Consider the following 57,671-nt stretch of genomic DNA (forward strand, 5'->3'; position numbering starts at 1 on the left):
TCTGTTTTCCGCTTCTGTTAATTCAACGCCATCCCAATGTTTTGCTGCAACTTCATACGAATAACCTTTTCTAACGCGTCGTCGATATTTAAACTCATCAACACCATTATTAATCGCAACGTTTAGATAATAATAAAATTCTCTTGGGTGTTCTATCGGTCGTCCTCTAGCCATCTCGTCACTCCTTTACGTTAAAAAGGTAAATCATCATCGCTAATATCAATCGGCCCTGATTGATTAGCAAATGGATTATTTGGTGGTGTCGACGATTGAGCTTTATTATGCTTTTCTTGATAATCATCTGGTGATTTAGCTTGTGGATATTCTTCGTACTGACTTCCGTCATTACGAGTCCCTTTTGGTTCTAAAAATTGAACTGACTCACAAACGACCTCAGTAACATATACTCTGCGACCTTCCTGATTGTCGTAACTACGTGATTGCAATCTGCCATCTACTCCAGCTAAGCTACCTTTTTTTAAATACGCATTCACGTTTTCAGCTTGTTTACGGAATACGACACAGTTTAAAAAGTCTGCTTGTCTTTCACCTTGCGCATTTGTGAATGTGCGATTGACTGCTAATGTAAAGGTGGCTACTGGTACGCCTGATGGTGTCACTCTGTATTCTGGATCCTTTGTTAAACGTCCTACCAATACAACTCGATTAAGCATGTAATTTACTCCTTATTGATTTTATTTTTATGATTTCAACCGTGTTATTTTTGTATTTTTGTTGCAGTTTTGAAATTGCTGAATCTACACCAGTTGCAAATATTGAAAATAGTCCATCTTCGACAATCATCAAGTTATCTTTGTATAAATTAAACGTTATGTCATAATACTGACTTTTTGCTTTGACTTGCTTACTTACGAGAAATACAGTTCCATTATGAGATTTCAACTTAATTTCATTACCAGCATTCAATAAATCAATATCTTGTTCTGTAAGTATTAATCCGTCATAAATTACTTTAGGCATGCTTTTCGTCATCCTTCCACAAGTTGCTTAATTCAGACTGAACTTTTTTTCTGTATGCATCCAACTCTTCTGGTGTCATGTCATCTTTTTTTAGTGTTGTCCCTGGATGGTACTCATCTGCTACCCATGCTGGTGTCACTTCTTTTGATTGAGTGTTGTAACTGTTTCTCTTTTGTCTCGCTTTATGTTCTGCTTGTTCTCGTGTAGTTACGTTCTCCGATTCACATCGTCTTAGAACGCCTTGTATATATCCGTAATGCGTCTTGTTGTTTAGTAATGCTTGCTCCATCGCATACATCACTAAATCAAATCCAAACTTAGCAAGATCATCCGTTATGAAGTTCACAACTTTAATTGCCTGGTGCATGTTTATATTTTGTTCAAAGAAACTATATAATTTTTTAAATTCATCAGTTTCCACCGCCGCTACCTCTAAGGTGTTATTTGTAGTGGTGTTATTCTTTATATTGTTATTCTTAAGACTGTTATTCTTAAGACTGTTATTCTTAGTCCCTACGTTTTGTTCCGATACAAATTGTTTCGATACGTTTTGTCCCGTTACGATTTGTTCCGTAACAATTTGACCCGATACGGAAGTGTTATCGGTATTATTTGTTACCGTAACAATTTGACCCGATACTGATTCGTGATGTATCGTATAAACGTTGTTGCTAAAACCATTTGTTGTTCTATGTCTTTCGATGGTTAAGTAACCTGCATCCTCTAGTTGCTTTCTATACTTCTTAAATCTTTTTTCACTTATGTTTAACTGACCGCATATTAATTCGACGCTTGGATATGCTGATTCAGATGATCCAGCATAAGCAGATAAAAATGCGTACAACGCCTTTGCTTCTATGTCGATACTTTTATCAATCATTACATTCTTAAATACAAGGCCATAGCCCGTTATATTTGATTTAATTACGTTATTATCATTTGTCATTTATATCACCACTTAACTCCGCTTCAATTTGATATCCTATCTCACTAGGCAAATGCCATGTCTCAATAAATTTAATTGCTTCTTTGTACTTTCCTCTAGGAATACTTTGATAATTTGGTACTTTAAAAGCTGTATATAAACTTCTGTACAATGCAGAATATACTTTTCTGCTAATCTTACTTATTGGTATACCGTTAAATTGATTCTTCATCACTTCCATCGCTTTACGTCTAACTGTTTGCTGAATATGTTTAGACTCGCCCGGGAATACTGGTATAGCACTCTCAATTGCTTCTACACGTTCGACTAGTTCGTTGTTACCTTGTGCAATTAACTTAATCTGTTCTTGAGTTGTCAAAGGCTTAACTTGATACGTACCTGTCATTCTTAACGTCGGTAAAACATCGTCAAATACCCACTCTTCAAACTGCTGTGCTGATTCTAATTTCGAATTGCTAATCAATCTATATAAATTTCCTTCACTGATATACTTCTTTTCTTGCTTTCTTCCTAAGGTGTCGATGACGTCGTGAAACACGACCCCATGTTCTTTTACGTGACGTTTAATGGCATCTCGTGGATTTGAGTATCCTAATTTAAGCGCGACATCTGTCGCAGGAAAAAATACTCTTCCTTCTCTTTCTAAAACTTGTAATGATCCAAATTGTTCATTATCAAATATTTTTAATTTGCTCATGCAATCGCTCCTTTTTTCTAATTAATTTGCTATAATTTTCTTAATCTTATTTAAGAAAGGGGTGAGAAAATGTTATTAATGGACAAGCTTAAATTTAAATATGTTTTAGAAGCAACTGAACCAAACTCTACTAAGGAAAGAAAAATAGAAACACCATGGCTTGAAGAAAACGAATATTTGAAAAAACAAATTAATCATTCAATTATTATTGATGAACCACATTTAAAAATCACAGAACAAATTCATCCAAATGGTTTCCATTTACTTACGATAGTAGAGCCTGGTAAAATCACTGATTTTACTAATTGGGAGCTAGATTATATTGAAAAAACAAACACATATCTCCCTAGAGTGCAGTAATCATTTTTTTAGAACTGAATGACTCATCATTAAATCACCATTTTTATCGTGCATTTGTTGATGAGCACCATATTTATTTACAGTTGATGTAATACCTGCTGATCTATAGCTGTTGTATTCAAGATCGGTTACTTTAGATTGAAGTTTAAGTAAATCATTAGTTAGGCTTTTTACTTTCTTAATTTCTTTCAACAAGATCCAAGTAATAAGAATTAACTTTATTGTTTTTAAGTTTGACACTATATTTTCTCCTTTATTAATTTGCTATAATTTTCTTAATCTTATTTAAGAAAGGTGGTGAATTCGAAAATGAAATTACAATATAAAGTGATTAATCATGATGGTATTAGTAAATCTTCAAAATTCGCTAATGATCCAGGTGAATGTGTTCATCATTCGATGAACATCGAAGGATTGAGTCAAAACATATATACTTTCAAAGATGGAACAATGATAGTAGAATTAGTTTTCAATGGCGAACAAGCGATTTACTGTGACAAACCAATTTCAATCGAAGGTGACAAACTAGTTATTCAAAATTAATCTTTTTACCGATTATTATTGGATCACTTTGCCAAACTCTATTTCTTTTTTTAGCTCTCTTAATCTCTACCGCCAAGTTGAAGATTGAGAGGGCTAAATTTATATACTTAATCATTCCTACATTCACCTCCTTGTGATACAATAGATGTATCAAATATTTTTAATTCGCTTATGCCGCTTCTATTCGTTTAGAAGTGGTTTTTTTATTTGATAAAATATTCAATGTAATACTTTTCTGTCTCATCGTTGTAATATGAGTCAACATATATAAACCTTTTATCATTTTTGATTTTTTGAACTTCAGACATCCAAACTAACTCTTCATACCATTCAAATGAATCGATTTGAATTTTCTTTTCTGGCTTGATTAATTTAATTATTTCTTTTAACATACATTTCTCTCCTGATAATTTTTATAGCAGTACAACATTCCCCAGCCAATCCAGCATGAAAGGATACCGAATAAAGTTGAACAACCTTCATTCATATTCAAAATAATTGCAGTAACTATTGAAAACGCTAAAGATATAATTGGCATTAGAAACCAAAGGATCATCAATATAAATTTCATAGCTCCGTCTCCTTTTTTAATATGTTTTTCTCAATATAATCAATCGCTGGTTGTACTTTGATATATCGTTTTCTACCAGGGCCAAATCGATAAATGTATTGTTGAAACCCTTCGTCTTTGTAAACCTCATCCCTGAGGTCAGCAAATGAAATACCGCTCACCTCAGGAAATTTGTGTTTAGCATCTGCAAAACCGTTATACATGCAATCACCTCCAAAAGTTATAAAAAGTTATAACTACTTCAAAAAAATTTATATTTTTATGTTGTCGATTTCAATATCATACAACTTTGCCATTGCATAAACCACAACATTACTAAGTTCTGTAGTTGGTTTTTCCCATTGAATTACTGTCTTTTTTGTTATACCTAGCTTATCAGCAACATCTTTTTGGGTCATACCTTTAATTTGCCTCCAGTTTTTTATAGGTAATTGCTGTAATTCCTTAGCCACTTACAACACCTCTCCTTCTCATATAACTTTAAATAACTTTAAGAGATATGTCAACACTTTTAGTTATAAAAAGTGAAATAAAGTTATATAAAGTGTTGAACATCCTTGTAACTTATGGTAACTTTAAATTACTAAATGTAATGAAGGAGAATTGTAATGGAATCTGTAAGCGTTAGAAAAACTTTGTCCGCTAACTTACAAAAACTAATGCAGCAAAAGAATATTGATCAAAAAGAATTAGCGGAAGCATTAAATGTATCTCAACCAACTGTTTCTAATTGGATTAATCAAACCAAATATCCACGTATAAAACGAATTCAAGAAATTGCAGATTATTTTAATGTGCCTAAAAGCAAGGTTATCGAACCTTGGGATTCTATAACAAAAAACAATAATTCATTAGACATTGTTAAAAATTTAGAAGAAAAAGGTATAATTATAAACTTTTCTGATTATGATGGATTTGAAAAGTTATCAGATGAAGAAAAAATAGAGTTTCAAAAAAGAATAGAGGAAGCGGTTCAATTTGAACTTTTCAAAAGAAACAATAAGCACCAGTAAGGGGTAATTACATTGTGGATTGAGGATTTATACTATGATCACGGCATTAAAAACATTGATGATTTAACTATCGATAATGTTGCTGAAGCTTTTAATATATCTTTGTTTAAAAACTGGTCAGCAGACGTTCGAATACAATCTAATGATGTAGATATAATTATGTTAAGACAAACAAATATATTTCAAATGACAGAATCATTTTTTCATGAATTTGCTCACGTTTTATGTCATGGTCACACACATTTAAACGAAAGCTATAGAAAATATTGTGAAGGTCAAGCTAACAAACTTATGTACGAATTAGCTATACCGAAATTCATGATTAGAGAAGAACATTCAGACTATAAAGTTATGAGCAGAACATTTAAGGTGTCAGAGAAATTTGCTTTAAAACGTATAGAACAATTAAAAAATAATATAAATATTAAGGAGAAATCAAAATGAAAACAAAAACACTTTTATCAGGATTAGCAATATCTACATTACTTTTAACTGCTTGTAATAACGAAGCTCCAAAAAAAGAGGAGACAAAAAAAGTAGAATCTAAAAAAGAAGATAAGTCAAAAGAAGCTAAAGATAAAATTAAGAAACAAAAAGAAAAAGTTACAACAGAGGCACCTACTACAGAAGCGCCAACAACTGAAGTACCTACAACCGAAAAACCAACTACAGAAGCAGCAACTACACAACAAGCTCAAAATATTAATATTAATAACATTACTGATCGCGCTACGCTTGAAGCGGTCGTTTATGGTAATTACTCTGAAATGGATAAAATTACTGCGTATAAAAGCGCTGTAGCAAATGGTGTCATTCCTCAAGGTAACGTAATGGAAGGTCCCGCTTCTAAAGCATATGAAAGTTCGTTACGCGTTGAGTCTGGTCAAGAAAAATCTATGTATACAACAAATCCTAATCCAGGCAATAAGAATTATGACCATTTATATAATTCAAGCAATGCTACAGATAACATTGACCCTAATTATTCGCCGGATAACGCAAATAAAAGCGCACAAGGTGGTTTAACATCTGGAGAGATACAAACTAAGTATGCTATTGAACAAGGCTATTACGATGGCCCTAATGCTCAAGAAGTATATAATGCGATAGTCGCAAAAGAGCAAGCACTTCAAAATAAATAAAAGAGTAAAACAAAAAGGCTTAACCGCCTTTTTGTTTTAACCATCAAAAGAACATACGTTCTATTTGAAAGGAGGTGAAAATAATGGCTACTTACACAGTATACAAAAGAGAAAATAAAAATGGATTTTCGTGGCAGTATGATATAAAAGACAAGTCATTCAAAAATGGTAAAAAGCGAAAAGCTGGATTTAAAACTAAAGGTGAGGCTGTTCATGCAGCACAAAAGATTATTGAAGAATTAAATGCTGGTAATTATGTTGAGGACAAATATTTCAAAGATTATTACAATACGTGGCTTGATATTAATAACAAAAGCAAACTATCTAAGAAACAATTTTATTGGTTTGAACGTGCATTAACTTTATTTTTAGAGCATTTCGGTGATGACATGCTTGTAAAAAATATCACACGTTCAGAATATCAAAGGTTTATTAATAACTATGCTGATGGTAGAACTACTGAAACAGTCAGAAAAGTACACGATTGCTTGAAGGCATGCATTAAGGACGCTCTATATGATGGACACTTGAAAAAAGACCCGACATATAAAATAAATATAAAGGGTACAGTAGCAGCAAAGAAAGAAGAAGCTAAATTTATGACAATAGAGCAATATATTAGTCTCATGGAGTACTTTAAATCAAAAAGCGAATTAAGTTATATAGCTCTTTACATTTTAGCGATAACCGGCGCTCGTTTTTCAGAGGTAAACAGAATGACCACAAAAGATATTGATTATATAAATAATATCATACACATTCCAGGAACTAAAACAGTGAATGCAGATAGATATGTAGAAGTATCTAAGAAAGACATTATTACGATAAATAAGAGACTCTCACAGCACCCTTTAAGAATTGATGGTAAATTGTTCGGAATATCTCATAACGCCTTAAAAAACGCTTTTGAGCGTTCTAAACAAGCATGTGATATTAAAGATGAATTTACACCATATGCACTTCGCCATACTCATGCATCTTACTTAATAAGCAAACAAATTCCGATCGAATATATAAGTAAGCGCTTGGGTCACGCAAATATTAATATTACATTAACAGTATACACACATTTATTAGATGAACATAAAAAAGAACAAGGTCAAAGAGTGCGAGAAATTTTTTCTTGACACGTATTTGACACTTGCTCTTTAAAAACGTTGATTTATCAACGATTACTAGCGGAGATGGAGAGATTCGAACTCTCGCGCCGGTTACCCGACCTACACCCTTAGCAGGGGCGCCTCTTCAGCCAACTTGAGTACATCTCCATGGCTCCACAGGTAGGACTCGAACCTACGACCGATCGGTTAACAGCCGATAGCTCTACCACTGAGCTACTGTGGAATAATTTCAATCAACAAATACTATTATATCAATTGAAACAGATTGGTCAATAGTTTTAGTAAATATTTTTATAGAACATTTACACCTTTTTCTCTAATAATGCATACATTGCTAACATTTCGAATAAATTTGCTCTGCATTTATCAAATTGCACCGTTTCTGTTGTATACATATCTTTCTTTAACGCTTTCGCACGGACACAATATTCTAATTTAATCCCATGCAAATATTGTGTATTAAATGTATACGATGTCACTGGAAACGAAACATTGGACTGATCATCGAATTCCACAATCGTGTCATAATGATTTCCTGCATGAAATCGATTCACATAATGGACATTTACCCATGCTTGATCGTTACTGCGATCACTATGTGTCGGGAAGAAATATGTTTGTGTGCCCGGCTGTATAATAATTGGCGGTTTCGTATGTATATCTGCAATAATCTTTGTTGATGCACGTCTCGATTTATATGAAGCATGGTAAAAGAATAATGAGTCTTCAATCACATGCAATGGTTTCTTCTTATAAAGGATTGGCGTCGCGCCATATTCTCCAATTTCGGAATAAACGATTCTACTTTCACGATATGATTTAATATACATTGTTTTCTCATTAATGATATACTTTTCCATAACTTCTCCTTCCTTTATCGCCGTGTTAACACTATTATATACGATTTAAATTAACATTTGTTAACTTCAATTAAATTTTAACATAGTTTATAATTCTAAATTTTATGTTTACAAAGTTAAACATTTGGTTAAATATAATTAACCAAACATAAAAAAGTTAATTAATATAATTTTCTGAATACTATTGCAATTTAGAATTGTATATAATATACTCATTTTAATAAATTTAATCATTATCCAAGGAGGTACACCCCATGAACTATAACCAACAAACTAAATTAAACGGCCTGGAAACATTCGTATCGAATTTAAACAACTTATATATCGAACTGATTATTGATGAAGCAGTAAAATCTCACAAAAAACTGACACTCCAGAATCAAATCGACACTGCTTTACTTAACCGTGATGAACAAGCTTTCATTCAGCATACGAATGCGTTAAAAGCGCTGGAGGAAATTTAAAGTGAAATACACAATATAAAAGCGCCAATCCGGAATATATATCCCAAATTGGCGCTTAATTTATAAGTTATTTCGCAACTAAACTTAAAAATTCTTCCTCTGTCACTCTGCCAAAATAATGTGCAAAATCAATTGTTTCAAGCGCTCTTTTTACAGCGTCTTGAGAATGCGGCAACCCTATTAACATTTGTTCAACTTCTGTTACTTCACCAACACCAAAGAAGTCACCATAGATTTTCACATCTTCCATTAATCCTTTTGTTACATTGATTTTAAGCTCTAACATTCCACCAGGGAACTTCTGTTTCACTTCATAATTATATTTCGGATTCTTTCCGTAATTCCATTCAAAATTACGATATTTTTCACGACTAATCTGTTCGATCTTAGCCCAATCATCGGCCTGTAATTCATACGTTTCAATCTCACCTTTAAAGATGGATTGTAATAACGTTTGTTTAAATACTTCCATCGTCATCGGTTTATCAAGAAATTCCTGAATGTTAGCTACTCTTGAACGAATAGATTTAATACCTTTTGTAATCAATTTCTTTTCATTAACCGTTAAACTTTTTACGACTTCATCAATATCGCTATTTAGCATCAACGTACCGTGTGAGAACATGCGGTCTCCGGACTGAAACATCGCATTACCAGATATTTTACGTTCTCCGACCTGCAAGTCATTTCGACCTGTCATTTCTGCTTTCACACCGAGTTGATTTAATGCTTCAACGATTGGTGTCGTGAACTTTTTAAAGTTATGAAAACTATCATCATCCGCTTTAGTCACAAAGCTAAAATTTAAATTGCCTAAATCATGATATACAGCGCCTCCACCTGAAATGCGGCGCACAACATGAATATTCTGCTCATCCACGTAAGATTGATTAATTTCAGCAAATGTATTTTGGTTTTTCCCTATAATAATGGATGGCTCGTTCACATAGAATAGAAAGTACGAATCATCTTTCGGTAAATGCTTCAATACGTATTCTTCCATCGCTAAGTTAATTGTAGGATCAGTAATATTATTATTATGAATAAATTTCATAACATCCTCCTAATATGTCTTCTCTTCTGTTCATCGAAACGCTATTCATGCGCTAACTGCAATGCTGCACGTTGTCCTTGTGAAACACAATCCGGAAGCCCTACCGCTTCAAATGACGCCCCTGTCATGACAAGACCTGGGTATTGCTGTTTAATGTAATGTTGAATCGCGCGAATGCGATCGATATGCCCTACTTCGTATTGTGGCATGCTATGCATTAATTTCGTTACAATTGTGAATTCAGGCTCACCTTTAATCTCCATCATCTTATCTAAATCACGTCTGGCAAGCTTAACGATAGCTTCATCATCGTTGTCTTTAACGACGTCACTACCCGGTCTCCCTACATATGCACGTAATAATGTCTTGCCTGGCGGTGTTGTGTGTGACCATTTCTTATCCGTCCATGTACATGCCGTAATAACCGTATCCGAATTCTTCGCAATGACAAATCCTGTACCGTCCTCTTTATTATTAACCTGACTATCATCAAATGCCATAACAACCGTTGCCACACTTGTAGCTGCCATCTCATCGAAATATTGTAATGGTGCATCATTAAACCATGCTCTGAATACAGTATGCGGCACAGTAATAATAACTTTATCGTAAAACACTTGTTCACCATTCACCGTAATCATATAACCATTGTCACGCTTTTCAATTGCCTGCACTGGATGATGATATTTAATGTTCACTGCTTTAGATTCTAAGTTTTGAACTAAAGCATTAATAAAACTCATTAAACCGTTCTTAAATTGTCTAAATTGCCCTTGTACCGGTCCGACACGTTTCGGCATTTTCTTCTTATTTGCACGCATTCCTTTAATAAGACTACCGTGTTGTTCTTCAGTGGCTTTGAAATCTGGAAACGTTGATTTCAAGCTTAATTTATCGATATCCGCACCATATATTCCTGATAATAGCGGTTCAATTAAATTCTCTAACGTCTCATTACCTAAACGACGTCTAAAAAATGCGCCAACAGAAACATCCGGGTTCATTGGTTTCGGTTTAATAAAATAATCCATCCCTGCACGTAATTTACCGAATGGTGAAATTAAACGCGTTGCTATAAATGGCTTCATTTCAGTAGGAATGCCTAAAATTGAACCGCCAGGTATAGGATATAATTTATTTTTAGCATAAATATAAGATTGACCGGTATTGTTGATGACAATTTCATCTTTTAAACCGATCGCTTCTGCAAGCTCAGTCATGATCTTCTTTCTACCTAAATATGATTCTGGTCCAAGTTCAATCGTATAGCCGTCTTGTTGATAAGTCTGAATCTTACCACCTGGCACACCACTTGCTTCTAATACATCAATTGCAATCGATGCATCTTCTTCTTTTAAATAATATGCTGCCGATAAACCCGTGATGCCTGCGCCTATAATTGCACATTTCTTCGTCATAACAAAACATCTCTTTTCTATTGATTTAATACATTTTGAATTTCTTCTACCATTGCGCCAATAAAGCGTTCATCTGTATTAGGCATAGCCGGACGATAATATTTCACGCCTAATGCATCACACACCGCTTTACATTCGTAATCATTATCATATAGTACTTCTAAATGTTCACAGACAAATCCAACAGGTGTATAAATAAAGTGTTCATACTGTTCTTCTTCATATAAACGACGTGTTAAATCCTGCACATCTGGTCCTAACCATGGATCGGGTGTATTACCTTCTGACTGCCAGCCTGTTTCAACATTTAATATTTTCGAACGATCCATAATCATCGTCGCAGTATCTTCAAGCTGTTCAGGGTATGGATCGCCTGATGCTTTAATCTTCTCCGGTAAACTATGAGCGCTTACGATGAGTACCGTCTTGTCCCATTCTGCTTCTGGAATTGTCGCAAGTGTGTGATCTACTTGATCTGTCCAGAAATCAATGAATTTATCTTGATTATAGAATGATTCTACGTGTTTTAATTGAATATCGTATTTGCTCGCTTCTTCAGCTGCACGTTTATTGTAACTACCCACTGAGAAGTTAGAGTAATGCGGTGCTAATACAATCGTTACCGCTTCTGTAATACCGTCATTGTGCATCGCTTCAACAGCATCTTCAATAAATGGTGCGATATGTTTCAAACCGATATATAGCTTATAGTCTTCACCTGTCGCTTTGTTTAATGCAGCAACTAAAGCCTCAGCTTGACGTTCAGTTGTACCTGCTAATGGAGAAATACCACCAATCGCTTTGTAACGGTCTTTTAAATCTTGTAAACTTTCTTCTGTTGGCTTTCTACCGTGGCGAATATGTGTATAATATGGTTCAATATCTTCTTCTTTGTAAGGCGTACCATACGCCATAACTAGTAATCCCTTTTTACTCATCATTGTTCCCCCAATGGTTATGCTTTATATTTTGCTGAATAATCGTGAACGAATGCACTTACGCGACGTAATGTATCTGGATTCACTTCCGGGAATACCCCGTGCCCTAAGTTAAAGATATAGCTATCTGACTGTAATCCTTGATCAAGAATGCGAATTAAATGTGATTCAATGACTTCCCAAGGTGCAAGTAGAATCGCCGGGTCTAAGTTCCCCATCAACGTCTTCGTAATTCCTTTTGCACGTGCTTCTTCAATTTGTAAACGCCAGTCTAAACCTAAGACGTCTACTGGTAAAGCGTTCCACTCCTCGATTAAGTGACTTGCGCCAACACCGAAAGTAATAACCGGAACATTTTTCTCTTTAATACCGGCGAAAATACGATGCATATGTGGTGCTATAAACGTTCTGTAGTCTTCTTTATTTAACGCACCTACCCATGAATCAAAGACTTGAATCATCTTACAACCCGCATCTATTTGAGCGTGTGTATACGTAATACACATATCAGCTAATTTCTCCATTAACATATGCCATGCTTCAGGTTGCTCATACATCATCGCTTTCGTCTTGTTATAATTTTTAGAAGGACCGCCTTCAATCATATAACTCGCTAAAGTGAATGGTGCACCCGTAAACCCGATTAATGGGACATTTAATTGTTCTTGTGTTAATAATTTAATCGTATCTAAAATGTATGGTACGTCTTGTTCTGGATTAATTTCACCGAGACGTGAAACGTCCTGCATAGAACGAATTGGATTCGCAATAACTGGACCAATGCCTGATTTAATTTCAACATCAACACCGATAGCACCAAGTGGTGACATAATGTCTTTATATAGTATTGCTGCATCTGTATTATATTGATCAACCGGTAACTTTGTTACATAAGCACAAAGTTCTGGATCGTGTGTAATTTCAAATAAACTATGCGTTTCTTTAATCTTTCTATATTCAGGTTGGCTACGACCTGCCTGGCGCATAAACCATACCGGCGTGTGAGCGGCTTTTTCCCCACGCGCTGCTTTTAAAATTGTATCATTAAATGAATTCAAACAAACTTCCCCCTATTTTACGTATATAGTCTGATTTTATCATAACGGGAAATAGAAAGTATCATAAAAAAGTAATGTCATTAAACTGACATAAATCATGTAAAATGGGTATAGTATAGAGAGAGGCTGTCTGAAATGCGTTTAGGACTGAACAAATTGGAAGCATCATCAAGAAATCGCTCTTTGATTTCGATGATGATGCTGAAATTTGACGAGGTCCTGCATTGAAGACGCCGTTTAGACGGAGAGGCTGTCTGAAATGCGTTTAAACAGAGAGGATGATAAACATGTACACATATATTACTTACGGCTCGAGCTTTTTCTTAGATAAAATTCAAAAGAAAAACACAAAACGAAACTTGTTATCATTTTACAATGCAGATAGTGCATATTTATATGAAGAAACTGAGGGTAAAACTGTATTTAGTGCTCCTCAAACTTTCATTAATGTCATAAACGATGGCACGTTAATGGAGAAACCGACGATGTTACTTTATTTCATCGTTAAAGAAGCACGTCAGGAAGTCTTTAATACTCTGCCATTACCATTAGAAAAGTTACAGACATACGACGGATATCAAGCGTTTCGTCTATTACGTCCGAAGCAAGGCGAAACTTATGTTGCAGTATTTCAATTTGATTCGATTAACTTATTAGATGACTTTAAGAAAGGTAGTTTCTTTAGAACTTACTTTTCTAAGGAAGCTTTATCACAATATCAATCAGAAGATATTATGGCGAATATTTATTATTCTAAAATGCTATATGTCGAAAAACCTGAAACACTTGATTAAGACGTATATTTCAGTTTTATATTGTTATGTTAAAAAAGAGAGATTCGAAAATATGTTCGAATTTCTCTTTTTATGAGTATATTTGATCTTGATTTCTTTGCCGGTATTTTCGATTTACCGGCAATCATTTTTATGGTTCTAGCCGTTTCCCGGATTTCTTTGCCGGTATTTTCGATTTACCGGCAATCATTTTATGTTTCCAGCTGTTTTCAGGATTTCTTTGCCGGTATTTTCGATTTACCGGCAATCATTTTATATTTCCAGCCGTTTTTCGGATTTCTTTGCCGGTATTTTCGATTTACCGGCAATCATTTTATGGTCCAAGCCGTTTTTCAGATTTCTTTGCCGGTATTTTCGATTTACCGGCAATCATCCACTTCCTGCACTAATCTTTAAGTAACCTCATTCTCTTCTCAATCTTCTCCGTAACGTTGCGCATCGTCCAGAGCATAAGTAAGAAGAACACAATCACATAATAGAAATGCATCGGATAAAACACAATATAAATACATGCAATAAGTGTTGTCGTAATCAACACAAGTTTGCGCATAAATTGTTTAAAGCCTTTTAAAACATAGCTTTCTGGTACTGGCCACACTTGCGGCCATAATTGAAAGGCTTGCTGCTTATAAAATTGCGATGTTTGCAATACAATCGCATACACGATAAATGCACCGATAATCAGTGCGATTATTTCCTGATTCACAATCCATATAACTACCGCTGCAATTAAGATTAACCGAATAATGATCCACAGTGCATCACTACTACGTAAAAAATTACGAATAAACAAAAACTCAAACATATGTTGCTGATTGTATTTTGATTTATTTTTAGGCAACAACATATCTAAAATTCTACGACGTTTAACGGTATCCTTCATCCCTTTAACATCCGTAAACATGTTAATTGTTTTATTCTGATTATGTGTCAGTCTTTCTTCATACTCAATTAATGCATGCCAGTCGATTAAACGGTGCTCACTATTGCGATGTAATAAATATATCAAACCTAATGATAATAAAATAACGGGTACGACTGATATATAAATCCCTTCCAGTGCCGTATAAATACCAGATAAACTCAGTATAAAGATCAGCACACTGATCCAATGCTGTTCAATATTTAATTTCATCATTAAGAATCGCATCCAGATGCCTAACATAACCATCACAACTGCAAATAATCCCGCTGCAACATATCCATATAAAGAAGCGTGCAACGCATTGAAATATAACGGGATAAATAACAGCGTCATCACAATCACAATGACACTTCTTATGATTGCACATCTTACCATTGCCTTCTTAAAGTACGGAGTCATATGCTGCTCAAAATTAAGTAAAAAGATATGATCTGCCGGTCTCACAAACGTACGAATATTCGTGATTACTAAAATCGCAAGTATAACTCCGATAATGAGATGATAGTTAATGGACGGTGATAAATGTTTCACCATCTGCGAATACTGCAACATCAATGCCCCAAACGCAATTGATAAAAACACCAGAAAGTGCCCATTAAAGATAAACTTACTATAATACGCAACTTCTTTCTGATTCTTCGTTAACCTTTGTTTAAAAAGTTGGCTTGCTTTATTCATGCGCATCACCCGTTGCATGAATATATATTTCATCAAGTGTTGCATTCGGCATATTAAACTGATGTCTTAAATCTGCTAAAGTCCCTTTACCAATTAACTTACCATGATGCATCAATAAGAACGCATCACAATACATTTCAGCAGTCGATAATATATGTGTACTCATTAATACGGTACGACCGGCATCTCGCGCTTTCACCATTAAATCAAGCATCGATTGAATACCAAGTGGATCGAGACCTAAGAATGGTTCATCTATGATATGTAACGCTGGTTCTGCAATAAAGGCACAAATAATCATCACCTTTTGTTTCATCCCTTTAGAGAAATGCGCCGGAAATTGCTTAAGTTTGTGTTCTAAACGAAAGACTTTCAAAATAGGCATTGCGCGCTCCATTGCAGTTTGTGCATCAATGTTATATGCCATAGCCGTCATATCAATATGTTCTTCTAACGTTAATTCATCATACAATACAGGTGATTCAGGTATATAAGAGAACTGCGCACGATATTGAAATGGATCTTTCGATAATTGATAGCCATTAATTTCAATATCACCTTCAATTGGACGTAACAATCCCAGCATGTTCTTAATCGTCGTACTCTTCCCTGCACCATTCAATCCAATTAACCCAATAATCTGGCCTGAAGCTAATTCAAAATCAATATTATGAATTACAGGTTGATTGCCATAACCCCCTGTTAAATTACTTACTTTTACAGTCACTGTCATTCTCCGTTCTTCGTCATTTTTTATTTATTGTATCAAATATGATTTACTTCGCATAATGAATTGTAATCATCACATAACTTAATTATTTCTATTCTAAAAACATATCTATTATAATAAAGAAAATATGATAATGAAAAGCACAGGAGGCGTAAAGTTATGAGTGAAACAGTATTCGGTAAAATATTAAAAGGTGAAATTCCTTCATATAAAGTTTATGAAGATGATTACACATATGCATTTCTAGATATTTCACAAGTATCTAAAGGGCATACGCTCGTTATCCCTAAAAATCCAGCAGAAGATATTCTATCAGTAAATCCAGATGATTTAGCAAAAGTCATCCAGTCTGTACAGAAAGTTGCAAAAGCTGTCGATGCAGCATTTAAACCTGCAGGCATTAACATTGTACAAAACAACCGTGCATTTGCAGATCAATCTGTCTTCCATATTCACTTCCATGTCATTCCGAGATATGAAAATGATATCGATGGTTTCGGCTACAAGTGGGAAACGCACGCTGATCAATTTGATGAAGCAGCAATGCATGCATTGAAAGATGCCATTCAATCTGAAATTAAATAAATACATGTTATGCTGATTATTGGGTATAGTAAATGTAAAGAACTTTAGGAGGATGACTTATGAAATTATCTCGCATCATGTTAGGATTTGGTGTTGGTATTGCAGCCGGCGCTGCTACAGCAATTTTAAATGCACCGAAGTCAGGAAAAGAATTACAACAAAACTTTAAATCAACAGCATATGACACGAAAGCTCAAGTGAATCAATTAAAGATTGAAGCGAATGAAGTGAAAGATGCAGTATTCAAAACGAAAGATGCTTCTCAGGAAGTGATGAAGACGATGGCAGATGAAATTAAAGATATTATCGCCCATTATAAATCTGATATTCAACCAAATATCGACAATTTAAAAGGTAATATTGAAAATATTAATAACCGTAAAACAGAAATTATGGACACATTATCTAAAAAATAACACCACGATTTATTTATATGGAGAAGATTAAATTGTATTTATCAGAATTTTTAAAAATATTTTTAAAAATTCTGATAAATACCTTGTCTACCTTCTGTATTATGGTAAAATATTATTATCCTATAGTAAAGTATGATGAAATCATCATACTTTTTTATTTTTCACTATAGTAGCAACATATTTAACGTAATATGAAAGGAAGTCATTTGTATGAAACGTGAACAAGATGTTATTGAAAAAATGCTCTTTACCCATAAAGTGAGTCAACTGAGCAAAGCACTTTGGAAAACAGTAGAAAAAGATTGGCAAAACTGGATTAAACCTTACGATTTAAATATAAATGAGCATCATATATTAATCATTATTCGCAACTTAGAGAAAGCGACAATTTCTCAAGTGAGTCAATACGGTGTAATGCACGTGTCTACTGTATTTAACTTTGCAAAGAACTTAGAGAAACGCGGTTACTTAACGATGCCAAAAAGTGAATACGATAAACGTAATACATATCTGGAACTCACTGAAAAAGGTAAAGAACTTTTATATGAAACGTATCACGGTTATATTGAAGCAGACGACCGCATTTACGAAGCAGCGAGCAAATATAATGATATTATGTTTAATTTACCTTCATTCACTGAATTAAAATATATTGTCTCAAAAATTTACGGAGATGACTTCATTAAACACCTGGATAAAAGTCATAACGACTTATTGAAGGTTTTACTTGACGAAAATGAAATGGATAATGCATAATTGCATGGTAAATTGACCGATAGGAGAATTGCCATGTATTTATGTAATAAAAATTTTAATATTCGTGCAACGTACGGATTACAACGAATTTTGCTTATTTCAGGACTCATTTCGACACTTATTTTCATCGTTAGTTTTGAAATATTTTCTAGTATTTTCGGTAAGCATTTCTCTGATCAGTATTTTTTATTATTTGTAATTGGATGCTTTGCATTATATCCGGTACATAAATGTTTGCACATGCTACCTTTCTTAAATGATTTGCATTCAATAATCATTCAGAAGACGAATAAATCTAAACTATTCCCTTTATATAATATAAGAATCAATCATCCGGTACATAAGATCATATTTAGCTTGTCGCTTATGCTACCCTTTATCATTATTACTTTCATTACTATTGCTTGTGCGATTGTAATGCCACATTACGCACATTACTTTTTATTTATTTTTTCAATGAATGCTGGCATGTCATTTATGGATTTTATTTATTTAAAATACATTGTAAATACACCTAAAGGATCATACATCGAAGAACGTAAGTATGGTTTTGAAATTTTAACAAAACATGAATTTTCAGCAAATTTTCATGAGTGTAACATACGATAAATTGTAATTGAAATAAAGATTATGATATATTAGAACAGAATTTGTAAGAGAAAAGGAGAATTATCATGACGAAATTTAAAAAAATCATGTTACCGGCAGCATTATCGGTATCAGTATTAGGTTTAACAGCTTGCGGTAATAATGGTGAAGCTTTAATCTCTTCAAAAGCAGGAGATGTTACAACTAAAAATGTAATTGATGAAATGGGTAAAAATGAAGTTGCGAATACAGCATTTCAAATTTTAATGGGTGATATTTTAAAAGATAAGTATGGTAAAGCAGTTGATGCTGATAAAGTAAAAAAATCAGTAGATGATGAAATTAAAAAATATGGTGGAGAGAAACAATTCCTTCAAATATTACAACAGCAACAACCGGGTATGACTGTTGAAAAATATAAAGAAACACGTTTAAACGAAGAATATCGTAAGAAACTGTTAGAAGAAACAGTGAAAGTTTCAGATGATGAAATTAAAAATAGCGTGAAGAAAGCATCTCATATTCTTATCGCCGTGAAATCAGATTCAAATAAAGATGGATTAAGCGATGCAGATGCTAAAGAAAAAGCGCAAAAGATTTTAGATGAAGTGAAAAAGAATAAAAAAGATTTCGCTAAAATTGCTAAAAAAGAATCAGATGATACAGGTTCAAAAGCTAATGGTGGTGCTTTAAATTATGTTGTTAAAGGACAAACCGTTGAACCATTTGAAAAAGCTTTGTTTAAATTAAAAGAAGGTGAAGTTTCTGATTTAGTTAAAACAGATTTCGGTTACCATATCATTTTAGCTGAGAAACAAGATGACTTTGATAAAGAAAAAAGCAGCTTAAAAGATAAAGTACGTCAAACGAAACTTCAAAAAGATCCAAAAATTATGGTAGATGCGTATAAAAAATTATTAAAAGATTACAACGTTGACTACAAAGATAAAGACATTAAGAAAATTATTGATGAACAAATCTTAACAGAACAAACGAAGTAAATGTAAGGAGAGGCTGTTTTCAATGCGTCCAGGACCGAACAAATTGGAAGCAACACAGAGAAATCGCTCTTTGATTTCGATGGTGTTGCTGAAATTTGACGAGGTCCTGCATTGAAAGCGCCGTTTAAGGCAGTCGAACTTGCGTTTAGCCCTAAGCAAAATTAGAAACTCAACCGTAAATCGCTCTTTGATTTAGGTTGAGTTTCGTTTTTGTCGAAAGGGCTGCAAGTGAGACGCCGTTTGGAGAGAGGCTGTTTTCAATGCGTTTAACCTCCAATATTGAGCAAGCGGTTGTATTTTACTTTTACTACCGCTTGCTCTTTAGTTTTTACTTATACCATTACGCATAGCATCATTTAACACAACAAACCTCCTTGAAAAACTTTCTAATCAAGGAGGTTTGTTTATATTGTTTTAATCTAATGAAACTGGTTTATAGAACTGACGATTCTCTAATGCAAAGATACGTTCAGAGAACTGCCCTTTCTCAACTTTCTTCATATGTTTATCAAACATTTGCATACGCGCATCAATATTATCAATAAAGTTTAATATTTCGGCTTCTTTCACCATCGGCAATTTCGGTGATCCATATTCATATTTCCCGTGGTGACTTAATATTAAATGTCTTAACAATAATATTTCTTCACCTTCAATATTATGCTCACGTGCGACACTTGCGACTTCATCACTCATAATAGAAATATGGCCTAACAAATTACCTTCAACTGTATACGTCGTCGCAACAGGTCCAGACAACTCTTTCACTTTACCTAAGTCATGTAATATAATCCCTGAATACAACAAACTTTTATTCAAACTCGGATATATCTCACATAACGCTTTCGCTTGTTTCAGCATCGTTAATACATGATATAGTAATCCCGATACGAAATTATGATGATTGCTACTCGCTGCTGGATACGTCATAAACTCAGTTTGATATTTCTTTAATAATAAACGTGTCACACGTTGTAACTTCGCATTCTCAATTTCTAATAAGTAATCCATCAGTTCGTTCATCATATCATCTTCAGAATATGGTGCTGATTCTAAGAAATGCTCTAATTTCACACCATCTTCAGGTGTTGCGACTCTAAATTGATTCACTTTCATTTGAATTCTACCACGGTAATCAATGACATCACCTTTTATTCTTACAAGCGTTTCTGGTGCTAACGTCTTAATATCTTCTTCTGTTACTGTCCAGACTTTCGCCTCTAAATCACCGCTTTTATCTTTTAAGTATAACGTTAAATAAGGTTTCCCCTGCCCTGTTACACCTTGTATCGCTTTATGAATTAAGAAATAATTATCTACTGAAGCACCTGGCTTCAATGTTTCGATTGTTCTCATTTTTTAACCTCCTTATTTATTCTCTCGAGTGTAATCGTATTTTTATTCGCAATAACAGTTGATTTATTACAAGTGTAATAAATAATTTGGTTAGATTTTAACGTCATCATATATTCAAGAATACGTTCACGTCTAATTCTATCAAAATGTACAAATGCATCATCAATAATAATTGGGAAAGGATAATATTTATTAAGTGACTGAATCAAGCTTAATCGTAACGCAATGTATAATATCTCTTTCGTCGATTGCGATAACTCAGTCGGATGATAAATCTGTCCATCACTCGCTCTTACTAATAAATGATTGTCTTTATATAACACATTCATATAGCGATCTTCAGTTAAGAATTTAAAGATTGTTGTCGCATCCTGAACAACAAATGGTAAGCGTTTCTCTTTTACGTCTTCAATATGCGCTTCAATTAATGTTTCGATATAATTGACTGCTATAAAGTTCTGAATTAAATCATTCAACTGGTTCTTCTTAATTTGAAATTCATATTTGAGTTGTGACAAACTATCATCAGATGCAATCGTATCGAGTTGTTCCTGGATCTTCGCTAATCTATCCGTCACTTCTTTTCGTTCATGCGTTAATTGTTCAATATGCGCTTCAATCGCTTCTTGTTGTCCCTGCAAGTCAATGGCCGTAACAACACTTAAAGCGGTATTATCCTCATATGTGAAGCCTTGGTCTGTTAATAAACGCCCTACCGTATCAAATTGATTTAAATCATTATGGAACTTAATCACTTCTTTTTCTTTCACATAATAATCAGATTCATTATCAACTTCTGCTTCATTAAATAATGCTTCAAGTTCAGTCGTCACTTGCGTTAACTGTTCCTGCATAATTGTTGCTTCTTTCGTTAACAACGCCATTTTGTCATTGTTTTTTGAATACTGGAATTTATTCTTCTCATCTTTCGTTTGTAACGTCTTCAGATCGTGGAACAAACTATTAATATCTAAATCAATCGGCACTTCCGTATTTAACGCTTCTACCTCTTGATTAAAGTGCGCAAGTTGGTCTTGAATCGTTTGCTGCTTTAATTGTAATGCCGTCATTTCTTGTTCTAACGCATTGATTTTGTTAATTTGTTTAATAGCTAACGTTAATCGATTAACTAAATAGTGCTCAGGTAGCTGTAACTTATCTTTAATTGATTCAAGTTCAGTTGTCGTTTGTGCAATCTTGTTATTCATTGTTGCCAACGCTTTAGTTAATTCTTCATGGCGTTCTTTCTCACGTTTCACTTCATTGTTCGTTTGAACGATACGTTGTCTTATATTACGTTGTTCGTCTAAATCAAACGATAAATCAAAGTTCTCCTGTAAATCTTTCACTTTAAAAGTCAGATCGTCAACTTCCTGCTGTAACGCCTGATTAAATTGTAATTGCGGCTTTTCATTCATAACCATCAATACTACAGCGATTACTGCTAATGTACAAAATACACCAAGCACAATCATTTGTGGAATAAAATATGCATAAATTGCGCCACCAATAAAGATGCAAGTCATCAATGCCAGACAAAGTTGCTGTAGTTGATATTGCTTCATCTGCTTTGTTTCAAAGCGCTCTGCTTCTTCTTTCATCTTTTCATACAACGTTGTCTTATCCAGCAATTCAACTTTACTTCTTTCAAGTTGTTCTGCCTTTTCAAATCGTTCATTATGTACTTTCACTTGTGATAGATCATGTGATGCCTGTACTTTCTTCGCCATCGTGTCGTTGACGAAATTGAGTTCACGTTCGATTTGTGCTTGTTCAAGCGTATCTTTTTCCAGCTGATGAATCGCAAGACTCGCCTTCTCATTTAAGAGTTGATTCACTTCAACAGGTTGATAAGATTGCCATCCTAAATCTTGCATTAACGAATGCTGTTCATTACGTAACTGTTCTAACGTCTTTGCATGATGAGATAAGTCTGACTGAAAGTTACGGTAAGATTGTTCCTGCTTTAATACATCATTCGTCTTATCAATCAATGTAGCATCCAGCAAAGTAATGGCTGCATTCTCTTGCGTCAGCTGGCTTAATTGCTCGTTACGTAATTGTAAATCTCGATTTAATTGATGTTTCTGTTTCTTAAGTGCCTCGTAACGATCAATCCCCTGTTCAGGAAATTGAGGTGGCGTGATGTCCAGCTGATGTTCTAAAGCTTTCCATTCTTTCGCGTAATCATGATATTCAATTTCGCGTTGTTTACGTTGTAATACAGTATTAAGTTCTTTCAAATGCGTATCGAATTCTAAAGCTGTACGATTTAATTTATCCTGTTCATTTAATAACTGATCATATGTTTCAAATTGTATATCTTTCTCACGTATTTGTGATTCAATAATTTGCAATGTTTCCGTCGCCTGGTCAATTTCACCTGTCATTTCATTGCTTAGCAGGCGCGCTTTCTCATCTTTAATATGCGCTGTCATTTGCGTGAATTCCGTACTACCGAATGCACCGGCTTGCAGTAAATATGCCTGTAACTTATCTTCTGTAAGTTTACGATGCACTTCTTGTAAACCTAATACATCAAATGAGAAGATACTTTTATATGTTTCTTTAGAAATATGATTAAATAACTGATTTAACCACGCTTCATCTTTTTGTTTCCCATTTAATAGAATAGTCACTTCTTCTTTATGATGAACAAATATACGTTCAATACTTAACGTTTCACCACTATTTAAAGCGAGTAACATCTTCCCACCATATTGTGGTGCAAATCTGGGTTCTAGCCTCGGTTCATATTCACCTTCTTTAGGAAAGCCAAACAACAATGCATGAATGAATGCCTGCATTGTTGATTTACCAGATTCATTCTCACCATAAATTTGAACAAAATCCGATGTAAAATCAAATTTACGATGTTCTAGTCTACCATATCCATAGATTTCAAGTGATTGTATTTTCATGATTCATCCCTCATCATTAACTTTAATCTTGATTCTCCGTGATTGAGAATAGATTGGTGATCTTCATAACGTATTTCCTGCGCATATCGCTCAACACTTGATTGCTGAATCGGAACACATGCACGTCTAAATAAATCTTCATTCTCTAAATGTTCAGCATTAAACTCTGAAGCTAACGTATGCACTTCGTATACTTGTTCGAGCTCAATCGCATCGATCCATACAAACTGTGATTCATTGGATTCGTACATTTGAACTTGTTTCAATATACTTTGGATCATACGTTCGTCAATTAACGTTTCAAATGGGTTGATTAATTTCAACTGATACATCGATTTTCCTGAAGGACGCATACTTTGTTTAAAGTCAGTAATATCCTGATAAATCGCATGCTTTCCAATTTCGTTTAATGTGAGTTCTACTGTATCAAAGCGAATGTGCTCAGTAGGAATAAACTTAATATCAAGTTCTGTATGATCTCCTTCAACAAGTAAGTATCCCTTATGACCTGTATCTCCAAAATTTGAACCTTGCAACTTACCAGGATAATGAATTTCCGGTATTTCGCTTAAGCGTTTCTTATGTGGATAATGCCCTAACGCCCAGTAATGATACAGCTTTCGATTTAAGTCTTCGATGCTGAATTCAGTTGCAGTGAACCCGCTTATTTGATGATGAATGCCGTGTAACATACCGATATGTATGGAATCATCAACGGCGTTGACCGGATAATTATCTAATTTATTCTCATACGTTTCACGCTCTTTATAACTAAAGCCATGTATAAAGACACGCTTCCCTTTGTTTGTAATTAATTCATATGATTGCACGTCATTTGAGAAGCGTACGACGTTATCTGGATATTTAACATAACAACGTTGAGATAAATCATCTTCTGTACCCGCGACATAATACACGAATATCCCCGCTTTTTTTAAGCGTTCAAATTGTTGTTCGATAAATTTATCAGCTCGAATGTTGCGATTTTTACTTGAAAATAAATTACCACTAATTAATATGAAATCAACGGCTAGCTCAATGGCATCATTCACTAAATTTTTAAAGCTTTCAAAGCTCGCACGATACACGTCCTGCATAATGTGTTCAGGTAACTGGCTTTTGATTTGAAATGGTTCATCTAAATATAAATCTGCGCAATGAATAAATTTAATCATAAACGATTCCTCACTTTTCTTGTTACATCATATTTTACATTAAATTTCGTAAAAATGTTAGAGAGAGGCTATAAATGAAGCGGTTAGACTCATGCAAACTGGAAACAATCACTAGAAATCGGTCTTTGATTTCGAAGGGATTGTTGAAGTTTGTCAAGCATCTGCTTCGTTTATGCCGTTTAGAGAGGCTATAAATGAAGCGGTTAGACTCATGCAAACTGGAAACAATCACTAGAAATCGGTCTTTGATTCGATGTAATAAAAGAAAATCATCCTAAAATCATATTGGATTTTGGATGATTAACTAAAGATATTACTACTATTCTGTTTCTCTATATATTGCAGCTAGCTTTTCAATTTTTCTTTCTGTATAACTTTCGTAACTTTGATTATAAGATTTCGGATCTTTCGGATTTAAGAAGTTTTCAATCTTACCCGTTTTCGGATGTATCAGTTTACTTGATGCCCCGCACCCTAAACCGATAATACTCTGTACTTCTTCCATAATTAATATATTATAGAGCGATGCTTCGTTCGGCTTTGAATAACCGATATTCTCTAAATTTCCGAGTATATTTTTCTGACGATATAAGTAATACGGAATATAGTTTTGTTCACGCGCAAATTCACGTGTCATATTCATCATATGTACAATTTCATCCCTCGGCGCAACAGGATATTTATCTTTATTACGCGTCATTTCACTTGCCGTTTTAAAACTTAATGTATGCACGGTTAACGATTCAGGATTTAACTTTTCTGTTTCCTGCAATGAATGTGCAACTTCAGTGCGTGTTTCATTCGGTAACCCTATAATTAAATCCATATTAATATTATTCATCTGGTGCTCACGCGATAACTTAAATTTATCAATCGTTTCCTGTACACTATGGTGACGGCCAATCGCTTTTAACGTGCGATCAGTGAAACTTTGCGGATTTATACTAATACGGTCGATTTTGTATTGATTAAGCACGTTCAACGTATCGACATCTATCGTATCCGGTCGTCCCGCTTCCACCGTCACTTCACGTACATGTGTCATATCAAATGACGTATAAACAGTTTCAAGCAGCAATGCTAAATCTTGTGCCGTAATCGACGTAGGCGTACCACCTCCGAAATAGATAGAAGTTACTTTTATATTATTTTCTTTTAACCACTTTGCCGTATGCTTTATTTCATAAATTAATCCGACTAAAAATTCCGGCACTTGATCTTTAAAGACACGGATCGCATACGCTGGAAATGTACAATATGCACATTTCGTTGGACAGAATGGTATTCCGATATAAATACTCACTTCATCTTGTAATTGATATAAATCAGGTATAGCCTGTCTTTGTGTTTGCACAATATCACGCATTAAATCTAACTTCTCCTGCGCAATTAAATAATCGCTTGATAGTATTGCACTAATTTCACCATGAGATAGCCCTTGTTTGTAATATTTATGATATAACTTCGTCGGTCGAATACCCGTGAGTGTGCCCCAGCTTTGAATGATTCCAGTATGTTCAGTTAAGATTTCAATCAGCGTTTGACCTAATGCTTGTTTCATATCACGTTTCGTATGACCATTGCGCTGTGCAGTTTGCTGATACGTCTTATTATCAATCGTTACTGTCGTCGTCACTGTAGTGTCTTGTGCCTGTGTTATTACAACATCAATTTGGTTGTCACCTGTACCTTCGAATAAATAACTTTCTTCAAAGTACAAATTGATGATGTTCTTAATATACAGTTGAATCGCTTCAAACTGTTCATTTTGTAAATAAAACTTCATCGTATCCCTCACAAAAAAATAAACAAAAAGCGCATACTTTTTGTTTATTTGATAATTTATTCAATTATTGTACTTTAAAGTTTACATTTTAGCAATTAAGCTTCAGGTGTTTCTTCCGTTTGTACACCGTATAAATCTTCTAAAGGTTTCATGATTACACGGTTAATTTCCTGAATCATGAAGCTCATTTTTTGTTCTGCTTCCATTAATTTAGAAATATTTTCGTCTTTTTCAATTAATTCTGCAGTAGCTTGTGCAGCATTTAAATCATCTTCAGTAATTTCCTGACCAGACATTTGCTTTTCTTGTAAGTTTAATTGAATCTTTCTGAAATCATCAAAGATTTTCTTTGATTCTGGGTTGTTGTTCACTGCTAAATAATGTTCTTTAATTGCGTTGTACTCATCACTTTGACGTAATGCACTTTCTAATCGGTTTGCTTCATCATAAATATTAACTGACATAATCATTCTCCTTTAATTATACACAAAATTTAATTGTTCTTATTCAATATACCATAAATCGCTTCCATTATACAAAGAGGGCAATAACGCCTTGAATTAATCCAATAATACCACCAAGTAAAAATCCTAAAAACGTAATCATCTTTAACTCTTTATTTGAAATTTCAATAACAAGTTGCTCTAAAAATGACAATTCAAAGTTATCAATTTGCTGCTTAACAATTTCAGCAATATGTACTTTCTCTAAAATTTCAGCAATATTGTCTGACGTCTTTGAAATAACATAATGGACAAATCGATCACTACCGGCTCCTTCCATATATTCAAACGCTTTCGGTGCAAGCTGAATCAACGGTGTAGCTGTATAGTGTTTAATATTTACTTGTGCAATGATTTGTTTAATAACATTCTCTTTCATCACAAGTAAATCTTGTGTACTGATAAATCTTGATGGTTGTTTCGTTAATAAAGATTGATATTCTCGTTGTACTTCAGTTTCAATAATTTGATTTAATTTCTCTTCTTTACTCAATGCATTGAATTCTTTAATTACGCGTTCAGCAATCATTTCTTTCGTCATAAACATTTGGATCATGCTTACGAAGCGCCCTTTCTCCATAAAGAAACGATCAATCATCTGCATAATGTCGTTATATCCTTTGGTAGAATTCACATAATCACGTAACTTCACCATTATCATAGGTGATAAAGCTTCAACTTGTATATCAAGCTTTTCACGTAAATCTGCAGGAAGCAATTGCTCAAGCGTATCATCTATATGAGCAAATAATGTGTTATCAATCACTTTTGATAACTGCTGACGCAACTGCTCATTACTTAAAGCAGCAACATCAATATCAAAGCGTTGTGCAAAGTCATCAATCGAATATTCGCCTTCTTTTAATGTTTGAATTTGGCGTACGATAAAGTCTTTAATTAACTTTTCCGTTTGTGGCGTCATTAATTTCTCTTTAAACACTTCGGGTGTTAATAAATGCGCAGTCACCATCTCTCCCATTTTAACGGATAATTCATTGCGACGTTTCGGAATAAGCCCTGGTGTAAAGGGAAGTTGTTTCCCAAATAAAAACTTCGGCTCAAATGGCCTAAATAACATCTTAATGGCGATATAGTTAGTGAAACCACCAATTAACGCACCAATTAAGCCCATAAATAGTACAACTAATATTGCGTTCAAATTGCCACCTCATTCATTTTAATATGTATAAGTTTAATACCTCTCTATAAAAAAAACAAACGCGAAAGTGCGTTTGTTTTGATTTATTATACAGTTACTAAGTTTTCACTTTTCTTCTTGTTAAAGAACATTTCTGCTTCACGCGCTTTGTTAGAACCGTATACAGGTTGTGTAGAACCGTCTAATACACGGTAAAGGTTAGAAATTTTGTTTTGTTGTAACACGATATCGCGATCAGATTCAATCGTAGTCCACCATAATTCATTTTTGTTATCAGCATCAGGGTAAGCACATGCACCACGAGAAATCACTTGGATTACTTCTAATGGGTCGCCTCCTAATGTATTTTGTAATACTTCTGAATCTCTAAATAAAGCACATAAAGAAACACAAGTTGTCCAGTTTGGTAATACGCGCTCTTTTTCAATTTGTACTAATGTCTTCTTTGAAAGTCCAATTGTTTGAGCCATAGTATCTTGTGTATATCCCGCTTCGATACGCACCATTTTAAATTTTGTTTGAAGTAAATCTGTGAACTGTTGTTTATCCATTTTTTCTACGACCTTTCTTTCTAAATATTAATTTATGTCAGCAAATGCTCTTAACTTATAAGTTGAAATAATACACATTCATCTAAAGTGACTTTACCATCTTAATATAATTTACATAAAATTAAAAGAGGAAACGTTTAAAAAGTCATTTCTTTTTTAAAATTTATTTTTTTGTTGTCACAATTATGCAACTTTCATACAAATATTAAACATCTTTTGCAAAGTTCAATTACTTTTGAATTATTAAAAAATAAATTTATAAGTAGTTTAACTAGAAAATTTAATATATTTGCTTGATAATAATAAAGCATGACTTAGTTGAGAGGATGAATAATGTGCAAGTAAAAGATCAACTCGCGAAAGCCCAGCAAGGGGCAAAAGTTAGTATTATTATGTACGTATTACTGACAACATTAAAGTTACTGTTTGGGTATATAAATGATTCACAAGCATTAGTGGCCGATGGATTGAATAATGCTACTGACGTCATTTCATCTGTCGCATTGCTTATTGGACTTGCGATTAGTATGAAACCAGCAGATGATAACCATAACTATGGCCATTACCGTTCTGAATATATCGGCTCATTAATCGCTTCGTTTATTATGTTTGCAGTGAGTGTTCAAGTTATCATACAAGGCATTCGACATTATATTTATCAGGAATTTTCTAATCCATCAGTGGAAACTGCGGTCGTCGCTATCCTTTCAGCTTTAGCGATGTTACTTGTTTATTTCTACAATCGAAATCTGGCGAAGAAAGTAGATTCAAGCGCACTCAAAGCTGCAGCTGCTGATAACTTATCCGATGCACTCGTGTCACTAGGTACGTTTATTGGGATTGTCGGAGTATTTATGGGATTCCCTTTCTTAGATACTGTAGCAGCGATTGTAGTTGGACTGCTTATAATGAAGACTGCGATTGAAATCTTCTTTGAAACAGCGATTACGTTGACCGATGGATTTGACGCTGAAACGTTAGAAGAAATGAAGGAAATTATACTAAATGTCGAAGATGTATTATCCGTCGTTGATATAAAAGGAAGAAACCACGGTGTTATGACATTTATTGATGTGACCGTAACTGTCGATGCACATTTAACAGTGAAAGAAAGCCATGACATTACAGAACATATCGAACATGATATAAAAGAAGCTTACGGTGCGATTGAAACAATCGTCCATTTAGAACCGCATGAATAGAAGAATATATAGGAAAAGACGAGATACCGAAGTTATGGTGTCTCGTCTTTATGATTTATTAACGCCCTTAACTCACTATGCCTTTCAAAATATTCGTCAAACATAATCAATACAAGGATGATGCCACCAAATACCATTACATAATGCCAAAGATTCCCCCACTCGACCATAAGGACAACATAGACTATATAAAATGTGGAGAGTTTGAAAAGTATAGGTATTACCCATATAATAAAAAAATCTGTTTTCTTATTAATAAAAAAATTTATATTCGATATGTCAGTATGTAAATATAAATTTACAATATAGATAGTAAGTTTTATAACGAAAAATAATATAATAATTATTAATAATGTAAGAACAATGCGTTCAGCCCACATTAATGGTAACCATTCTTTCATAACGATGTAGCTTATCATGAATATCAAAGATAACCACTCATCTTTAGCCCACCATTTATCAATCATAACCTCACCTCGTTGGTTAAATTGTATATTTATCCCAATCAACTTTCAAATGATATCTCATATTTCTTTTTATAATGATATGTACAACGTATACTGAATATAATAAGAAAATATGAGGTGTTTATAATGATGCATGTTAACAGAAAAGAAAATTTATTTTATATCGGAGATATCTCTAGTCCGAAAGGTCAGATGACTTATGTAGAGAATGGCGATCAACTTATTATCGATCATACTGAAGTTATCGACGAATTACGTGGTGAAGGTGCTGGTAAACAACTTGTTGAAGCAGCTGTGAAATATGCACGTGCTAACAATAAGAAAATCTTACCGATCTGCCCATTTGTTAAAAAAGTTATTGACGAAACACCAGAATTTCAAGACGTATTATAATATTAAGCCGACATTGCTTCAGTAGCGATGCCGGCTTTAATATTTTGGATCCGATTTTGGAAGTCACTTGTCCATTAAATGCTCAATAATGGACATGTCGAAGATTTTTTCGTGATATTTTCGCTTCACTTGTCCATTAAATGCTCAATAATGGACATGTGGGATGAACGATTATTTTTTCGTCTGCTCACATGACAGATATTTCGCATATATCAGTCATGTCAGCTTCGATATTGCACGCACACAGCATCCTACTTATACAAATTATACTTCGCGCCGTACATAGATGCCTGTGTTCTATCCTTTACTTCAAGCTTAGTAAATATATGACTCACGTGTGTCTTCACTGTCTTCTCTGAAACGAATAACTTCTCTGCGATTTCTTTATTCGTCAGTCCTTTAGACATCTCTTCTAACACTTCAAGTTCTCGCTTCGATAGTGGATTCTTCACATGCGGTAAATTTAAACCCGATGCTTTATATGCCTCGACACTCGGATGGAACGCTGCTTCACCCGACAATACGCGTTTAATCGTTTGAATTAACACATCCGGCTCACTATCTTTCATTTCATAGCCATCTGCACCCGCTTCAATCACACCCATCACATGCTCCTCATCGACAAAACTCGATAAGATCAGCACCAATACATTCGGATAATCGCGCTTGATTACTTTCGTCGTTGCTATGCCATTCATATTCGGCATCACTAAGTCCATAATAATTAAATCCGGCTGATCATGCATTGCTAAATACGAAATTAATTCACTACCATCACTAAAGTCCGCCACTACTTCGAAAGCTTTTTCTGTTGATAATAAGAATTTCATGCCTTGTCTCACAATATGATGATCATCAACGATTATTATCTTCATAACTTCGTCCTTTCGGATAATATAATTCAATTAAAGTACCTTCGTTAATCTTACTATCCATCATCACTTCTGCTCCAATTTCAGTCGCGCGTTGCACTATATTCTTCAATCCATGCGTCGGCAATGTCTTCGCAGCATTCACTTTAAAGCCTTTTCCTTTATCTTCAATTCGCATATACAACTGTTCGCCACTTTGCTTTAACTGAATCCCGACGTAATCAGTTGCGGCATGTTTCTTCACATTGTTCATTGCTTCCTGGATGATTCTAAATAACGTATTCTCAATACGACTTTCAAGATTTAATAAACCAGCCACTTTTATATCAACAGTTAATCCTAATACATTCGCGTACTGTTTCACTGCATCAACTAATCCTTGCTCTAATCCAACAGGCTTCAACTGCCATATTAACGCGCGCATTTCATTGACAGCATCCTGACTCGTTGCTTCAATCATTTGAAATGCCTGCTTAGAACGCTCATCTTCAGTCATTGTACTTGCGGCATGTGCCGTCAACTTTAACGAAAATAACATCTGATTAACTGAATCATGCAAGTCACGTGCCAACCGATTCCTCTCTTCTTGTAACGCAGTCTCACGTTCACGCTCAGTTAAATAAATACGTTTAATCGCACTACCGATTTGGAACGCAATCGATTCCAGCAGTGCTAAATCTTCTTCTGAATATACTTGTGTATGCGGTGTCGCGACATTCAACAAACCAAATCGTTCGTCACCTGATTGAAGTGGCACTGTCGCGTGATGTGTGATACCACCTGTCTTATCACTATATTGTTTGTTGGCTTTAACAATGCGCGAACACGTAATAATATTGCTTGCTTTTGTTAACTTCTTCTGATGATACCTGGATACACACCAACAAGGGCCTTCTGTCATATAACGACAGTCGTCCATTAATAGAGCATCTGGTAAGCCGTAATCTGATGCCAAAGTATGTTTACCGTCTTCATCAATAAAGAATATCCATCCAGTAGAAAAATTGGTCCCCTCAACCAATCGATTAAGGGCACCATGCATCATTGAATAGACTTCAGTCTCTTCATTCAAATATTCTGCGATTTCTTTTAATAGTAATGTACTATTCTTCATTCAAACACCATATCTTTCTTAGTCACGTTTGTATTCAACGCGATATAAATCATGTCTTCTATCACGTAATTGACGTACTGTACCGTCTTCACGACCACGGCGTAATACTTCTAAATCTACATCACCGATAATCACCATTTCGTCATTCTCACCTGTTTCACCAACAATACCGTCACGCGCAAATCCGAAATCGCTTGGCGTATAAATACCTGAAGCTGAATATTGAATGTCCATGTTTTCAGTTTGTGGTAAGTTACCGCAAGTTCCACTCGTTACTGTATAAATTTGATTCTCAATTGCACGTGCCATCGAACAATATTTTACACGTAAATAACTTTGTCTATCTTCAGTTGAGAATGGTGTGAATATAATTTTCGCACCTTTTTCTGTTGCTATACGCGCCATTTCAGGGAACTCACTATCATAACAAATTTGAATCGCAATTTTACCACAGTCCGTATCAAATACTTCAACTTTCTTACCAGGTGAAATCCCCCACCATCTGCGTTCGTTCGGCGTAACGTGGATTTTATATTGCTTTTCAATTGAGCCATCACGACGGAATAAATACGAAATATTATAAATATCTTCATTTTCTTCGACGAAGTGACTACCACCGATAATGTTAATATTATAACGCATTGCAAATTCATTGAACATTTCAATGTACTGCTCAGTATATTTCGTTAACTGACGAATCGATTCTGCAGGATTACGCTTCTCATCGAAACTCATCAACTGTGTCGTCAGCAATTCAGGGAAGACGATAAAGTCACTACCCGCATCATATGCTACATCTACAAAATACTCAATTTGATTCGCAAACTCTTCAAATGAATCGATTTTACGCATCATATAGTTCACCGTACAAATTCTTACCGGGTAACTTGTTCTGAAATGTAAATTTGATTTCGCAACGAAGTCTGGGTTATTCCACTCCATTAAAGTCGCATATTTACTACTCTTAACATCATCTTTTAAATAGTTCGGATTAATACGCATTAACGTAAAGCCATTCATAAACTGGAATGTTAACACAGGATCTTTAATCTTACGCTTCATCACATTATTTACATATTCACGTGGCGTTAACTCGTCCTGATACTGATGATAGTTCGGAATACGTCCTCCGATGATAATCGACTTCAAGTTTAATTCATAAGCAATTTCACGTCGTGCTTCATACAAACGTTGACCAACACGCATACCACGGTAATCTGGATGGACCATGACTTCAATACCATATAAATTATGGCCATTTTCGTTATGGTTCGTAATATATCCTGAATCAGTAATATCATTCCATGTATGTTTATCATCATACTCATCAAAGTTAATGATTAAACTAGAACATGAACCAATGATTTTCCCATCAAATTCTATTACCATCTGTCCGCGTGGAAATAAACTTAAATGTGACTCTAAATGCGCTCTTTCCCAAGGTTCCATTCCTGGAAAGCATAATTTTTGAAGCGCGATGATTTCATCGATATCGTCAAACGTCATCTGTCTCGCTTCGATTGATTTATTAAATTTCTCTAAATTAATTTCTTCTGTCATGTCAATTCTCTCCTGTTTCATCTATAATGGTAAATAAGAAATAATAAATAATAAATAATAAATAAATATGAATATATAATCTATCGGTCATTAGTTATTACCCTTTTATTATACGACTTAATACGATTTAGGAGAAAAAATTATGATTATAAATATTACAGAAGCATGGGATAACATGACGATTGAGGCAATGTTGCAATCGCTACATATCCCAAAGAAGCCAATGCATGAACTCAGAATGTCTAAAGCAATAACAATTAATGACGAACCTGCGACATTACGCAGTACAATCCATACGGGTGACAGCCTGTTCCTGCCGATTCCTGAAGAAAAAAGTGCATATAAATCAAGCTACCGTTTATGTGAAGTGAAATATGAAGATGAGCATTTAGCGATTCTTGTAAAGCCAAAAGGCGTTAAGACACATCCAAATGACATGTCAGAATCAAACACACTACTTAATCACGCGATTTATACATTAGATTCTGAATATGTTGAACCTGTACACCGTCTGGACCAGGAAACGGTTGGTTTACTACTTGTAGCTAAAAATCCATTCATCAAAAAAATACTGGACCGTATGCTTGAAGACCGACAAATTACACGTACATACCGTGCAAAAGTTAAAAGTCATTTACCGTTAAAAACACAAACAATCGATCTACCAATCGGAAAAGATAAATTCCATCCGAATAAACGCCGTGTATCTCAAACAGGCGACCGTGCTGTAACGCATATCGTAAGTTCGAATGCGCTAGGTGACGGCATTGCCGAAGTAGAGTTGACGTTAGAAACGGGCCGTACACACCAAATCCGTGTGCATTTAGCAGCGATTGGTTATCCAGTACTTGGAGATCCATTATACAGCGACTCTAACTTACGTCAACTATCACTTGAAAGCTATAAATTAGAATTTATTCATCCAATCACACAAGAGAAAATTGCTGCAACGTTAGATTAAGCAATAAAATTGCATATATATATAAAGATTTATATGATAATTATCGTATAAATCTTTATTTAATTTTTAGGAGGAACATCATGGAAAGTACAATACAAGACAAATTATTATCACGTAGAGCGGTCAAAGTATACGACCCTGAATATAAAATGACTGAACAGGAAATTATGGACATTTTAGAGGCTGCGAATCAAGCACCTTCAGCATGGAACTTACAACATTGGAACTTCCTTGTTGTTCATAGCGACGAAGCGAAAGAAAAGTTATTACCGTTAGCTTATAATCAAGCACAAGTTAAAGATTCAAGTGCAACGTTTATTATTCTTGGTGATAAAGAAGCGAATAAAAATGTTGATACTGTGTTTAATCCATCTGTTGAAGCAGGTGACATTACACAAGATATTAAAGACGTATTAACAGGGCAAATCAATGGTGCATATGAAAACGAAGCATATGCTGTTGAAGCGGCGATTATGAACTCTGCATTCCCAGCGATGCAAATTATGAACTTCGCGACGCTTAAAGATTTAGGGACATGCGCTATCGGTGGATTTAATCGTACAGCTGTGCAGGAAGCATTTAATATCGATGAGCGATATATACCAGCGATGCTTATTACTATTGGCAAAACTTTAAAAGAACCACGCACAAGTAGCCGTCGACCTGTAGAAACGATTACAAAGTTCGTATAACTGAAAAACCCGCACACTACAAATTAGTAGCGTGCGGGTTTTGATTTGTTTGTGGCTGATCGCATTGAAAACTGCCTCTATCTCAAACGGCGTTTTCAATGCAGGACCTCGTCAAATTTCACCACCACCTTCGAAATCAAAAAAGCGATTTCTTGGTGGTGCTTCCAATTTGTTCGGTCCTGATCGCATTGAAAACAGCCTCTTCCTCAAACGGTGTCTCAAAAGCACAAGAACTCATGTATGCAGGATATAAAATGGAGTCTAGAGAAAAGAGTTAGGAGAACTATATAAAATATTTTGAGAGGTAACGTAGATAGATATATTAGAATCAATTTCAAGTTATTTTGAAGAAGAAGAAAAAAGAGAAAATGAAATACTTTTACATACATAAGTAATCGAATAATATTACTCTGAGGTATGAAGCGAAGAATATAATTAATAATTTCTACGGTTCATATAACAAGAACTTTTAGTTTCCAAAAGATCATTTAGTAAGAAAAGTTGATAAGGTGTTTGATTTATCATTTGTATACGATATAACAGATAAGTTAGAACGTATACATGTAAAAAATGAGGATTTATAACTTTTCTCTTTTAATTTTTATAAGTTCAAAATAATAAAAATATATCAACTTTAATATTTTGAATTTTCAGAAAAAATATTGACAAAAATTATACTGAGTTTTAAGATAATTATATATTAAATAAATTTTAGGAGGGGGTTTTATGAAAATGAAATTTTTGGTAGTTCTATCGACTGTAGCTGTTCTATTGTCAAATATTTTTTCTTTCAATGCTTTTGCTGACGAATTTGAGTTTAGACCTCTTAATTATCAAGCTTCTCTAAAGCAGAAGAGTGTAGATTCAATCGAACCAAATACTGTGGAAAAAATGATTGGAGATAAAATTATTAAGGAATTAAAATTCGAAGTTGTTGATACCTCTTCAAATTTATTATTAAGACCAGCATTTGAAATTAATAATCAACTCTCATCAAGTGTACCTGAACCAGAAAAAGTAGTACCATCAGATGGGTGTGGTTCAACAAGAACGGGATATGTCAATGTTTCTAAAAGTAAAATCGCTTCATTGTCTGGAGATGCTTATACAATATCATCAGGAGTAGCAACCTATGTTGCCGGTGCGATTTCCGCCACTGTTGGATATTACGTGGGTGCAGGTTTATTTACTGCCTGGTTAGGTACAAAATTATATCTTTCAGGATACAGTGGTGTCCGTTTTTATTACGAGTATGGTTGGCAATATTATTATAACTCTGGTTGCCATAGATATACACTTCTTACTGGATGGAATCGCTATTAATTATGGGGAGTGGTGAAAATGAAGAATATTAAATGGATGATTCAGTGTTGTATTTTTTTAGTAATTATATCTTTTATTATATTAAATGTTGTTGGAGGAAATGAACATTCTTTATTTACATTATTAGTTATGTTGGGAATATGGATTTTTTCTAATAATCTTTTAATTGAATACAATAGAAATCTATTATCAACCCATATTATTATCACAACAATATCTATTGTATATTTTTTAATTTTATTATTAGTTTTATCATTTGTTCATTTCGAATTATTTCATATAATAACGACTATGATATTTTTGTTATTTTCTATTGTTTGGTATTTTAAAGACAAATCTAAAACAATACGTAAATTTTAGATATTACATTTCACAACTACATCATTAATTATCTAGATACAAAATCAATTCTATATAATTATAATTTTATATAAACTAAAGAGAGTATACAAATTGTATGTAAATGGTGTTTATAAAATGTAGGGAAATGGCGAAATGAAATGCTGTTTTTCCTACATTTTTTCTGTTTAATATATATAATGCAACACTAGTGATAATAAAAAACTGGTTAAAAATCATTTAAATCGTGTTTTTATAGAGATCAACCAATGGAGGCACTAGTAAGTGATTTAACATATGTAAAAGTCGCAGGAACATGACATTTATATATGTTTATTTATAGATTTATTTAATAGAGAAATTGTTGGTTACAGTGTAGGTAAAAATAAGGATGCAAATCTAGTATCAAAAGTCATAAGTAGAATAAATCATAATCTTGAACAAATCAAATTATTTCACACTGATAGAGGTAAAGAGTTTGATAACCAATTGATAGATGAAGTACTAGTAACATTTAGAATTAAACGCTTATTAAGTATCAAATGTTGTCCTTACGACAATGCTATTGCTGAAGCAACAATGAAAGCAATAAAAACTGAGTTTGTAAATCAGATTAAATTTTAAAGTGTGAATCAGTTAGAAACAGAATTATTTGAATATGTGAATTGGTACAAAAATTTTAGGTCTCATTCTTCATTAAAGTATTTAACGCCAGTAGTGTTTAAAGAAGAATACATGAAAAGTGTCTAACAAACTGTTGACACAACAAGTCGCCTCGAAAACTTCGAAAACCCATCTGAAATAAAAGAACAATTTCTGATGGGTTTTCTACAGTTTTTCAGCGACTAAATGCTTTGTCGACAGCCTTTATTTTTTCAATCTATCTCTTACAAATCCTAATAATCGCGCACGCTTACTCATCACCGGTTTAGGTTCTGATACAGTCGCTTTTACTAAACTACGCTTATAATTATCCTCCTGATTCACAAGTTCTTCTTGAGAATTCACAGCATCTTTATCATTACGGACATAATGATACACACCACTTGCATCTTGCTCGCGAGCTTTCTGATTATCATTTAATTGTAATTCTAATATTTCTTTTAATTCATTCACAATCTTAGGATCTAAAATAGGGAATAATATTTCCACACGTTTAATCATATTACGTGTCATCATATCCGCTGAAGATAAGTACATCTTCTCTTCCCCATTGTGATAGAAATAATAGATTCTTGAGTGTTCTAAGAAGCGACCTACAATACTAATTACACGAATATTTTCACTGATGCCAGCAATTCCCGGACGTAAACAACAAATACCTCGGATAATTAATTTAACTTTAACTCCTGCCTGACTTGCTTCATATAATTTCTTAATAACTGTCTTATCTGTTAACGAGTTCATCTTCGCAATAATCAATCCATTGCCATGTTCTTTATGACATGCAATTTCCTGATCGATATGCTCAACGAATTCATCACGAATTTCAAACGGTGCAACGTGTAATTTCTTATACGTTGGTTTCTCAGAATATCCACTTAAATAGTTAAAGAAATTCATCGCATCCTGACCAATTTCTTTATTGGTTGTGATAATCCCCATGTCTGTGTAAATTTTTGCAGTTTTATCGTTATAGTTACCAGTACCTAAATGCACATACGGTACTACTTCGTCGTCTTCTTTTTTCACGACTAACGTAATTTTAGAGTGCGTCTTTAAGTGCGTCATACCATAAATAACATGACATCCAGCTTCCTCAAGCATACGTGCCCAATGTACGTTATTCTCTTCATCAAAGCGCGCTTTAAGCTCAACAAGCACTGTCACTTGTTTCCCCGCTTCTGCAGCATTCTTTAACGCATCAATAATTGGTGAATCACTAGATACACGATACAATGTTTGTTTAATCGCCAGTGTATTTGGATCCTCTGATGCTTGTTTAATAAAGTCAACAATCGGCTGGAATGACTCATACGGATGATGAAAGAATACGTCATGCTTTTTCGCTTCTTCATATACATTGCCGCCGTTTAAATATTTCGGTGGTGCTGCTTCAAACGGTTTGAAAGCAAGTTGTGGATATTTCTTCTCAATCATGCCAGCTAACTGGAATAACATTGTTAAATCTAATGGCCCATCTAATTTATAAATATCACGTTCTTCAATTTCCAGTTCATTCATTAAGAATGAGCCGTTAATCGACGTATCATGGCGCGTATCGATTTCTAAACGTACAGCTGCTCCACTCTTACGTTTCTTTAAAAACTTCTCAATTTCAATTAATAAATCCTCTGCACCATCTTCATGAATCGTTAAATCTGCATTTCTTGTAATTCTAAAAGTAAATGTACGAATAACTTTATAACCGAAGAATAATTTATCAATGAAATGGTTAATGACATCTTCTAATAAAACGAAAATTACTTTTTCACCATTCTTTAATTGAATAATTCGGTTTAATAATGCCGGAATTTGAACGATAGCAGATTTCTTTTCACCTGAATCCGTTTCAACATCCACAAAGATGTTTAATGACTTGTTAGATAATTTTGGAAAAGGTCTATAAGCGTCTATACCAAGTGGTGTTAACGTTGGCAAGATTTCGAAATTAAACTTTTGTTCAATAATTTCGTAATTCTCTGGTGATAATTCGTCGATTGCTTTAAAGAATACTTGATACCCTTCTAACTCCTGAATTAAAGCCTTATATTGATTATATTGTAACGTCACATTCTCACGATTCGCTGCATCAATTGCGACTAACTGTTCAGTCGGTGTGAGTTGTGTCTTATTCTCAGGTTCATTAAAGTTCATCGTTACTTGATCTTTAAGCCCCCCTACACGCACCATAAAGAATTCATCCGCATTTGAACTCGCAATTGCTAAAAATTTTAGGCGTTCCAGTAATGGGTTCTTCTTATCAAAGGCTTCCTCTATAACGCGACGGTTAAAACCTACCCAACTTACTTCTCTATTGTTGTAAAATGCTTTGTTGTTTAAATCTACTTTTTCCATTATCGTCACATCCACTTTTATTGTATTCTTATATTCAGTCTATACTAGTTATACATTACTAATGTAAAGATTCTGTAAAAATGAGGTTAAGTTTTGACTTAATCAATTTTTCAATATGTTTCTTTTGTCTTTCTGCCTGATACTCTTCAGCAATTGCATCTCCAGAATATTCAATGACAAGGTTATAGTCTGAAGCATTCTTTTCGAAATACAATGCTTTCACGATATTTGTATTACTAATATTTAACGCATACGCAAATTTCAGAATGCTACCTAACATTTGAATAACTTCACGTTCTTCACCATTAAACCAGCGTGTTTCATCTTCATAAAATTTCAATAAAGACTTATTCTTATAACTTGCAAGCAATGCCAGTTTCACACGATCTTTATGGCTAATACCATTTAAACTTGAATTCGAAAGAATGTAATACGTATGCTGGCTCGAAGCATCCGAATCAATATAACTTCCTAAATAATAAAGGTATGCTGCATGTCTTAAAAATGCCTTATCGCGTTTATTACCTTCAATCAATTCTAATTTATCCAGCTCATAATAGAGTGTTTCTGCAATCATGACACGCTGATTGGCTTCTTCCTGGTTAATATTATAATCTGACGCTAAATTCTTTAACGAATCTTTAAATACGTTATCTTTATCGAATGGCAATACGTACTCCTGTTCGAGGATATTCATAATGACACCTTCACGCAAACCTTTACGAGAGAAGATGAATTCTGTTGCATCCACTTCTTCAAATAACGTATTAAATAACACACAAGAAGGTACGATAATATCTTGACGGTCACGACTCAAACCATCCAAATCTTCTAAATCATCTTGTGACGCACTTGTTAAGTTTTCAAATACTAAATCAAGATCCGCTTCTTTCATTGCATAACCGTGAACACCCGCAATCGGATATTCTGTAAGCGACTGATGAATACGCGCTATATTTCGCGCTGATCCACCAATCGCAATAATAGGCACGCGACGTTTCTCAAGCCAGCGCAAGCTTCTCAACTGTTCCTGAATAAACTTGGCTGCGGCTTCAATCGCGTCTTTATCATTGTGCGCTTTGCCTTTAAAGAACATATTTTGAAGTGTTACAACGCCAAACGGGAAGCTGTGTGAGAACTTTAATTCTTTATCTTCAAAGAACGTCACTTCTGTACTACCACCACCGATATCGACCGTAACACCATCTTCATAATCTAACGTATTAATCACAGCGTAAAAACCAAAATACGCTTCTTCCTGTTCTGAAATAATACGCATATCTATGCCAGTTTGTTCTTTCACTTTCACAATGACATCTTCAATATTAGTCGCTTGTCTTACAGCTGCTGTCGCAACGGGATACAACGCGTTGACACTAAACTTTTGAGCAACTTTCTGGAAGCTATTCAACGTTTCACACAACACATCTATCCCTTTGTCAGACATCACTTTATCATCGCTCAAAAATTGATACAGGCGTGCAGGTGTTTTTATATTTTGTAGCTCTTGTAATCCTGTTTCTTTTGAATACTCAAAAATAACTAAACGGATTGTATTCGATCCGATATCTACTAAACCTAATCTTTTCATAACTTACCTGCCCTTTCAAAGTTAACGCTTTTTATTTTGGATGAATCATTTCTTCCGGTTTAATCCACTCATTAAATTGTTCTTCTGTTAAGAATCCAGATTTTAATGCTGATTCTTTTAACGTTAAACCTTCTTTATGTGCTGTTTTTGCGATATACGCTGCCTTTTCGTAACCGATATGTGGGTTTAAAGCTGTGACTAACATTAATGATTGATTTAAATAGTTTGTAATATTTTCTTCAATCGGTTCGATACCAATCGCACAATTATCATTAAATGAATTCATACCGTCAGCTAATAAATAAATTGATTGTAATGTGTTATACATAATGACTGGTTTAAATACGTTTAACTCAAAGTTACCTTGGCTTGCTGCAATACCAACAGCTGCATCATTACCCATTACTTGAACGGCTACCATCGTTAACATTTCAGATTGCGTAGGATTTACTTTACCTGGCATGATAGATGAACCTGGTTCGTTCTCTGGAATTGAAAGTTCTGCTAATCCAGCACGTGGTCCTGATGATAACCAACGTACATCGTTTGCAATCTTCATTAAATCTGCAGCTAATGCTTTTAAAGCGCCATGTACGAAAGTCACTTCATCATGCGCAGTTAATGCATGGAATTTATTTGGTGATGATACGAAGTCATACCCAGTTTGAACACCAATTTGTTTCGCCACGCGATCACCAAATTCAGGATGTGCATTTATCCCAGTCCCTACAGCTGTACCACCAATAGCTAAATTTAATAATTCTTTTTTAGAAATATTTAATAAGTCTTCACACTTATCTAACATATAGCGCCAGCCAGAAATTTCTTGTCCTAATGTTAATGGCGTTGCATCTTGTAAATGTGTACGTCCGATCTTAATAATATTCGTAAATTGTTCTTCTTTTGCTTTTAACGTATTGCGTAAGTTGTTTAATGCCGGCATTAATTTCGCTTCAATTTCATGATATAAAGCAACATGCATTGCTGTTGGATACGTATCGTTAGATGATTGTGATTTGTTGACATCATCATTTGGATGCACTGTTTCAGCACTTCCCGCTTCTTTTAAGTACATATTCGCAACATACGCTACCACTTCGTTTACGTTCATATTACTTTGCGTACCTGAACCTGTTTGCCATACGACTAATGGGAAATGCGTATCTAATTTACCCGATAATACATCATCACACGCTTTCACAATCGCATCAGATTTCTCAACAGATAATTTACCTAAATCTTTATTAACAATTGCAGCTGCTTTCTTCAAATGTGCAAACCCATAAACGACTTCAATCGGCATTTGCTCTTTACCAACCGGGAAGTTCTGTTTACTACGCTGCGTTTGCGCACCCCAATATTTATCAGCAGGTACTTCAATTTCACCAAATGTATCGTGTTCAATTCTAAATGACATTCAAATTCTCCCCTTATATCCTTTGATACTTATATTTTACATTAAACAGCGCTTACATTCATTAAATATTCATAAAAAAACAGTACATAATGTAACTATGTACTGTTTGTAAATTTATTGTGCACTATCTTCTTTGTGATGATGTTCATCTTCTAATGCTTCAGCATTTTGCTCTGAAATTTGTTCCATTTCATTGCCTAATTTAACGACATCATCAAAGTCTGAAACCATTTCATTCTTATTGTCATGAGATGTTGACATGTTAATCATTCCTTTACGCAAATTTTTGGAAGTAATACGCGCGTACATCTTCAGGTAATCCTGCAGCAGCAGCGTTATCTAATATTACGTTTACCATGCGGTGTGTCTTTAAATTTGCGGCTTCGAAACTACCACCTGCTTCAGTTTGATATAATTTCTCAACGATTGGCGCTTTATCAGCACCCGTTAATACTAAAATGATTTCGCGAGCAGATCTTAATCCTTTATCATCATCCTGATTAATAGATTTGTATCCAACTGAACCATCTTGTGTCACAGTTGCAAATAAAGTTGTTAATTTGCCTTTGTTTTGTTTCGTCTTTGCTTCATTCTTAATTAATTCCATAATATCATTGCCCGTAGCAGTATGATATTGTTTATCGACAATACCTACAGCACTAAACTCACTATTAGATTTATCGTAATCAAAAATATGAATTTGACTCGTATCTACCGGATTTTTAGAAACGTCCTGCTTTAATTCAGCTAATACGTGCGTTGCTTCATCACCTAATGCCGTCACAATAATCGATGTCGGATTATTATTCATTTGCTTCCTGAATAAATCTGCCACATAGTTTGAAACCGTTACTTTATCTTCAAATACTTTAAAATTCATCGCCATAATCGTTCCTCCTAGGAATGTTCTTATCTACATATTATTTATTATATATGTTATACCCTCTTTTGACAGTACATAACACATTAAATTCTTCATCTAATAATACGAAGTCTGCCTGCTTGCCGACTTTTATGCTGCCAATTCTATCATCAACCTTCAGTGCAACGGCTTGATTATAACTCATCACACGCCATGCATGCTCCATTGATTCACCGGTATATTGCATAAAGTGTTTCAATCCTTCGTTCATCTTGAGAACACTACCTGCTAATGTACCGTCTTTTAAACGTGCTTCATTGCCATTAACATAAACTTGTTGTCCGCCAAGTTCACTGACACCATCACCTAATCCTTTTGCGCGCATGGCGTCTGTTATTACGATAAAGCGATCGCGACCTTTTAAGCGGTAGGCAATATCAACAGCAGCAGGATGTGAATGGACACCGTCAATAATACACTCGGTCGTTAAGTTATCGTTCAGCCATGCTGCACCAAATGCTCCAGGTGCTCGGTGCTTAAATGGTGTTGCTGCATTATAGAGATGTGTAATGTGCTTCAAGCCTTTTGATTGTGCGTTATTCAGTTCGTCAAATGTAGCAGTCGTATGACCAGCTGAGAAGATGATATCATCAAAATGCTGTATCACATCAAGCGCGCCTTCAACTTCGGGTGCTATCGTAATAATCTTGATGTTGTTGTGTGCAGCTTGCTGTAACTGATTGATTAATGTAGTAGTAGGACGTATTACAAATTTGGGGTCTTGCGCGCCTACTTTATGTTCCGAAATAAACGGCCCTTCGAGATGTATGCCAAGTATTTCAGCACCTTGACTTTCAAATGTGGCGATACTTTCAAGTGCATTCGTTACTCTCGGAATCGATTCAGTCATCGTTGTCGGTAAAAAGGACGTCGTACCTTCTTTCAACAATCCTTGCGTTAACATATCAAGTGATTCATGTGTCGCGTCCATCGCGTCAGCGCCGTATCCACCATGGATATGAATATCAATAAATCCTGGCAATAACATATTACCGTGCGCATCAATTGTTTCTGCTTCACCTGAATATTCCCCTTCACCAATGGCAACAATCTTATCATTAAATTCAATATAGCCGTTATGAATGACTTTATCTTCTGTATAAATTTTTGCGTTGATAATGGCCTTCATCATATCAATCCTTTATTTGTTGTTTTAAATCTTTATAGAATACGTTATAATAATATCATTAAGAAAATACAGGGGGTTCATCAATGAATACATTATTAATTGGTATGGTATGTATCGCTTTCCTTACAGCAATCTTAACTGCTGGACGTGAATCTAGCTACGGTGTTAAAGAAGAAGATTTAAATAAATAAAATCAGGCTGTCGACAAATGCGTTTAGACACGTGCAAACTGGAGTCAAAGCTGAAAAATCGCTTTTTGATTTTGAAAGATTTGTCGAAGGTTATCATGCGTCTGCCCGTGAGACGCCATTAATGAAAAAATCCGAAGACAATTCATCTATTGAATTCTCTTCGGATTTTTTGTGTTATTGTTGTAAAAATCCTTGGCGTTTAATCACAGCATCTACATCAAGTCGTGCTTTTTGCGAAAGCATACCGACTACTTGTTCACTCCACTGATCGTTTCTTGCACCGTTTGTTCGTTCTTTGTAATATGCTGAAGTGGCTGCATCGTATTCTGCATAATCCCCATAATCAAACGCTTTATAGCTGTTCTCATGATATACCACATCAATTGGTAATCGCTCTTTCTGACTACCTTCACTTTCAGGTACACCGACAACCATGCCGAATAACGGATACGTGTATTCAGGTAAGTCTAATAGGTCAATCACTTGCTGCATATCATTGCGTAAAGAACCGATATAACAAATGCCAAGCCCCATACTTTCAGCCGCGATGGCCATATTTTGACTGGCAAGCGCTGCATCTACAGTCCCAACAATTAAAGATTCCGTCGTGCCAAAGTAATCAGCAATCGGTTGATTCAAATGTTCACCTAACGCTTGATGACGATTGAAGTCTGCGATAAATATAAACAAATGCCCGTTATGTTCAACATACGACTGACCACTAATATCACGCAGTTGGCGCTTAATTGCTGGATCAGTAATGCCGATAATAGAGTATGCTTGTACATAGCTTGATGTAGAGGCACTTTGTGCGGCACGTACAAGCGTTGCTATCGTTTCTTGAGATAACGTTTCATCTTTAAATTGACGAATCGAGCGGTGGTGATGTAATAACTTTATGATATCATTCATCAAAGTCCCTCCTTAACTTAAACCAGGATAGTTTTGTTGACGTAATGCTTCATAAATAAGAATGGCTGCTGTATTCGATAAGTTAAGCGAACGAACGTTATCGTTCATCGGAATACGTAATGCTGTATCCATATATTTTTCTTTCACCCAGTCCGGTAAACCAGTCGTTTCACGTCCGAAGATGAAGTAATGCTTCTCATCAGTATTGCTGTAATCAAATGTTGTATGTGGCTTCTTACCAAACTTCGTTAATAAATAATAATGACCTTCATTCTTCTCAAAGAATTCTTCAATACTATCATAATAAGTAATATTCACATATTGCCAGTAATCCAGTCCTGCACGACGTAACATTTTATCGTCTGTTGAGAATCCTAAAGGACGAATTAAATGCAGGTGCGTATCAGTTGCTGCGCAGCTTCTTGCAATGTTTCCTGTGTTTGCTGGTATTTCCGGTTGATATAATACTACATTGATTGATGACATTTATTTTTCCACACTTTCTATACTTTTTAATATTTCTATTTTAACATCTTTATCTGTTTCTTTATCATATCTTGCTTTTAAATACTCGATTTCATCGCAACTGATTTGTCCGATTGCCCAATAGGCTGTACCTTTTATTTCAGGGCGAGGATCATTCTCTGCAACATCTTTTAAATCTGGAATTGCCTCAAATTCTTTAAAATGGGCGAGCGCGAGTATTGCATTGCGTTGAATGGGTTTCTTGCCACGCCATGCACCTGCTAAATGACCATACTCCGCTTTAAATTGCTTGTTAGTCATCTTGAGTAACGGCACTAATAAAGGCTTTAATGTTTCAGATTCTAATGTGATATCATCTTGTGTCGTATTAATACCACGATTCTTTGGACATACTTGCTGGCATGTATCACAGCCATATAATCGATTGCCAATTTTAGCGCGATATTCATCCGGCATAAAGCCTTTCGTCTGTGTTAAGAAACTAATGCATTTATTTGAATCGAGCTGCCCATTGCCGAGTAAAGCGCCAGTTGGACATCGATCAATACAAATCGTGCAATCTAAACACGAATCAATGACCGGATGATCTGGCTCAAACGGAATCGATACGAGTATTTCGCCAAGATATGTCCATGTTCCTAAATCTTTATTTAAGATAAACCCATTCTTCGCAGCATATCCTAAGCCCGCTCTTTCGGCAACTGCCCTATCACTTAGAACTCCTGTATCTACCATATTCATCGTTTCAGCTTCAGGCACTCTTTCTTTAATAAATTGAACGAGCAATTCTAATCGTTTATTTAATAAAGTATGATAATCAATCCCCCAAGATGCTCTGGCAAATATACCACGACGTGCACCGCGCACACTTTTCGGTGCATTCGGCAGCTTATTCGGGTATCCGACCGCAATCGCGATAATGGACTGTGCTGAAGGTAAAGACAATTTAGGATTAATACGTTCTTCTATCGTTCCTTTCTCGAAACCTGAATCATAATTGTTGCCGTAATAGGCCTCGAGTTTCGGGCGTAGTGATTCAAAAGGTTCTGCTGTTGTAAACCCTATCGCATCTATGCCTATCGTCTTACTATATTCTATTATTTCTTGCTTTAACTTTTGATACATCACTACACCTCCCTTTATTCAAGAATACTATTTTAACACAAAAATAAGAGGATGAGACATATTGTCTTTCTCCTCTTATGATTAACAGTTTAACCGCTTTGTCGACGGCCTCTTCTATAACACCTTTGATAAAAATGCTTTCGCACGTTCATTCTGTGGATGATTAAATAATCTTTCAGGTGGTGCATCTTCCTGTACTATGCCATTATCCATAAAGACGACTCTGTCAGCTACTTCTCTTGCAAAGCCCATTTCATGTGTCACAACAACCATCGTCATCCCTTCTTCAGCAAGTTTCTTCATTACTGCAAGCACGTCACCTACAACTTCTGGATCAAGCGCTGACGTCGGTTCATCAAAGAGAATGACATCTGGATCCATCGCTAACGCTCTGGCAATCGCAACACGTTGTTTCTGTCCTCCAGATAATTGAGACGGATAGTTATCAGCACGGTCTGATAATCCAACTTTATTTAATAAATCTAAAGCTCTCTTCTCAAGCTCATTTTTCTTACCTTTTCCAAGCAATATCGGTGCCAGCATTAAATTCTCTTTTGCAGTCTTATGCGGGAATAAATTAAAACTTTGAAACACCATTCCCATCTTCTGGCGTAACTGATTAATATCCGTATCTTTCGCTGTTAATGCATTACCTTCAAAGATAATATCGCCACTTGTCGGCGTTTCAAGTAAATTTAAACAACGTAGTAATGTCGATTTACCACTGCCGGATGGACCGATAATCGCGACAACTTCTCCTTCAGAAATTTCTAAGTCTATACCTTTCAATACTTCCGTCTTACCGAAAGATTTATGCAAATTATTCACTTTAATCACTAACACTCATTCTCCCTTCAATAACATTCATTACGCGACTTAACGCAAATGTCAGAATAAAATAAACGATGGCTACAATTAGTAACGGTGTAAATGGATCGAATGATGCCCCTTGCACAACTTGTGCATTAAACATTAATTCAGATACTCCAATTACAGAAACAATTGAAGATTCTTTGATGACCGTAACAAATTCATTACCTAACGCCGGTAATATATTTTTAATCGCTTGCGGCATAATCACATTTTTCATCGTTTGCGCCTGACTTAAACCTAGAGAACGTGCCGCTTCTGCTTGCCCTTTATCTACAGCATTGATCCCCGCACGAATAATTTCTGCAATATACGCTGCACAGTTAATGACAAGTGCAATAGCACCACAGATAAATGCCGATAAATCTATGCCAAGCACTGCTGTCGTGCCGAAGTATACTAAAAATACTTGTACAAGTAACGGTGTGCCGCGGATAAATTCAATATAAATCCAGGCAATTGATTTCAGTATGATATTCTTACCGATCTTCATAAAGGCAAGCATACTCCCAAATAGCGAGCCAAGGACAACACCAATAAGTGAAATTAATATTGTAGCACCTACACCCTGGACGAAGAATGAGCCATATTTACTTATAAACGAACCATCATCGAACATTGCTGTATTTGCTTTCTCTTTATAATCTTTCAATAAATCATGTGCTTTAACATCTTTAATCGTTTGATTGACTGCGTTGAGTAATTTCGGTGAATCTTTCGGTAAAGCGATTGCTGTCCCTTTGCTTGCATTTGCAAATTGTAATTTAGAGAATGTTAAATTCTTATTTTGAGTTAAATAAGCTTCTCCGACAGGACCTTCTAATATAAGACCGTCAATCTTACCAGTATTCAATGACATAATAATATCCGGGACACGTGTTAACGATGCAACGTTTGCATCCGGAATTTCTGACTTTGCTAATTCTTCCTGTGTTGATTGCTTTTGTACCCCGACACTTTTTCCTTTAAAGTCTTCAACACTTTGCAATTTTTTCTCATCTTTCTTCTGGATAATCATACGTTGTTCAACATTCATATAATAATCTGAGAAATCGACTTCTTTCTTACGTTCCGGGGTTGGACTCATGCCAGAAATAATGACATCAATCTTACCTGTTTTCAAAGCACCGAGTAAACTATCAAACTGCATATTTACGATCTTCAGTTCCACACCTAAATCTTTGGCCAGTTTTTTCGATAACTCGATGTCGATACCGGCATATTCACGCTTACCATTCGCTGACTTTTCAAATTCATACGGTGCATAATCTGCGGATAACCCGACACGTAACACACCATTCTTCTTGATGGTTTCATACTGATCAGTTTGTGCATGCGCAGTTAATGGTATGTACGAAATGAATAAAATGAAAATAAAACATAAATGCATTATCTTTTTTAGTAACAATATATTGCCCTCCTATGAAATGAATATTATTTTATAATAATACATAATAACGATAATTTATGCAAATGTTTTTTTAAAAAAAGATAAACCACTAGAACTCAAGATTGAAATTCTAGTGGTTTATCTTACTTTATTTAGGGCAGACGCCCGTTCGACAAGCCTCTCTAAACGGCGTTTTCAATGCAGAACCTCGTCAAATTTCATCAACACTTTCGAAATCAAAGAGCGATTTCTCTGTGTTGCTTCCAATTTGTTCGGTTCTGAACGCATTGAAAACAGCCTCTCTAAACGGCGTTTTCAATGCAGAACCTCGTCAAATTTCATCAACACTTTCGAAATCAAAGAGCGATTTCTCTGTGTTGCTTCCAATTTGTTCGGTTCTGAACGCATTGAAAACAGCCTCTCCTATAACACTTTCGATAAAAATGCTTTCGTGCGTTCATTTTGTGGGTTCGTAAATAATGTCTGTGGATCTGCAACTTCCTGTACAATGCCTTTATCCATAAATACAACTCGGTCAGCTACTTCACGTGCAAAGCCCATTTCATGCGTCACAACGACCATCGTCATCCCTTCTTTCGCCAAACTTTTCATAACTTCAAGCACATCTCCTACCACTTCAGGATCGAGTGCCGAAGTTGGCTCATCAAATAACATCACATCTGGATCCATTGCTAGCGCTCTGGCAATCGCCACTCGTTGTTTCTGTCCACCCGATAATTGTGACGGATAATTATTCGCACGATCTGACAATCCTACTTTATCAAGTAAGTTTAACGCGCGTTCTTCAAGTTCTGCTTTACTCCCTCTATTTGTTAATAGTGGTGCCAGCATTAAATTTTCTTTAGCGGTCTTATGTGGAAACAAATTAAAGCTCTGAAATACCATCCCCATCTTCTGTCTTAATTTATTAATATCTGTACCTTTCGCTGTTAATGGAATATCTTCAAAGATAATTTCTCCACTCGTCGGTACTTCTAATAAATTCAAACAGCGAAGCAAAGTTGACTTCCCACTCCCTGATGGCCCGATAATCGCCACCACTTCACCTTCCTGAATATGCAAATCTATCCCCTTTAATACTTCAACTTTACCAAAATATTTATGTAAATCATTAATTTTAATCACTAACGCTCATTCTCCTTTCGATAACATTCATCACTCGAGATAAAATAAATGTTAATACAAAATAAGCAATCGCTGCGATAAGTAATGGTGTGAATGGATCGAATGATGCCCCTTGTACAACTTGTGCATTAAACATTAATTCTGATACACCAATAACGGATACGATTGATGATTCTTTTATAACCGTAATAAATTCATTTCCTAGCGCTGGTAATATATTTTTAATCGCTTGCGGCATAATGACTTTATTCATTGACTGCGCATGTGTTAATCCTAAAGATCGCGCTGCTTCCATTTGTCCTTTGTCAACTGCTTTAATACCTGCTCGAATAATTTCAGCAATATATGCTCCACAATTTAATATTAATGCGAGTGTTCCACATACAAAGGCCGATAAATCTAAACCTAGTACAGCCGTCGTACCGAAATATACTAAAAATACTTGCACTAGTAACGGTGTTCCACGAATAAACTCGATATATACCCAAGCTATCGCTTTTAATATTTTGCTTGAACTTAATTTCAGGAACGCAAATATACCTCCGATTAATGACCCGAATATAACACCTATAATTGAAATTAAAATTGTCGCGCCAATCCCTTGAATAAAGAATGTCCCATACTTACTTAAAAATGATGCATCATCAAACATTTCTTTATGCGCTTTCTTCTCATATTCTTTAATTAATCCTTTATCCTGAGCATCTTTAATCGATTGGTTAATCGCATCTAAAAACTTCGGCGAATCTTTAGGCACCGCAATCGCTGTCGTTTTCTTAGAATCATTAAATTCTACATCAGCAAATGTCAGACTTGGATTTTGTGTTAAATACGCCTCACCTACAATACTATCAATGACAGCTGCTTTCGTTTTACCTGTATTGACACTCATAATTACTTCAGGTGTTCTTGTAAGTGATGTAAGCGTCGCATCCGGCATTTCTTTTTGAGCTAATTCTTCTTGTGTCGTTTGTTTCTGTACTGATACTGGTACATCTTTAAAGTCTTTTAAACTTTTAAATTTATTTTTATCTTTTTTTTGAATGATTACTTTTTGCGTAACGGAAAAGTAGTTATTTGAGAAATCCACTTCTTTCTCACGTTCAGCAGTTGGTGTCATCCCTGATGCAATCATATCAATCTTGCCTGTTTTCATTGCACCAAGTAAACTATCAAAACTCATATTAACAATCTGTAACTTTACATTTTGATCTTTTGCAATTTTCTTAATTAAATCAACATCAATCCCTGCATATTCGCGCTTCCCATTGACGGTGCGCTCAAATTCCATCGGTGCGAAATCCGCAGATAAACCAACTTTTAATACCCCTCGTTTCTTGACGATATCAAACTGATCTTCTTTTGCTTGTACCAAACTGAGTGGTAGCGAAGCCATCAATAACAAAACAATAAAAAATGAAATTACCCCTTTAAAAAATTTCAAATTTCACTCCTCCTCTGCTAGTTGTATTATACAAACTAAAATCGCGTTTAACAATACTGAATTTTCTAAAAATAAAAATTATTCTAAACCCTTTTGCCAATTAAAGCAGAATAATGTACAATTTACTTACATAATTTTTAAGAAGATGGAGTGACGACCGTGCCAACATTAAATCAGTATATAAACGAAGTGACTATACCAGGAACCCGTGAATTTGCAAATAAAGCAGCAGGACTCAACGATTGTATCGATTTAACGCTCGGACAATCTGATTTTGCACCACCCGCTTCAGTGAAGTCTGCAATGATACAAGCAATACAAGATAATCAATTACGTTATACGCATAATCGTGGGTTGATAGCATTAAGAACTGCAATTGCTCATACTTTAAAAGAGAAGTTTAATGTAGATTATCATCCTGAAACAGAGATTATCGTGACAAACGGAGGATCAGAAGCGATTGACGCAGTATTTAGAACCATCATCAATCCAGGTGATGAAGTGATATTGCCTTCACCGTGTTATCTAGGTTATGAACCGATTATTAAATTACTTGGTGCGAAAGTTGTGCTAGTGGATACTTCAAAGACGCAGCTTGTACCGACGCCTGAAGCGATTAAAGCAGCGATTACAGATAAGACGAAAGCTGTACTGTTTAATTATCCGACAAATCCAACGGGTAAGACACTAACATACCAACAAATTAAAGGTTTAGTAGCAATGCTGAAAGATGAAGATATCTTTATCGTGACAGATGAAATTTATAGTGAGAATGTATACGATGCACCACATCATTCATTTTTAGAGTTTCAGGAACTGCGCGACAAACTCTTTGTTATTAATGGATTGTCAAAGTCACACGCGATTACCGGCGCACGTGTCGGTTATGTCGTGTCGAATGCTGAACTTATTACCCATGTAACTTCTGTACATTTATATAACGCGATATGCGTTGCAACACCAAGTCAATACGGTGCGATTGAAGCGTTCAAAGATAGCGATACAGTCAAAATAATGAATAAAGCATATATTGAACGCAGAGATTATTTATTTGATAAGCTTACTGAATTAGGCTTACCGGTTGAGAAACCTCAAGGTGCATTTTATATTTTCCCGGATATTTCGGCATATAATAGCAGTTCTTATCAGTTTGCTACAGATTTACTTGAGCGAGAACGATTAGCTGTTGTACCTGGCAGTGCATTTTCAAAATTTGGTGAGGGCCATATTCGTTTATCATTTGCATCGAGTATGGAAGAGTTAAAAGAAGCAATGGTAAGGCTTGAGAGGTTTTTGAAGGAATATAAATAGTCATAAAAATAGCCCGAATCTTTAAGATTCGGGCCATTTTTGTAGTCATATTCAATTATTGTTCCGTTTTATATAAGAATATTTCATCGTTGTATCCAGGTAATATTCTTTTAAGAATTTGATGTGTGACAAATGCGATTGGTAACGGGATAATTACATACGCCATCAATAGACTTATAACGTTCTGCATAAACGTACCATCCATAAATTTTAAAGCATTGATTGGTCCTACTAATCCAGTATAACCGAACCCTGCTGACATCGGCGTACCTTGAACATTAAAGCAATATGCACAAAGACCGGCGACAATACCATTAATGAGTAATGCCACAATAATAATCGGATGTTTGAAATAAACAGGCATCATCATTTTCGCTGCACCGATAATTAATGTCACCATCGTTCCTTTATCATTTACTTTCATTGCACCGAAGATAAATGTATAGCAACATGCGACTATACCGAGGTTAGCAGAACCACTACCTAACCCAGATAAACTAATCACAGTAGCGATCGCCACAACCGAAATTGGTGTCGCCATTAACACACTATAACTTATCCCAATCAATATACACATGAGGAGCGGATTTAACGTCGTAAAATGATGAATAATTTGTCCAATACCACCTGTAAACTGCTTCAAGTAAGGTAGTGTCAATGAACCGATAAATCCTGGTAAGATACCTGCTAATAGCGGTAGGAATACAATGTTCATACTGCCCATTTTATTACCTAAATAAATAAGTATAAATGCACTTATTGTTATCGTTAACATCATATTAATAATGTCACCAATACCGACAAACATGAATCCTTTACCATTAAACTGCACAGCACCTGAGCCTAATACAGAAGCTCCAGAAAGTATTGCCGTCTGTAATCCATTAAACTTAAACTGTTGACTAATTGTGATACCTGCTAATGCACTTAAACAAAACTGAAAGATAATTAACAACTGACCTAAACTTGTAAATACACTGTTATACTGAGCTAAATATTTAAACAATTCACCGAGCATGGCATTCGGCACAAGTGCGACAACAATACCTGCTGCCATACCATTTAAAATATTAGTAAAAAACTGCTTTGCGTTAATATTCATTGGAATACCTACCCTTATTTGATTTCCTGCACCTAATATTTCTACCATACTTCTATCAGTAAATGCAATCTATTTTTTAGGGCGTGTATTGTTTTCTAAAGTATTAAACACTTCTGGTAATACAGTATTTAAATCAATCTTACTGCGCTCTGCTAAATTAATGAGCCACCAGATTGATTCACTTATTTTATAAGCTAATTCCCCTTCGCTATTCGGTTTAGGCCAGCGTCCTTCCTTATCCATGACAAGTCGACCGACGAGTCCAGCATCTGTTAAGAATGCAAGGGCATCCTCTTCAAGCGACCATTCAGTACCGTGATGTGATACTTCTAACGCGTGATATTGTTGCCTAATTGTTACTGCCTGACGGATTAATGATTCAAATGATTGTTCCATTATGTAAACCTCCATTGTTTTTATCAATCATATCAAATCATCAATTCAAACAGAAATCATACAAATATCGTCCAAATTCTTTGACTTAAATTGACCAAAACAATAAAATAAGGATAACAAGCTTATAGGAGGCACATTATGACAAACGAACAAAAAGATATTATGTTAGAAAAAATGATTGAATCTCGTACAATTCTTATTTCAGGTGGCATTGATGATAAATCAGCGAAAGAAGTAGTGAATCAATTATTATTATTAGACTCAATTAACCACGATCCAATTAAATTAATCATCTCATCGCCAGGAGGACACGTTGATTCTGGTTATTTAATTCACGATATGATTAACTTTATTGAATCTGAAGTTAAGATTATTGGTGCTGGATGGGTAGTTAGTGCCGGTGTATTAATTTACTTATCAGGTAAGAAAGAGAACCGTTATGCATTACCAAATACACGCTTTATGATTCACCAGCCAAGTGGTGGTACGCAAGGTCAAGCATCAAATATGGAGATCACAGCGAAAGAAATTATCCGTACACGTCAAAAGTTAAACGAATTAATCGCTCGTGAAACTGGTAAATCAGTAGAAGAAGTAGAACAACATACAGGCCGTGACTACTGGTTAAATACACAAGAAGCATTAGACTACGGCATCGTTAATAAAATTATTACAAATCAAAATGAAATCTAAAAATTTATCCCCATGCATCAGTTTTGATGTATGAGGATTTTTTATTGCTTAAGATTTGCGTGAGATTTAGCGGTATCTATATTACTAAATGCTAAATTTCGCGAATACTTTCTATTCCATTGATATAGTCATTGATTTCATGTCGTGATTTGAAAATAATAACATGCTTATCTTTATATCTTTCTATCAATTCAAGTACTTGTGGTCTACTCACTTCATTATATCGCTTCACAAATGCTATAAACTCTGGATCTGTCTCTCCTGTTTCAATCCAAGGCATATCTGGTCTTTCTTTTCCCTTTCGTTCTTCAATCCCTGCTAAACAAACGTCTACTGATAAGTCCAGGAAATAGATTGTATCACACTGTTCAAATCTCATTTCTAAAGTATTACCGTAATTACCATCAATTATCCATCGGTCTTTCTCAAGCACTTGCTTCAATCTGTCTATAAAGACTTCCCTGCTAACTGTCGTCTTATCTTTATTCCAATTTAATAAGTCTAAATGAAAGAGC

At 34.9% G+C, this 57,671-nt stretch carries 65 protein-coding genes and 2 tRNA genes (2 of these 67 cut by a window edge); 22 read left to right on the forward strand and 45 right to left on the reverse strand.

All coding sequences use genetic code 11. The features are described 5' to 3' along the window. The 5 genes in view from OCL94_RS05910 to OCL94_RS05930 are tightly spaced (at most 17 nt apart) and all read right to left on the reverse strand, a layout consistent with a single transcriptional unit that may run on beyond the window. A protein-coding gene (locus tag OCL94_RS05910; protein ID WP_262995541.1) for a hypothetical protein crosses the window boundary here: on the reverse strand, nt 1–174 show its 5' portion. Its footprint begins 144 nt before the window's first position; 174 of the gene's 318 nt are visible here — the first part of the coding sequence; its start codon is at nt 172–174; its stop codon lies beyond the left edge, outside the window. Nucleotides 175–191: 17 nt separating this feature from the next. Beyond that, nucleotides 192–674 carry a single-stranded DNA-binding protein gene (gene ssb, locus OCL94_RS05915; RefSeq protein WP_262995544.1) on the reverse strand — a complete coding sequence of 161 codons (483 nt, stop codon included), beginning with the start codon at nt 672–674 and terminating at the stop codon, nt 192–194. Beyond that, complete coding sequence (locus tag OCL94_RS05920; protein ID WP_262995546.1) at nt 667–981, reverse strand: hypothetical protein; 315 nt, start codon at nt 979–981, stop codon at nt 667–669. Before OCL94_RS05920 ends, ssb begins: the two co-directional genes overlap by 8 nt. Further along, nucleotides 974–1,927 carry a DnaD domain protein gene (locus OCL94_RS05925; RefSeq protein ID WP_262995548.1) on the reverse strand — a complete coding sequence of 318 codons (954 nt, stop codon included), beginning with the start codon at nt 1,925–1,927 and terminating at the stop codon, nt 974–976. The genes OCL94_RS05920 and OCL94_RS05925 overlap by 8 nt, the downstream gene beginning before the upstream one ends. Then, a complete protein-coding gene (locus OCL94_RS05930; RefSeq protein ID WP_262995550.1) occupies nt 1,917–2,624 on the reverse strand; it encodes a BRO family protein in 708 nt (235 codons plus the stop codon). Before OCL94_RS05930 ends, OCL94_RS05925 begins: the two co-directional genes overlap by 11 nt. Before the next feature lie 69 nt (nt 2,625–2,693). Here OCL94_RS05930 and OCL94_RS05935 point away from each other — a divergent pair, with 69 nt between their 5' ends. After that, nucleotides 2,694–2,984, forward strand: a complete 291-nt coding sequence (locus OCL94_RS05935; protein ID WP_262995552.1) for a hypothetical protein — start codon at nt 2,694–2,696, stop codon at nt 2,982–2,984. On the opposite strand, the gene OCL94_RS05940 is transcribed toward OCL94_RS05935, so the two are convergent. Continuing rightward, nucleotides 2,985–3,224 carry a hypothetical protein gene (locus OCL94_RS05940; RefSeq protein WP_262995554.1) on the reverse strand — a complete coding sequence of 80 codons (240 nt, stop codon included), beginning with the start codon at nt 3,222–3,224 and terminating at the stop codon, nt 2,985–2,987. Between the two features lie 69 nt (nt 3,225–3,293). Between OCL94_RS05940 and OCL94_RS05945 the strand changes: the two genes are divergently transcribed. Next, complete coding sequence (locus OCL94_RS05945) at nt 3,294–3,527, forward strand: hypothetical protein (RefSeq protein ID WP_262995556.1); 234 nt, start codon at nt 3,294–3,296, stop codon at nt 3,525–3,527. A 203-nt stretch (nt 3,528–3,730) separates the two neighbouring features. Here OCL94_RS05945 and OCL94_RS05950 read toward each other — a convergent pair whose 3' ends face one another. The 3 genes from OCL94_RS05950 to OCL94_RS05960 all read right to left on the reverse strand — a co-directional run bounded on the left by OCL94_RS05950 (nt 3,731) and on the right by OCL94_RS05960 (nt 4,550). Continuing rightward, entirely contained in the window at nt 3,731–3,919 is a 189-nt protein-coding gene (locus tag OCL94_RS05950) for a hypothetical protein (protein WP_262995558.1), read from the reverse strand. A gap of 175 nt (nt 3,920–4,094) precedes the next feature. Then, nucleotides 4,095–4,301, reverse strand: coding sequence for a hypothetical protein (locus OCL94_RS05955; protein WP_262995560.1), 207 nt, complete (start codon nt 4,299–4,301; stop codon nt 4,095–4,097). Between the two features lie 48 nt (nt 4,302–4,349). Then, a complete protein-coding gene (locus tag OCL94_RS05960; protein ID WP_411268480.1) occupies nt 4,350–4,550 on the reverse strand; it encodes a helix-turn-helix transcriptional regulator in 201 nt (66 codons plus the stop codon). 156 nt (nt 4,551–4,706) lie between these two features. On the opposite strand from OCL94_RS05960, the gene OCL94_RS13290 reads away from it, so the two are divergent. From OCL94_RS13290 to OCL94_RS05980, 4 genes are all read left to right on the forward strand, one after another. Then, entirely contained in the window at nt 4,707–5,111 is a 405-nt protein-coding gene (locus OCL94_RS13290) for a helix-turn-helix domain-containing protein (RefSeq protein ID WP_262995562.1), read from the forward strand. 12 nt (nt 5,112–5,123) lie between these two features. Then, entirely contained in the window at nt 5,124–5,555 is a 432-nt protein-coding gene (locus OCL94_RS05970; RefSeq protein ID WP_262995564.1) for an ImmA/IrrE family metallo-endopeptidase, read from the forward strand. Further along, nucleotides 5,552–6,253, forward strand: a complete 702-nt coding sequence (locus OCL94_RS05975) for a hypothetical protein (RefSeq protein WP_262995566.1) — start codon at nt 5,552–5,554, stop codon at nt 6,251–6,253. The genes OCL94_RS05970 and OCL94_RS05975 overlap by 4 nt, the downstream gene beginning before the upstream one ends. An 83-nt stretch (nt 6,254–6,336) precedes the next feature. After that, the gene (locus tag OCL94_RS05980; RefSeq protein WP_262995568.1) at nt 6,337–7,380 is read left to right on the forward strand and encodes a tyrosine-type recombinase/integrase; all 1,044 of its coding nucleotides are present in this window, start codon (nt 6,337–6,339) and stop codon (nt 7,378–7,380) included. 52 nt (nt 7,381–7,432) lie between these two features. Here OCL94_RS05980 and OCL94_RS05985 read toward each other — a convergent pair. The 3 genes from OCL94_RS05985 to OCL94_RS05995 all read right to left on the reverse strand — a co-directional run bounded on the left by OCL94_RS05985 (nt 7,433) and on the right by OCL94_RS05995 (nt 8,234). Further along, nucleotides 7,433–7,521, reverse strand: a tRNA-Ser gene (locus OCL94_RS05985). A gap of 1 nt (nt 7,522) precedes the next feature. Beyond that, nucleotides 7,523–7,597 (reverse strand) — tRNA-Asn (locus OCL94_RS05990). A gap of 79 nt (nt 7,598–7,676) precedes the next feature. Continuing rightward, nucleotides 7,677–8,234, reverse strand: a complete 558-nt coding sequence (locus OCL94_RS05995) for a competence protein ComK (protein WP_262995569.1) — start codon at nt 8,232–8,234, stop codon at nt 7,677–7,679. 254 nt (nt 8,235–8,488) lie between these two features. On the opposite strand from OCL94_RS05995, the gene OCL94_RS06000 reads away from it, so the two are divergent. Then, nucleotides 8,489–8,698 (forward strand): IDEAL domain-containing protein, encoded by a 210-nt coding sequence (locus tag OCL94_RS06000; RefSeq protein ID WP_262995570.1) that lies wholly within the window; start codon nt 8,489–8,491, stop codon nt 8,696–8,698. A 67-nt stretch (nt 8,699–8,765) separates the two neighbouring features. Here OCL94_RS06000 and OCL94_RS06005 read toward each other — a convergent pair whose 3' ends face one another. Genes OCL94_RS06005 through hemE form a run of 4 tightly spaced genes read right to left on the reverse strand, consistent with a single transcriptional unit; the run spans nt 8,766 to nt 13,166 of the window. Beyond that, nucleotides 8,766–9,752, reverse strand: coding sequence for a lipoate--protein ligase (locus tag OCL94_RS06005; protein ID WP_262995574.1), 987 nt, complete (start codon nt 9,750–9,752; stop codon nt 8,766–8,768). 41 nt (nt 9,753–9,793) lie between these two features. Continuing rightward, entirely contained in the window at nt 9,794–11,170 is a 1,377-nt protein-coding gene (gene hemY, locus OCL94_RS06010; protein ID WP_262995576.1) for a protoporphyrinogen oxidase, read from the reverse strand. Between the two features lie 17 nt (nt 11,171–11,187). Beyond that, nucleotides 11,188–12,111, reverse strand: a complete 924-nt coding sequence (hemH, locus tag OCL94_RS06015) for a ferrochelatase (RefSeq protein WP_262995578.1) — start codon at nt 12,109–12,111, stop codon at nt 11,188–11,190. A 14-nt stretch (nt 12,112–12,125) separates the two neighbouring features. Then, nucleotides 12,126–13,166, reverse strand: coding sequence for a uroporphyrinogen decarboxylase (hemE, locus tag OCL94_RS06020; RefSeq protein WP_262995580.1), 1,041 nt, complete (start codon nt 13,164–13,166; stop codon nt 12,126–12,128). 287 nt (nt 13,167–13,453) lie between these two features. Here hemE and OCL94_RS06025 point away from each other — a divergent pair, with 287 nt between their 5' ends. Beyond that, nucleotides 13,454–13,960 carry a hypothetical protein gene (locus tag OCL94_RS06025; RefSeq protein WP_262995582.1) on the forward strand — a complete coding sequence of 169 codons (507 nt, stop codon included), beginning with the start codon at nt 13,454–13,456 and terminating at the stop codon, nt 13,958–13,960. Nucleotides 13,961–14,345: 385 nt separating this feature from the next. Here the strand turns inward: OCL94_RS06025 and OCL94_RS06030 are convergent, their stop codons facing one another. Next, entirely contained in the window at nt 14,346–15,563 is a 1,218-nt protein-coding gene (locus OCL94_RS06030) for an ABC transporter permease (RefSeq protein WP_262995584.1), read from the reverse strand. After that, entirely contained in the window at nt 15,556–16,290 is a 735-nt protein-coding gene (locus OCL94_RS06035; RefSeq protein WP_317618546.1) for an ABC transporter ATP-binding protein, read from the reverse strand. Before OCL94_RS06035 ends, OCL94_RS06030 begins: the two co-directional genes overlap by 8 nt. A 162-nt stretch (nt 16,291–16,452) precedes the next feature. Here OCL94_RS06035 and OCL94_RS06040 point away from each other — a divergent pair, with 162 nt between their 5' ends. From OCL94_RS06040 to OCL94_RS06055, 5 genes are all read left to right on the forward strand, one after another. Beyond that, nucleotides 16,453–16,878, forward strand: a complete 426-nt coding sequence (locus tag OCL94_RS06040; protein WP_262995588.1) for an HIT family protein — start codon at nt 16,453–16,455, stop codon at nt 16,876–16,878. 59 nt (nt 16,879–16,937) lie between these two features. Continuing rightward, on the forward strand, nt 16,938–17,294 hold the full coding sequence (locus OCL94_RS06045) for a YtxH domain-containing protein (RefSeq protein WP_262995590.1): 357 nt from the start codon (nt 16,938–16,940) through the stop codon (nt 17,292–17,294). A 210-nt stretch (nt 17,295–17,504) separates the two neighbouring features. Beyond that, a complete protein-coding gene (locus OCL94_RS06050) occupies nt 17,505–18,050 on the forward strand; it encodes an HTH-type transcriptional regulator Hpr (protein ID WP_262995592.1) in 546 nt (181 codons plus the stop codon). A 33-nt stretch (nt 18,051–18,083) separates the two neighbouring features. Further along, nucleotides 18,084–18,659 carry a DUF3267 domain-containing protein gene (locus OCL94_RS13295; RefSeq protein ID WP_411268481.1) on the forward strand — a complete coding sequence of 192 codons (576 nt, stop codon included), beginning with the start codon at nt 18,084–18,086 and terminating at the stop codon, nt 18,657–18,659. 65 nt (nt 18,660–18,724) lie between these two features. Next, nucleotides 18,725–19,639 carry a peptidylprolyl isomerase gene (locus tag OCL94_RS06055; protein ID WP_262995595.1) on the forward strand — a complete coding sequence of 305 codons (915 nt, stop codon included), beginning with the start codon at nt 18,725–18,727 and terminating at the stop codon, nt 19,637–19,639. 414 nt (nt 19,640–20,053) lie between these two features. On the opposite strand, the gene yhaM is transcribed toward OCL94_RS06055, so the two are convergent. The 7 genes from yhaM to xdrA form a co-directional block, all read right to left on the reverse strand. Beyond that, nucleotides 20,054–20,995 (reverse strand): 3'-5' exoribonuclease YhaM, encoded by a 942-nt coding sequence (gene yhaM, locus OCL94_RS06060; protein ID WP_262995597.1) that lies wholly within the window; start codon nt 20,993–20,995, stop codon nt 20,054–20,056. Beyond that, nucleotides 20,992–23,916: an AAA family ATPase gene (locus OCL94_RS06065; protein WP_262995599.1), complete on the reverse strand. Its 2,925-nt coding sequence runs from the start codon at nt 23,914–23,916 to the stop codon at nt 20,992–20,994. The genes yhaM and OCL94_RS06065 overlap by 4 nt, the downstream gene beginning before the upstream one ends. Continuing rightward, entirely contained in the window at nt 23,913–25,091 is a 1,179-nt protein-coding gene (locus tag OCL94_RS06070; RefSeq protein ID WP_262995601.1) for a metallophosphoesterase family protein, read from the reverse strand. The genes OCL94_RS06065 and OCL94_RS06070 overlap by 4 nt, the downstream gene beginning before the upstream one ends. A 319-nt stretch (nt 25,092–25,410) precedes the next feature. Next, on the reverse strand, nt 25,411–26,877 hold the full coding sequence (locus OCL94_RS06075; protein WP_262995603.1) for a coproporphyrinogen III oxidase: 1,467 nt from the start codon (nt 26,875–26,877) through the stop codon (nt 25,411–25,413). A gap of 95 nt (nt 26,878–26,972) precedes the next feature. Beyond that, on the reverse strand, nt 26,973–27,341 hold the full coding sequence (locus OCL94_RS06080; protein WP_262995605.1) for a YlbF/YmcA family competence regulator: 369 nt from the start codon (nt 27,339–27,341) through the stop codon (nt 26,973–26,975). Between the two features lie 67 nt (nt 27,342–27,408). Further along, nucleotides 27,409–28,539, reverse strand: a complete 1,131-nt coding sequence (locus tag OCL94_RS06085) for a DUF445 domain-containing protein (RefSeq protein ID WP_262995607.1) — start codon at nt 28,537–28,539, stop codon at nt 27,409–27,411. A gap of 86 nt (nt 28,540–28,625) precedes the next feature. After that, nucleotides 28,626–29,090, reverse strand: a complete 465-nt coding sequence (gene xdrA, locus OCL94_RS06090) for an XRE family transcriptional regulator XdrA (RefSeq protein ID WP_262995609.1) — start codon at nt 29,088–29,090, stop codon at nt 28,626–28,628. A gap of 326 nt (nt 29,091–29,416) precedes the next feature. Between xdrA and OCL94_RS06095 the strand changes: the two genes are divergently transcribed. Further along, complete coding sequence (locus OCL94_RS06095; RefSeq protein WP_262995610.1) at nt 29,417–30,292, forward strand: cation diffusion facilitator family transporter; 876 nt, start codon at nt 29,417–29,419, stop codon at nt 30,290–30,292. A gap of 32 nt (nt 30,293–30,324) precedes the next feature. On the opposite strand, the gene OCL94_RS06100 is transcribed toward OCL94_RS06095, so the two are convergent. Next, a complete protein-coding gene (locus tag OCL94_RS06100; protein ID WP_262995613.1) occupies nt 30,325–30,759 on the reverse strand; it encodes a hypothetical protein in 435 nt (144 codons plus the stop codon). A gap of 126 nt (nt 30,760–30,885) precedes the next feature. Between OCL94_RS06100 and OCL94_RS06105 the strand changes: the two genes are divergently transcribed. Next, nucleotides 30,886–31,152: a GNAT family N-acetyltransferase gene (locus tag OCL94_RS06105; protein WP_262995615.1), complete on the forward strand. Its 267-nt coding sequence runs from the start codon at nt 30,886–30,888 to the stop codon at nt 31,150–31,152. 251 nt (nt 31,153–31,403) lie between these two features. Here OCL94_RS06105 and OCL94_RS06110 read toward each other — a convergent pair whose 3' ends face one another. From OCL94_RS06110 to OCL94_RS06120, 3 genes are read right to left on the reverse strand one after another with little or no spacing between them, the layout of a single operon-like run. Then, nucleotides 31,404–32,027: a response regulator transcription factor gene (locus tag OCL94_RS06110; protein ID WP_262995617.1), complete on the reverse strand. Its 624-nt coding sequence runs from the start codon at nt 32,025–32,027 to the stop codon at nt 31,404–31,406. Next, nucleotides 32,008–33,138 (reverse strand): GAF domain-containing sensor histidine kinase, encoded by a 1,131-nt coding sequence (locus OCL94_RS06115; RefSeq protein ID WP_262995619.1) that lies wholly within the window; start codon nt 33,136–33,138, stop codon nt 32,008–32,010. The genes OCL94_RS06110 and OCL94_RS06115 overlap by 20 nt, the downstream gene beginning before the upstream one ends. 18 nt (nt 33,139–33,156) lie before the next feature. Then, a complete protein-coding gene (locus tag OCL94_RS06120) occupies nt 33,157–34,698 on the reverse strand; it encodes a bifunctional GNAT family N-acetyltransferase/carbon-nitrogen hydrolase family protein (protein WP_262995621.1) in 1,542 nt (513 codons plus the stop codon). Between the two features lie 142 nt (nt 34,699–34,840). Between OCL94_RS06120 and OCL94_RS06125 the strand changes: the two genes are divergently transcribed. From OCL94_RS06125 to OCL94_RS13305, 5 genes are all read left to right on the forward strand, one after another. After that, a complete protein-coding gene (locus OCL94_RS06125) occupies nt 34,841–35,659 on the forward strand; it encodes an RluA family pseudouridine synthase (protein WP_262995623.1) in 819 nt (272 codons plus the stop codon). Between the two features lie 80 nt (nt 35,660–35,739). Continuing rightward, nucleotides 35,740–36,351 carry a nitroreductase family protein gene (locus OCL94_RS06130; protein WP_262995625.1) on the forward strand — a complete coding sequence of 204 codons (612 nt, stop codon included), beginning with the start codon at nt 35,740–35,742 and terminating at the stop codon, nt 36,349–36,351. A 726-nt stretch (nt 36,352–37,077) separates the two neighbouring features. Continuing rightward, complete coding sequence (locus OCL94_RS06135; RefSeq protein WP_262995627.1) at nt 37,078–37,674, forward strand: hypothetical protein; 597 nt, start codon at nt 37,078–37,080, stop codon at nt 37,672–37,674. A 660-nt stretch (nt 37,675–38,334) separates the two neighbouring features. Next, complete coding sequence (locus OCL94_RS13300) at nt 38,335–38,637, forward strand: DDE-type integrase/transposase/recombinase (protein ID WP_411268486.1); 303 nt, start codon at nt 38,335–38,337, stop codon at nt 38,635–38,637. A 3-nt stretch (nt 38,638–38,640) separates the two neighbouring features. Beyond that, nucleotides 38,641–38,763, forward strand: a complete 123-nt coding sequence (locus OCL94_RS13305; protein ID WP_411268482.1) for an IS3 family transposase — start codon at nt 38,641–38,643, stop codon at nt 38,761–38,763. A gap of 117 nt (nt 38,764–38,880) precedes the next feature. Here OCL94_RS13305 and OCL94_RS06140 read toward each other — a convergent pair whose 3' ends face one another. The 13 genes from OCL94_RS06140 to OCL94_RS06200 all read right to left on the reverse strand — a co-directional run bounded on the left by OCL94_RS06140 (nt 38,881) and on the right by OCL94_RS06200 (nt 53,606). Next, nucleotides 38,881–41,031 carry an RNA degradosome polyphosphate kinase gene (locus tag OCL94_RS06140; RefSeq protein ID WP_411268483.1) on the reverse strand — a complete coding sequence of 717 codons (2,151 nt, stop codon included), beginning with the start codon at nt 41,029–41,031 and terminating at the stop codon, nt 38,881–38,883. A gap of 58 nt (nt 41,032–41,089) precedes the next feature. Beyond that, complete coding sequence (gene ppx / locus OCL94_RS06145; RefSeq protein WP_262995631.1) at nt 41,090–42,622, reverse strand: exopolyphosphatase; 1,533 nt, start codon at nt 42,620–42,622, stop codon at nt 41,090–41,092. 31 nt (nt 42,623–42,653) lie between these two features. Continuing rightward, the gene (gene fumC, locus OCL94_RS06150; RefSeq protein ID WP_262995633.1) at nt 42,654–44,039 is read right to left on the reverse strand and encodes a class II fumarate hydratase; all 1,386 of its coding nucleotides are present in this window, start codon (nt 44,037–44,039) and stop codon (nt 42,654–42,656) included. Between the two features lie 114 nt (nt 44,040–44,153). Then, on the reverse strand, nt 44,154–44,300 hold the full coding sequence (locus tag OCL94_RS06155) for an SAS053 family DNA gyrase inhibitor (RefSeq protein ID WP_262995635.1): 147 nt from the start codon (nt 44,298–44,300) through the stop codon (nt 44,154–44,156). A 13-nt stretch (nt 44,301–44,313) separates the two neighbouring features. After that, complete coding sequence (locus OCL94_RS06160; RefSeq protein WP_262995637.1) at nt 44,314–44,925, reverse strand: 6-phosphogluconolactonase; 612 nt, start codon at nt 44,923–44,925, stop codon at nt 44,314–44,316. Between the two features lie 34 nt (nt 44,926–44,959). Then, nucleotides 44,960–46,093 (reverse strand): N-acetylglucosamine-6-phosphate deacetylase, encoded by a 1,134-nt coding sequence (gene nagA / locus OCL94_RS06165; protein ID WP_262995639.1) that lies wholly within the window; start codon nt 46,091–46,093, stop codon nt 44,960–44,962. 362 nt (nt 46,094–46,455) lie between these two features. Then, nucleotides 46,456–47,193: an oxygen-insensitive NADPH nitroreductase gene (nfsA, locus tag OCL94_RS06170; RefSeq protein WP_262995640.1), complete on the reverse strand. Its 738-nt coding sequence runs from the start codon at nt 47,191–47,193 to the stop codon at nt 46,456–46,458. Nucleotides 47,194–47,205: 12 nt separating this feature from the next. Continuing rightward, nucleotides 47,206–47,679 carry a tRNA (uridine(34)/cytosine(34)/5-carboxymethylaminomethyluridine(34)-2'-O)-methyltransferase TrmL gene (trmL, locus tag OCL94_RS06175; RefSeq protein WP_262995642.1) on the reverse strand — a complete coding sequence of 158 codons (474 nt, stop codon included), beginning with the start codon at nt 47,677–47,679 and terminating at the stop codon, nt 47,206–47,208. Then, complete coding sequence (queG, locus tag OCL94_RS06180; protein ID WP_411268484.1) at nt 47,680–48,804, reverse strand: tRNA epoxyqueuosine(34) reductase QueG; 1,125 nt, start codon at nt 48,802–48,804, stop codon at nt 47,680–47,682. A 114-nt stretch (nt 48,805–48,918) separates the two neighbouring features. Further along, complete coding sequence (locus OCL94_RS06185) at nt 48,919–49,641, reverse strand: amino acid ABC transporter ATP-binding protein (protein ID WP_262995699.1); 723 nt, start codon at nt 49,639–49,641, stop codon at nt 48,919–48,921. Further along, nucleotides 49,634–51,064, reverse strand: coding sequence for an ABC transporter substrate-binding protein/permease (locus OCL94_RS06190; protein ID WP_411268487.1), 1,431 nt, complete (start codon nt 51,062–51,064; stop codon nt 49,634–49,636). The genes OCL94_RS06185 and OCL94_RS06190 overlap by 8 nt, the downstream gene beginning before the upstream one ends. Before the next feature lie 423 nt (nt 51,065–51,487). Next, entirely contained in the window at nt 51,488–52,210 is a 723-nt protein-coding gene (locus tag OCL94_RS06195; protein ID WP_262995646.1) for an amino acid ABC transporter ATP-binding protein, read from the reverse strand. Then, on the reverse strand, nt 52,203–53,606 hold the full coding sequence (locus OCL94_RS06200) for an ABC transporter substrate-binding protein/permease (RefSeq protein ID WP_262995702.1): 1,404 nt from the start codon (nt 53,604–53,606) through the stop codon (nt 52,203–52,205). Before OCL94_RS06200 ends, OCL94_RS06195 begins: the two co-directional genes overlap by 8 nt. Before the next feature lie 207 nt (nt 53,607–53,813). Between OCL94_RS06200 and OCL94_RS06205 the strand changes: the two genes are divergently transcribed. Next, a complete protein-coding gene (locus OCL94_RS06205; RefSeq protein WP_262995649.1) occupies nt 53,814–54,965 on the forward strand; it encodes an aminotransferase class I/II-fold pyridoxal phosphate-dependent enzyme in 1,152 nt (383 codons plus the stop codon). 55 nt (nt 54,966–55,020) lie between these two features. Here OCL94_RS06205 and OCL94_RS06210 read toward each other — a convergent pair whose 3' ends face one another. Both OCL94_RS06210 and OCL94_RS06215 read right to left on the reverse strand, forming a co-directional pair. Continuing rightward, on the reverse strand, nt 55,021–56,115 hold the full coding sequence (locus OCL94_RS06210) for a PTS transporter subunit IIC (RefSeq protein WP_411268485.1): 1,095 nt from the start codon (nt 56,113–56,115) through the stop codon (nt 55,021–55,023). Between the two features lie 21 nt (nt 56,116–56,136). After that, nucleotides 56,137–56,463 (reverse strand): nucleoside triphosphate pyrophosphohydrolase family protein, encoded by a 327-nt coding sequence (locus OCL94_RS06215; RefSeq protein ID WP_262995651.1) that lies wholly within the window; start codon nt 56,461–56,463, stop codon nt 56,137–56,139. A 138-nt stretch (nt 56,464–56,601) separates the two neighbouring features. Here OCL94_RS06215 and OCL94_RS06220 point away from each other — a divergent pair, with 138 nt between their 5' ends. Then, the gene (locus OCL94_RS06220; RefSeq protein WP_262995653.1) at nt 56,602–57,156 is read left to right on the forward strand and encodes an ATP-dependent Clp protease proteolytic subunit; all 555 of its coding nucleotides are present in this window, start codon (nt 56,602–56,604) and stop codon (nt 57,154–57,156) included. 91 nt (nt 57,157–57,247) lie between these two features. Here OCL94_RS06220 and OCL94_RS06225 read toward each other — a convergent pair whose 3' ends face one another. After that, nucleotides 57,248–57,671 carry the 3' portion of a P-loop NTPase family protein gene (locus OCL94_RS06225; RefSeq protein WP_262995655.1) on the reverse strand. The gene runs 83 nt beyond the window's last position, so only the last 424 of its 507 coding nucleotides appear in the window; the start codon falls outside the window, past its right edge; it ends in the stop codon at nt 57,248–57,250.

Origin of the sequence: Macrococcus capreoli (genome assembly GCF_025628935.1) — a bacterium.
In the GTDB taxonomy this organism is placed as follows: domain Bacteria; phylum Bacillota; class Bacilli; order Staphylococcales; family Staphylococcaceae; genus Macrococcoides; species Macrococcoides capreoli.

Excerpts from the sequence above, each read along its gene's own strand:
- OCL94_RS06030 (WP_262995584.1), bottom strand. The coding sequence starts at position 15,563 with ATGAATAAAGCAAGCCAACTTTTTAAACAAAGGTTAACGAAGAATCAG.
- OCL94_RS06120 (WP_262995621.1), bottom strand. The coding sequence starts at position 34,698 with ATGACAGAAGAAATTAATTTAGAGAAATTTAATAAATCAATCGAAGCG.
- OCL94_RS05950 (WP_262995558.1), bottom strand. The coding sequence starts at position 3,919 with ATGTTAAAAGAAATAATTAAATTAATCAAGCCAGAAAAGAAAATTCAA.
- OCL94_RS05920 (WP_262995546.1), bottom strand. The coding sequence starts at position 981 with ATGCCTAAAGTAATTTATGACGGATTAATACTTACAGAACAAGATATT.
- OCL94_RS06005 (WP_262995574.1), bottom strand. The coding sequence starts at position 9,752 with ATGAAATTTATTCATAATAATAATATTACTGATCCTACAATTAACTTA.
- OCL94_RS05935 (WP_262995552.1), top strand. The coding sequence starts at position 2,694 with ATGTTATTAATGGACAAGCTTAAATTTAAATATGTTTTAGAAGCAACT.
- OCL94_RS05980 (WP_262995568.1), top strand. The coding sequence starts at position 6,337 with ATGGCTACTTACACAGTATACAAAAGAGAAAATAAAAATGGATTTTCG.
- OCL94_RS06105 (WP_262995615.1), top strand. The coding sequence starts at position 30,886 with ATGATGCATGTTAACAGAAAAGAAAATTTATTTTATATCGGAGATATC.
- xdrA (WP_262995609.1), bottom strand. The coding sequence starts at position 29,090 with ATGGATAAACAACAGTTCACAGATTTACTTCAAACAAAATTTAAAATG.
- OCL94_RS05925 (WP_262995548.1), bottom strand. The coding sequence starts at position 1,927 with ATGACAAATGATAATAACGTAATTAAATCAAATATAACGGGCTATGGC.
- OCL94_RS06070 (WP_262995601.1), bottom strand. The coding sequence starts at position 25,091 with ATGATTAAATTTATTCATTGCGCAGATTTATATTTAGATGAACCATTT.
- hemY (WP_262995576.1), bottom strand. The coding sequence starts at position 11,170 with ATGACGAAGAAATGTGCAATTATAGGCGCAGGCATCACGGGTTTATCG.
- ssb (WP_262995544.1), bottom strand. The coding sequence starts at position 674 with ATGCTTAATCGAGTTGTATTGGTAGGACGTTTAACAAAGGATCCAGAA.
- OCL94_RS06080 (WP_262995605.1), bottom strand. The coding sequence starts at position 27,341 with ATGTCAGTTAATATTTATGATGAAGCAAACCGATTAGAAAGTGCATTA.
- OCL94_RS05955 (WP_262995560.1), bottom strand. The coding sequence starts at position 4,301 with ATGTATAACGGTTTTGCAGATGCTAAACACAAATTTCCTGAGGTGAGC.
- ppx (WP_262995631.1), bottom strand. The coding sequence starts at position 42,622 with ATGAAAAGATTAGGTTTAGTAGATATCGGATCGAATACAATCCGTTTA.
- OCL94_RS06095 (WP_262995610.1), top strand. The coding sequence starts at position 29,417 with ATGAATAATGTGCAAGTAAAAGATCAACTCGCGAAAGCCCAGCAAGGG.
- OCL94_RS06125 (WP_262995623.1), top strand. The coding sequence starts at position 34,841 with ATGATTATAAATATTACAGAAGCATGGGATAACATGACGATTGAGGCA.
- OCL94_RS13295 (WP_411268481.1), top strand. The coding sequence starts at position 18,084 with ATGTATTTATGTAATAAAAATTTTAATATTCGTGCAACGTACGGATTA.
- trmL (WP_262995642.1), bottom strand. The coding sequence starts at position 47,679 with ATGTCATCAATCAATGTAGTATTATATCAACCGGAAATACCAGCAAAC.
- OCL94_RS06160 (WP_262995637.1), bottom strand. The coding sequence starts at position 44,925 with ATGGCGATGAATTTTAAAGTATTTGAAGATAAAGTAACGGTTTCAAAC.
- OCL94_RS05995 (WP_262995569.1), bottom strand. The coding sequence starts at position 8,234 with ATGGAAAAGTATATCATTAATGAGAAAACAATGTATATTAAATCATAT.
- OCL94_RS06050 (WP_262995592.1), top strand. The coding sequence starts at position 17,505 with ATGAAACGTGAACAAGATGTTATTGAAAAAATGCTCTTTACCCATAAA.
- OCL94_RS06000 (WP_262995570.1), top strand. The coding sequence starts at position 8,489 with ATGAACTATAACCAACAAACTAAATTAAACGGCCTGGAAACATTCGTA.
- OCL94_RS13290 (WP_262995562.1), top strand. The coding sequence starts at position 4,707 with ATGGAATCTGTAAGCGTTAGAAAAACTTTGTCCGCTAACTTACAAAAA.
- OCL94_RS06040 (WP_262995588.1), top strand. The coding sequence starts at position 16,453 with ATGAGTGAAACAGTATTCGGTAAAATATTAAAAGGTGAAATTCCTTCA.
- OCL94_RS06100 (WP_262995613.1), bottom strand. The coding sequence starts at position 30,759 with ATGATTGATAAATGGTGGGCTAAAGATGAGTGGTTATCTTTGATATTC.
- OCL94_RS06135 (WP_262995627.1), top strand. The coding sequence starts at position 37,078 with ATGAAAATGAAATTTTTGGTAGTTCTATCGACTGTAGCTGTTCTATTG.
- OCL94_RS06065 (WP_262995599.1), bottom strand. The coding sequence starts at position 23,916 with ATGAAAATACAATCACTTGAAATCTATGGATATGGTAGACTAGAACAT.
- OCL94_RS06220 (WP_262995653.1), top strand. The coding sequence starts at position 56,602 with ATGACAAACGAACAAAAAGATATTATGTTAGAAAAAATGATTGAATCT.
- nfsA (WP_262995640.1), bottom strand. The coding sequence starts at position 47,193 with ATGAATGATATCATAAAGTTATTACATCACCACCGCTCGATTCGTCAA.
- OCL94_RS06130 (WP_262995625.1), top strand. The coding sequence starts at position 35,740 with ATGGAAAGTACAATACAAGACAAATTATTATCACGTAGAGCGGTCAAA.
- OCL94_RS06045 (WP_262995590.1), top strand. The coding sequence starts at position 16,938 with ATGAAATTATCTCGCATCATGTTAGGATTTGGTGTTGGTATTGCAGCC.
- queG (WP_411268484.1), bottom strand. The coding sequence starts at position 48,804 with ATGTATCAAAAGTTAAAGCAAGAAATAATAGAATATAGTAAGACGATA.
- OCL94_RS06025 (WP_262995582.1), top strand. The coding sequence starts at position 13,454 with ATGTACACATATATTACTTACGGCTCGAGCTTTTTCTTAGATAAAATT.
- yhaM (WP_262995597.1), bottom strand. The coding sequence starts at position 20,995 with ATGAGAACAATCGAAACATTGAAGCCAGGTGCTTCAGTAGATAATTAT.
- OCL94_RS06055 (WP_262995595.1), top strand. The coding sequence starts at position 18,725 with ATGACGAAATTTAAAAAAATCATGTTACCGGCAGCATTATCGGTATCA.
- OCL94_RS06155 (WP_262995635.1), bottom strand. The coding sequence starts at position 44,300 with ATGTCAACATCTCATGACAATAAGAATGAAATGGTTTCAGACTTTGAT.
- OCL94_RS06190 (WP_411268487.1), bottom strand. The coding sequence starts at position 51,064 with ATGCATTTATGTTTTATTTTCATTTTATTCATTTCGTACATACCATTA.
- OCL94_RS05975 (WP_262995566.1), top strand. The coding sequence starts at position 5,552 with ATGAAAACAAAAACACTTTTATCAGGATTAGCAATATCTACATTACTT.
- OCL94_RS06210 (WP_411268485.1), bottom strand. The coding sequence starts at position 56,115 with ATGGTAGAAATATTAGGTGCAGGAAATCAAATAAGGGTAGGTATTCCA.
- OCL94_RS05930 (WP_262995550.1), bottom strand. The coding sequence starts at position 2,624 with ATGAGCAAATTAAAAATATTTGATAATGAACAATTTGGATCATTACAA.
- OCL94_RS06140 (WP_411268483.1), bottom strand. The coding sequence starts at position 41,031 with ATGGAAAAAGTAGATTTAAACAACAAAGCATTTTACAACAATAGAGAA.
- OCL94_RS06075 (WP_262995603.1), bottom strand. The coding sequence starts at position 26,877 with ATGAAGTTTTATTTACAAAATGAACAGTTTGAAGCGATTCAACTGTAT.
- OCL94_RS06115 (WP_262995619.1), bottom strand. The coding sequence starts at position 33,138 with ATGAAGAATAGTACATTACTATTAAAAGAAATCGCAGAATATTTGAAT.
- OCL94_RS06110 (WP_262995617.1), bottom strand. The coding sequence starts at position 32,027 with ATGAAGATAATAATCGTTGATGATCATCATATTGTGAGACAAGGCATG.
- OCL94_RS06200 (WP_262995702.1), bottom strand. The coding sequence starts at position 53,606 with ATGGCTTCGCTACCACTCAGTTTGGTACAAGCAAAAGAAGATCAGTTT.
- nagA (WP_262995639.1), bottom strand. The coding sequence starts at position 46,093 with ATGATGAAGGCCATTATCAACGCAAAAATTTATACAGAAGATAAAGTC.
- OCL94_RS06215 (WP_262995651.1), bottom strand. The coding sequence starts at position 56,463 with ATGGAACAATCATTTGAATCATTAATCCGTCAGGCAGTAACAATTAGG.
- OCL94_RS05945 (WP_262995556.1), top strand. The coding sequence starts at position 3,294 with ATGAAATTACAATATAAAGTGATTAATCATGATGGTATTAGTAAATCT.
- fumC (WP_262995633.1), bottom strand. The coding sequence starts at position 44,039 with ATGTCATTTAGAATTGAACACGATACATTTGGTGAAATTGAAGTACCT.
- hemH (WP_262995578.1), bottom strand. The coding sequence starts at position 12,111 with ATGATGAGTAAAAAGGGATTACTAGTTATGGCGTATGGTACGCCTTAC.